General features: G+C 64.1%; 41 protein-coding genes and 2 pseudogenes (1 of these 43 cut by a window edge). 35 read left to right on the top strand and 8 right to left on the bottom strand.

From position 1 onward, the window contains the following. Positions 1 to 895: 895 nt before the first annotated feature. The 10 genes and pseudogenes from EJ070_RS36015 (at position 896) to EJ070_RS35970 (ending at position 10157) form a co-directional block, all read left to right on the top strand. Positions 896 to 1801, top strand: a pseudogene (locus EJ070_RS36015) (AAA family ATPase). A gap of 105 nt (positions 1802 to 1906) precedes the next feature. Further along, positions 1907 to 3411, top strand: a pseudogene (gene nifD, locus EJ070_RS36010) (nitrogenase molybdenum-iron protein alpha chain); the annotation flags it as partial. A gap of 133 nt (positions 3412 to 3544) precedes the next feature. After that, entirely contained in the window at positions 3545 to 5086 is a 1542-nt protein-coding gene (gene nifK / locus EJ070_RS36005; RefSeq protein WP_126096046.1) for a nitrogenase molybdenum-iron protein subunit beta, read from the top strand. Positions 5087 to 5147: 61 nt separating this feature from the next. Next, the gene (nifE, locus tag EJ070_RS36000) at positions 5148 to 6638 is read left to right on the top strand and encodes a nitrogenase iron-molybdenum cofactor biosynthesis protein NifE (RefSeq protein ID WP_126095603.1); all 1491 of its coding nucleotides are present in this window, start codon (positions 5148 to 5150) and stop codon (positions 6636 to 6638) included. Positions 6639 to 6646: 8 nt separating this feature from the next. After that, positions 6647 to 8029, top strand: coding sequence for a nitrogenase iron-molybdenum cofactor biosynthesis protein NifN (nifN, locus tag EJ070_RS35995; RefSeq protein WP_126095602.1), 1383 nt, complete (start codon positions 6647 to 6649; stop codon positions 8027 to 8029). Further along, the gene (nifX, locus tag EJ070_RS35990; RefSeq protein ID WP_126095601.1) at positions 7995 to 8495 is read left to right on the top strand and encodes a nitrogen fixation protein NifX; all 501 of its coding nucleotides are present in this window, start codon (positions 7995 to 7997) and stop codon (positions 8493 to 8495) included. Before nifN ends, nifX begins: the two co-directional genes overlap by 35 nt. 10 nt (positions 8496 to 8505) lie before the next feature. Further along, a complete protein-coding gene (locus tag EJ070_RS35985) occupies positions 8506 to 8988 on the top strand; it encodes a NifX-associated nitrogen fixation protein (RefSeq protein ID WP_126095600.1) in 483 nt (160 codons plus the stop codon). A gap of 17 nt (positions 8989 to 9005) precedes the next feature. Further along, positions 9006 to 9209 carry a CCE_0567 family metalloprotein gene (locus EJ070_RS35980; RefSeq protein WP_126095599.1) on the top strand — a complete coding sequence of 68 codons (204 nt, stop codon included), beginning with the start codon at positions 9006 to 9008 and terminating at the stop codon, positions 9207 to 9209. Then, a complete protein-coding gene (gene fdxB / locus EJ070_RS35975) occupies positions 9206 to 9520 on the top strand; it encodes a ferredoxin III, nif-specific (protein WP_126095598.1) in 315 nt (104 codons plus the stop codon). The genes EJ070_RS35980 and fdxB overlap by 4 nt, the downstream gene beginning before the upstream one ends. Before the next feature lie 16 nt (positions 9521 to 9536). Next, positions 9537 to 10157, top strand: a complete 621-nt coding sequence (locus EJ070_RS35970) for a nitrogen fixation protein NifQ (protein WP_126095597.1) — start codon at positions 9537 to 9539, stop codon at positions 10155 to 10157. 382 nt (positions 10158 to 10539) lie between these two features. Here EJ070_RS35970 and EJ070_RS35965 read toward each other — a convergent pair whose 3' ends face one another. Continuing rightward, the gene (locus EJ070_RS35965; RefSeq protein WP_126095596.1) at positions 10540 to 11139 is read right to left on the bottom strand and encodes an NADPH-dependent F420 reductase; all 600 of its coding nucleotides are present in this window, start codon (positions 11137 to 11139) and stop codon (positions 10540 to 10542) included. A gap of 41 nt (positions 11140 to 11180) precedes the next feature. Continuing rightward, positions 11181 to 11915 (bottom strand): SDR family oxidoreductase, encoded by a 735-nt coding sequence (locus EJ070_RS35960; protein ID WP_126095595.1) that lies wholly within the window; start codon positions 11913 to 11915, stop codon positions 11181 to 11183. A gap of 268 nt (positions 11916 to 12183) precedes the next feature. Between EJ070_RS35960 and EJ070_RS35955 the strand changes: the two genes are divergently transcribed. The 23 genes from EJ070_RS35955 to hypF all read left to right on the top strand — a co-directional run bounded on the left by EJ070_RS35955 (position 12184) and on the right by hypF (position 35618). Next, complete coding sequence (locus EJ070_RS35955) at positions 12184 to 13080, top strand: LysR family transcriptional regulator (protein WP_126095594.1); 897 nt, start codon at positions 12184 to 12186, stop codon at positions 13078 to 13080. 612 nt (positions 13081 to 13692) lie between these two features. Then, on the top strand, positions 13693 to 14769 hold the full coding sequence (locus EJ070_RS35950) for a hydrogenase small subunit (protein WP_126095593.1): 1077 nt from the start codon (positions 13693 to 13695) through the stop codon (positions 14767 to 14769). Then, on the top strand, positions 14769 to 16565 hold the full coding sequence (locus tag EJ070_RS35945; RefSeq protein WP_126095592.1) for a nickel-dependent hydrogenase large subunit: 1797 nt from the start codon (positions 14769 to 14771) through the stop codon (positions 16563 to 16565). Before EJ070_RS35950 ends, EJ070_RS35945 begins: the two co-directional genes overlap by 1 nt. 12 nt (positions 16566 to 16577) lie before the next feature. Beyond that, complete coding sequence (locus EJ070_RS35940) at positions 16578 to 17156, top strand: HupE/UreJ family protein (protein ID WP_126095591.1); 579 nt, start codon at positions 16578 to 16580, stop codon at positions 17154 to 17156. Positions 17157 to 17165: 9 nt separating this feature from the next. Then, complete coding sequence (cybH, locus tag EJ070_RS35935; RefSeq protein ID WP_126095590.1) at positions 17166 to 17876, top strand: Ni/Fe-hydrogenase, b-type cytochrome subunit; 711 nt, start codon at positions 17166 to 17168, stop codon at positions 17874 to 17876. 298 nt (positions 17877 to 18174) lie between these two features. Further along, positions 18175 to 18864: a HyaD/HybD family hydrogenase maturation endopeptidase gene (locus EJ070_RS35930; RefSeq protein ID WP_126095589.1), complete on the top strand. Its 690-nt coding sequence runs from the start codon at positions 18175 to 18177 to the stop codon at positions 18862 to 18864. Further along, positions 18864 to 19190 carry a HypC/HybG/HupF family hydrogenase formation chaperone gene (locus tag EJ070_RS35925; protein WP_126095588.1) on the top strand — a complete coding sequence of 109 codons (327 nt, stop codon included), beginning with the start codon at positions 18864 to 18866 and terminating at the stop codon, positions 19188 to 19190. The genes EJ070_RS35930 and EJ070_RS35925 overlap by 1 nt, the downstream gene beginning before the upstream one ends. Positions 19191 to 19194: 4 nt before the next feature. After that, positions 19195 to 19638 (top strand): hydrogenase-1 expression HyaE, encoded by a 444-nt coding sequence (locus EJ070_RS35920; RefSeq protein WP_126095587.1) that lies wholly within the window; start codon positions 19195 to 19197, stop codon positions 19636 to 19638. A gap of 26 nt (positions 19639 to 19664) precedes the next feature. Continuing rightward, entirely contained in the window at positions 19665 to 20510 is an 846-nt protein-coding gene (locus EJ070_RS35915; protein ID WP_126095586.1) for a hydrogenase expression/formation protein, read from the top strand. Further along, a complete protein-coding gene (locus EJ070_RS35910) occupies positions 20507 to 20731 on the top strand; it encodes a rubredoxin (RefSeq protein WP_126095585.1) in 225 nt (74 codons plus the stop codon). Before EJ070_RS35915 ends, EJ070_RS35910 begins: the two co-directional genes overlap by 4 nt. Position 20732: 1 nt before the next feature. Beyond that, the gene (gene hybE / locus EJ070_RS35905; RefSeq protein ID WP_127299103.1) at positions 20733 to 21296 is read left to right on the top strand and encodes a [NiFe]-hydrogenase assembly chaperone HybE; all 564 of its coding nucleotides are present in this window, start codon (positions 20733 to 20735) and stop codon (positions 21294 to 21296) included. Then, the gene (locus tag EJ070_RS35900) at positions 21293 to 22495 is read left to right on the top strand and encodes a hypothetical protein (protein WP_126095583.1); all 1203 of its coding nucleotides are present in this window, start codon (positions 21293 to 21295) and stop codon (positions 22493 to 22495) included. The genes hybE and EJ070_RS35900 overlap by 4 nt, the downstream gene beginning before the upstream one ends. Next, complete coding sequence (gene hypA, locus EJ070_RS35895) at positions 22495 to 22836, top strand: hydrogenase maturation nickel metallochaperone HypA (protein ID WP_126095582.1); 342 nt, start codon at positions 22495 to 22497, stop codon at positions 22834 to 22836. Before EJ070_RS35900 ends, hypA begins: the two co-directional genes overlap by 1 nt. Beyond that, entirely contained in the window at positions 22836 to 23753 is a 918-nt protein-coding gene (gene hypB / locus EJ070_RS35890; RefSeq protein WP_126095581.1) for a hydrogenase nickel incorporation protein HypB, read from the top strand. The genes hypA and hypB overlap by 1 nt, the downstream gene beginning before the upstream one ends. Next, positions 23753 to 23998 carry a HypC/HybG/HupF family hydrogenase formation chaperone gene (locus tag EJ070_RS35885; protein WP_126095580.1) on the top strand — a complete coding sequence of 82 codons (246 nt, stop codon included), beginning with the start codon at positions 23753 to 23755 and terminating at the stop codon, positions 23996 to 23998. The genes hypB and EJ070_RS35885 overlap by 1 nt, the downstream gene beginning before the upstream one ends. After that, complete coding sequence (gene hypD, locus EJ070_RS35880; RefSeq protein ID WP_126095579.1) at positions 23995 to 25146, top strand: hydrogenase formation protein HypD; 1152 nt, start codon at positions 23995 to 23997, stop codon at positions 25144 to 25146. Before EJ070_RS35885 ends, hypD begins: the two co-directional genes overlap by 4 nt. Then, a complete protein-coding gene (gene hypE / locus EJ070_RS35875; protein WP_126095578.1) occupies positions 25143 to 26192 on the top strand; it encodes a hydrogenase expression/formation protein HypE in 1050 nt (349 codons plus the stop codon). The genes hypD and hypE overlap by 4 nt, the downstream gene beginning before the upstream one ends. Before the next feature lies 1 nt (position 26193). Further along, complete coding sequence (locus EJ070_RS35870) at positions 26194 to 27915, top strand: hydrogenase maturation protein (RefSeq protein WP_126095577.1); 1722 nt, start codon at positions 26194 to 26196, stop codon at positions 27913 to 27915. Then, positions 27912 to 29399, top strand: a complete 1488-nt coding sequence (locus EJ070_RS35865) for a sigma-54 dependent transcriptional regulator (RefSeq protein WP_126095576.1) — start codon at positions 27912 to 27914, stop codon at positions 29397 to 29399. Before EJ070_RS35870 ends, EJ070_RS35865 begins: the two co-directional genes overlap by 4 nt. A 39-nt stretch (positions 29400 to 29438) precedes the next feature. After that, positions 29439 to 30803, top strand: coding sequence for an ATP-binding protein (locus EJ070_RS35860; protein ID WP_210211966.1), 1365 nt, complete (start codon positions 29439 to 29441; stop codon positions 30801 to 30803). Between the two features lie 10 nt (positions 30804 to 30813). Further along, a complete protein-coding gene (locus EJ070_RS35855; RefSeq protein WP_210211965.1) occupies positions 30814 to 31821 on the top strand; it encodes a HupU protein in 1008 nt (335 codons plus the stop codon). Continuing rightward, positions 31818 to 33269 (top strand): nickel-dependent hydrogenase large subunit, encoded by a 1452-nt coding sequence (locus tag EJ070_RS35850; protein WP_126095574.1) that lies wholly within the window; start codon positions 31818 to 31820, stop codon positions 33267 to 33269. The genes EJ070_RS35855 and EJ070_RS35850 overlap by 4 nt, the downstream gene beginning before the upstream one ends. Before the next feature lie 9 nt (positions 33270 to 33278). Further along, the gene (gene hypF, locus EJ070_RS35845) at positions 33279 to 35618 is read left to right on the top strand and encodes a carbamoyltransferase HypF (protein WP_126095573.1); all 2340 of its coding nucleotides are present in this window, start codon (positions 33279 to 33281) and stop codon (positions 35616 to 35618) included. Positions 35619 to 35659: 41 nt separating this feature from the next. On the opposite strand, the gene hemA is transcribed toward hypF, so the two are convergent. The 3 genes from hemA to EJ070_RS35825 all read right to left on the bottom strand — a co-directional run bounded on the left by hemA (position 35660) and on the right by EJ070_RS35825 (position 39593). Further along, the gene (hemA, locus tag EJ070_RS35840; RefSeq protein WP_126095572.1) at positions 35660 to 36937 is read right to left on the bottom strand and encodes a 5-aminolevulinate synthase; all 1278 of its coding nucleotides are present in this window, start codon (positions 36935 to 36937) and stop codon (positions 35660 to 35662) included. 525 nt (positions 36938 to 37462) lie between these two features. Beyond that, entirely contained in the window at positions 37463 to 38074 is a 612-nt protein-coding gene (fixJ, locus tag EJ070_RS35830; RefSeq protein ID WP_126095570.1) for a response regulator FixJ, read from the bottom strand. Further along, a complete protein-coding gene (locus EJ070_RS35825; protein WP_126096044.1) occupies positions 38064 to 39593 on the bottom strand; it encodes a PAS domain S-box protein in 1530 nt (509 codons plus the stop codon). The genes fixJ and EJ070_RS35825 overlap by 11 nt, the downstream gene beginning before the upstream one ends. A 226-nt stretch (positions 39594 to 39819) precedes the next feature. Here EJ070_RS35825 and EJ070_RS35820 point away from each other — a divergent pair, with 226 nt between their 5' ends. Then, positions 39820 to 40629, top strand: coding sequence for a universal stress protein (locus tag EJ070_RS35820; RefSeq protein WP_126095569.1), 810 nt, complete (start codon positions 39820 to 39822; stop codon positions 40627 to 40629). A gap of 64 nt (positions 40630 to 40693) precedes the next feature. Next, positions 40694 to 41242: a hypothetical protein gene (locus EJ070_RS35815; protein ID WP_126095568.1), complete on the top strand. Its 549-nt coding sequence runs from the start codon at positions 40694 to 40696 to the stop codon at positions 41240 to 41242. 98 nt (positions 41243 to 41340) lie between these two features. On the opposite strand, the gene EJ070_RS35810 is transcribed toward EJ070_RS35815, so the two are convergent. The 3 genes from EJ070_RS35810 to EJ070_RS35800 all read right to left on the bottom strand — a co-directional run. Continuing rightward, positions 41341 to 42042 carry a CBS domain-containing protein gene (locus EJ070_RS35810; protein ID WP_348639578.1) on the bottom strand — a complete coding sequence of 234 codons (702 nt, stop codon included), beginning with the start codon at positions 42040 to 42042 and terminating at the stop codon, positions 41341 to 41343. A 72-nt stretch (positions 42043 to 42114) separates the two neighbouring features. Continuing rightward, complete coding sequence (gene ccoS, locus EJ070_RS35805) at positions 42115 to 42273, bottom strand: cbb3-type cytochrome oxidase assembly protein CcoS (protein WP_126095567.1); 159 nt, start codon at positions 42271 to 42273, stop codon at positions 42115 to 42117. Further along, positions 42270 to 42631 carry the 3' portion of a cation-translocating P-type ATPase gene (locus EJ070_RS35800; RefSeq protein WP_126095566.1) on the bottom strand. 1924 nt of this gene lie beyond the right edge of the window, so only the last 362 of its 2286 coding nucleotides appear in the window; the start codon falls outside the window, past its right edge; it ends in the stop codon at positions 42270 to 42272. Before EJ070_RS35800 ends, ccoS begins: the two co-directional genes overlap by 4 nt.

Genomic DNA, 42631 nt, shown 5'->3' with positions numbered 1-42631 from the left:
ACCTCGCCGATGGCATTCGCCGTCTCCAGCACGCCGGCGTCTCGGAGTTGAAGAAGTATTCCTTGACCTTGTCGCGTAGTTCCACAGGACGCCGATTCCTCGTAAGTCAGCCGAAGGACTTGCCGCAGGCGCATTTGTCCTGCCGCGTTCGGGTTGTCGAAGACGAAAGCCCGAGGATTCGAGCCGTGACCGAAAATCACGGTCATGCGGCGACGTGGGGCTGGGAACCGGCACGCGACTAGACCTTGATCCCGTCCGCCTCGATGACCGCGTCGCCGTCGCGCGAGGCGCTTTCCAGGCCCATCAGGTATTTGAGGCCGGCGCAGCCACCCGCCTCGACCATGATGCGCAGGCCTCCGCGTTTCGGCGCGGCGCGAGGACAGCGCAGTCTTCCACGCGGGTACGGCATTTCGTGAGCGTGATCATGAGGACACATCTCCTTGTCGCTGGTGCGTTCGGAGAGGCTTCATGCATCGTCGTGCCAGAGGAGAGAAAATTCAGCAAAACAAGATGATCTTGTCGCTGTTCGTGTCGGATGTCAGAATCGCGGATTCGGACAAAGGGCCATCGCCGCTTCTTCTTCTCCCCGTAAATGGAGAAGGGGTCGCCAGCGCTGCGGCCGCCCCTGCGGTGGTTGCGGCCCCATAGGCGATCTCAAACACGCCACCGACACCGTCTGTCGTTTGTCGGGTCCCGCGACACAGCTTGTTTAAGCCAATCTTCCGTTTCTCATCCGCCTAAACATGCGGAAAAGAAATGGCGTATAAATTTTCTCGTCGGCCGGCCCGACGTGGCACGAGTTTTGAAGCTTCCTCGTTGCGAGGCGGCAGGAGCTGCCGACCGGCATTCATGTCGAGGGTGACCGCGACGAATGGAACGAAGGAAGGAAAGCAACATGTCAGCTCTGCGTCAGATCGCATTCTACGGGAAGGGGGGCATTGGCAAGTCCACCACGTCCCAAATACGCTCGCCGCCCTTGTCGACCTCGGCCAGAAGATCCTCATCGTCGGCTGCGACCCCAAGGCCGACTCCACCCGCCTGATCCTGAACTCGAAGGCGCAGGACCACCGTGCTGCACCTCGCCGCGCAGGAAGGCTCGGTGGAAGATCTCGAGCTCGAGGACGTGCTGAAGATCGGCTACAAGAACATCAAATGCGTGGAGTCCGGCGGGCCCGAACCGGGCGTCGGCTGCGCCGGGCGCGGCGTCATCACCTCGATCAACTTCCTGGAAGAAAACGGCGCCTATGACGACGTCGACTACGTCTCCTACGACGTTCTCGGCGACGTGGTGTGCGGCGGGCTTTGCGATGCCGATCCGCGAGAACAAGGCCCAGGAGATCTACATCGTCATGTCCGGCGAGATGATGGCGCTCTATGCGGCCAACAACATCGCCAAGGGCATCCTGAAATACGCCCATTCAGGCGGCGTACGCCTCGGTGGCCTGATCTGCAACGAGCGCCAGACCGACCGCGAGCCTCGACCTCGCCGAGGCGCTTGGCCGCAAAGCTCAACTCCAAGCTCATCCACTGTCGTGCCGCGCGACAACATCGTCCAGCTGCGAGCCTCAGATGAAGATGACGGTGATCCAGTACGCGGCCGGACTCCAAGCAGGCGGGCGAATACCCGGGCGCTGGCCGAGAAGATCCATGCCAATTCGGGCCAAGGCACGATCCCGACCCCGGAATCACCATGGAAAGGCTCGAGGACATGCTGCTCGACTTCGGCATTCATGAAGACGGACGAGCAGATGCTCGCCGACCCTGGCCGCGAAAAGAAGCGACGCTGGCGGCCGCCCAGTAGCGCCGCCGGCCGACAGGGGCGCCGGCCTTGACCCGGCCGCCGCTTCCGCGAAACGGCGCCGTCGCAGGCGAGGCGTCACCCCGAACCTTGAAAGGGGCAGGTCCCATGAGCCTCGACTATGAATGACGGCGCTCTCCACGAGAAGCTGATCGAGGAAGGTGCTGTCGCAATATCCAGACAAGCGGCAAAGCGCCGCAAGAAACACCTCTCCGTCGCCGCGCCGGCGGGCGAGGACGAGGTCGCCGGCGAGGTGCAGCACCTCTCCGAATGCGACGTCAAGTCGAACATCAAGTCGATCCCCGGCGTGATGACCATCCGCGGCTGCGCCTATGCCGGCTCCAAGGGCGTGGTGTGGGGACCGATCAAGGACATGGTCCACATCTCCCACGGCCCGGTCGGCTGCGGACAGTATTCCTGGTCGCAGCGGCCGCAACTACTACATCGGCAAGACCGGCATCGACACCTTCGTGACGATGCAGTTCACCTCCGACTTCCAGGAGAAGGACATCGTCTTCGGCGGCGACAAGAAGCTGGAAAAGGTGATCGACGAGATCGAGGCGCTGTTCCCGCTGAACAAGGGCGTCACAGTGCAGTCGGAATGCCCGATCGGCCTGATCGGCGACGACATCGAGGCGGTGTCCCGCAAGAAGGCCAAGGAGCACGAAAAGACAATCGTGCCGGTGCGTTGCGAGGGCTTCCGCGGCGTCTCCCAGTCGCTCGGCCACCACATCGCCAACGACTCGATCCGCGACTGGGTCTTCGACAAGAAGGAAGTCGAGTTCGAGGCGGGACCTTACGACGTCAACGTCATCGGCGACTACAACATCGGCGGCGACGCCTGGGCCCTCGCGCATCCTGCTCGAGGAGATGGGCTTGCGCGTCGTCGGCAACTGGTCGGGCGATGCGACGCTCGCCGAGATCGAGCGCGCGCCGAAGGCCAAGCTCAATCTCATCCACTGCTACCGGTCGATGAACTACATCTGCCGGCACATGGAAGAGAAATACGGCGTCGCCTGGATGGAGTACAACTTCTTCGGGCCCTCCCAGATCGAAGCCTCCATGCGCAAGATCGCCAAGCATTTCGGACCGGAGATCGAGGAGAAGACCGAGGAGGTCATCGCCAAATATCGCCCGATGGTGGATGCGGTGATCGCCAAATACCGGCCGCGCCTCGAAGGCAAGACGGTGATGCTCTATGTCGGCGGCCTGCGCCCCCGTCACGTCATCACGGCCTACGAAGACCTCGGAATGGAGATCGTCGGTACCGGCTACGAGTTCGGCCACAACGACGATTACCAGCGCACCGGCCACTACGTGAAGAAGGGGACACTGATCTACGACGACGTGACCGGCTACGAACTGGAGAAGTTCATCGAGGGTATCCGCCCCGATCTCGTCGGCTCCGGCATCAAGGAGAAGTACCCGGTGCAGAAGATGGGCATTCCGTTCCGCCAGATGCACTCCTGGGACTATTCCGGCCCGTATCACGGCTATGACGGCTTCGCCATCTTCGCCCGCGACATGGATCTGGCCATCAACAACCCAGTCTGGGGTCTTTACGACGCCCCTGGAAGAAGAAGGCCGTGCCGCCGACGGCGATCGCCGCCGAACGAGAACCTGGCCTCTCCGCCCAGGCGGGGAGGTCGATGAGCGCCCGCGGCCTTGACCCGCGGGAGTCCCTTCAACGTCTCGATGTCCCAGTGCCGCCGTATGGCGCGGCCAGTTGGAGAAGAGGTGACCACCATGCCGCAGTCGGCCGAAAAAGTCCTTGACCACGCTCCCCTGTTCCGCGAGCCGGAATACAGGCAGATGCTTGCCGAGAAGAAGATCAACTTCGAATGCCCGCACCCGGACCAGATCGTTACCGATCAGCGCGAATTCACCAAGAGCTGGGAATACCGCGAGAAGAACCTGGCCCGCGAAGCGCTGGTCGTGAATCCGGCCAAGGCCTGTCAGCCGCTCGGCGCGGTGTTCGCGGCGGCCGGCTTCGAACGGACGATGTCCTTCGTTCACGGCAGCCAGGGCTGCGTCGCCTATTACCGCTCGCACCTGTCGCGTCACTTCAAGGAGCCGTCCTCGGCGGTCTCCTCCTCGATGACCGAGGATGCGGCGGTGTTCGGCGGCCTGAAGAACATGATCGACGGGCTCGCCAACACCTACAAGCTCTACGATCCGAAGATGATCGCGGTCTCGACCACCTGCATGGCGGAGGTGATCGGCGACGACCTGCACGGCTTCATCGAGAACGCCAGGAACGAAGGCTCGGTGCCGCAGGACTTCGACGTGCCATTCGCCCACACGCCGGCCTTCGTAGGCAGCCATGTCGACGGCTATGATGTCATGGTCAAGGGCGTGCTGGAGAACTTCTGGAAGGGCAAGGAGCGCACGGAAGCCGCCGGGACCATCAACATCATTCCCGGCTTCGACGGCTTCTGCGTCGGCAACAACCGCGAACTGAAGCGCCTGCTCGACCTGATGGGTGTGTCCTACACCTTCATCCAGGACGCCTCCGACCAGTACGACACGCCGTCGGACGGCGAATACCGGATGTATGACGGCGGCACCAAGATCGAGGACGTGAAGGCGGCGCTGAACGCCGAGGCCACGCTGTCGCTGCAGCACTACAACACCCGCAAGACGCTAGAGTATTGCGGGGAAGTCGGGCAGGCCACTGCCTCCTTCCACTACCCGCTCGGCATCCAGGCGACCGACGCGTTCCTGATGAAGGTCTCGGAGATTTCCGGCAAGGAGATCCCGGAGGCGATCCGCCTGGAGCGTGGCCGCCTGGTCGACGCCATGGCCGACAGCCAGTCCTGGCTGCACGGCAAGAAATACGCGATCTACGGCGACCCGGACTTCGTCTACGCCATGGCCCGCTTCATCATGGAGACCGGCGGCGAGCCGACCCACTGCCTCGCCACCAACGGCACAAAGGCCTGGGAAGGCGAGATGAAGGAACTGTTCGCCTCCTCTCCCTTCGGCAAGGATGCACAGGTCTGGGCAGGCAAGGACCTCTGGGCGCTGCGTTCGCTGCTTTTCACCGAGCCGGTGGATCTCTTGATCGGCAATTCCTACGGCAAGTATCTGGAGCGCGACACCGGCACGCCGCTGATCAGGCTGATGTTCCCGATCTTCGACCGCCATCATCACCACCGCTTCCCGCTGATGGGCTACCAGGGCGGCCTGCGCGTGCTGACGACGATTCTCGACAAGATTTTCGACAAGCTCGACCGCGAGACGATCGACCCGGGTGTCACGGACTATTCTTTCGACCTAACCCGCTAAGAGCTGCGGCCGGCTTCCACCGGAGCCGGCCGCTTTTTGACGGACTTTGGAGACCGGCGCAATGTCCTCGCTCAGTGCCAAAATCCAGGATGTCTTCAACGAGCCTGCCTGCGACAAGAACCGGGGCAAGGAGGCCAAGGCGCGTAAGAAGGGCTGCTCCAAGCCGCTGACGCCGGGGGCGGCCGCCGGCGGCTGCGCCTTCGACGGCGCCAAGATCGTGCTGCAGCCGATCACCGACGTGGCGCATCTGATCCACGCGCCGCTCGCCTGCGAGGGCAATTCCTGGGACAATCGCGGCGCCGCCTCGTCAGGGCCGACGCTGTGGCGCACCAGCTTCACCACCGACTTGACCGAACTCGACGTGGTGATGGGGCAGGGCGAGCGGAAGCTCTTCAAGGCGATCCGCGAGATCAAGGAGGCCTATTCGCCGCCTGCGGTCTTCGTCTATTCGACCTGCGTAACAGCGCTGATCGGCGACGATATCGAGGCCGTCTGCAAGCGCGCAGCGGAAAAGTTCGGACTGCCGGTTGTGCCGGTCAACGCACCCGGCTTCGTCGGCTCGAAGAACCTCGGCAATAAGCTCGCAGGCGAAGCGCTGCTTGACCATGTCATCGGCACGGTCGAGCCGGACGATGCCGGCGCTTACGACATCAACATTCTCGGCGAGTTCAATCTGTCGGGCGAATTCTGGCTGGTGAAGCCGCTGCTGGACAGGCTCGGCATTCGGGTGCGCGCCTGCATCCCGGGCGATGCGCGCTATCTCGACGTCGCCTCCGCGCACCGCGCGCGGGCGACGATGATGGTGTGCTCGACCGCACTCATCAATCTCGCCCGCAAGATGGAGGAGCGTTGGGGCATCCCGTTCTTCGAGGGCTCTTTCTACGGCATCACCGACACGTCGGAAGCGTTGCGGCAGATCGCCGGGCTGCTGGTGAGGAGGGGTGCCGATCCGGAGCTGCTTGACCGGACGGAAGCGCTGATCGCGGAGGAGGAGGCGACCGCCTGGCGGAGGCTGGAGGCCTACCGGCCACCGCTCCAAGGCAAGCGCGTGCTGCTCAACACCGGGGGCGTGAAGTCCTGGTCGGTCGTCCACGCGCTGATGGAGATCGGCGTCGAAATCGTTGGCACGTCGGTGAAGAAATCGACGGTCGAGGACAAGGAGCGGATCAAGCAGATCCTCAAGGACGAGAACCACATGTTCGAGTCGATGGCGCCGCGCGACCTCTATGCCATGCTTGCCGAGCACAAGGCCGACATCATGCTATCGGGCGGACGCACGCAATTCATCGCGCTGAAAGCGAAGATGCCCTGGCTCGACATCAACCAGGAGCGACACCACCCCTATGCCGGCTATGACGGGATGGTGGAGTTGGTGCGCCAGATCGATCTCGCCATCCACAATCCGGTTTGGGCGCAGGTGCGCGAGCCGGCGCCGTGGGATGGATATCTTGCCTCGGAGGAGGAGGCGCCGGGCGAAGAAGGCGTGACCGCTACGGTCCACGCCTTCAGGAAATTCGCCGGCACGACGGCCGACGACTTCGGCGAGTGTTGAGAGCGACCATGGTCCGTATCCTTCCCCAGACCAAATCGGCCGCAGTCAACCCGCTGAAGTCGTCGCAGCCGCTGGGCGCGGCCTTCGCCTTCCTCGGCGTCGACGAGGCGATGCCGCTGTTCCATGGCAGCCAGGGCTGCACCAGCTTCGCGCTGGTGCTCTTCGTGCGGCACTTCAAGGAGACGATCCCGCTGCAGACCACCGCGATGGACGAGGTCGCGACGATCCTCGGCGGGGCGGACCATCTCGAAGAGGCGATCCTCAACCTCAAGACCCGCACAAAGCCGAAGCTGATCGGCGTCTGCACGACCGCGCTGGTCGAGACGCGCGGCGAGGATTTTGCTGGCGACGTCGCCACCATCCGAGCAAAGCGCGCGGAAGAGCTTGCGGGCACCGAAGTGGTGCTTACCAACACGCCGGATTTCGATGGCGCGATCGAGGAGGGCTGGGCCAAGGCCGTCACGGCGATGATCGAAGGGATCACGCGGCCGGGCGCGCAGGCGCGTAACGCGAAGAAGATCGCAATCCTGCCCGGCTGGAACCTGACCGTGGCCGACATCGAGCATCTGCGCGAGACGGTGGAGAGTTTCGGGCTCGAGCCGGTGATCCTGCCGGACGTCTCCGGCTCTCTGGATGGCACCGTTCCGGACCGCTGGATTCCGACCACCTACGGCGGGACGAACGTCGAGGACATCCGCGAGCTCGGTACGGCGGTGCAGTGTATCGCCATCGGCGAGCACATGCGCCGGCCGGCGGAGGCGCTGCGGAAGTTGACCGGCGTGCCCTACGTGCTGTTTCAGTCGCTGACGGGATTGAAGAGCGTTGACCGGTTCGTGTCGCTGCTCACGGCGATTTCGGGCATGCCGGCGCCGGCGAAAATCCACCGCCGCCGCGCGCAGCTGCAGGACGCCCTGCTCGACGGACACTTCCATTTCGGCGGCAAGAGGATCGCGATCGCGGCCGAGCCGGACCAGCTCTACCAGCTTGCCACCTTCTTCATCGGCATGGGCGCGGAGATTATGGCGGCGGTAACGACGGTCGGAACCTCGAAAATACTGGAAAAAGTGCCGGCAGAAACGGTGCAGGTCGGCGACCTCGGCGACCTGGAACGCCTTGCCGGCGGCGCCGATCTCCTCGTCACGCATTCGCACGGCCGACAGGCGGCCGAGCGCCTCGGCACCCCTCTGATGCGCGTCGGCTTTCCGATCTTCGATCGGCTCGGCAGCCAGCACAAGCTCACCATCCTCTATCAGGGAACCCGCGACCTGATCTTCGAGGCCGCCAACATTTTTCAAGCCAACCAGCACGAGCCTACGCCCGAGGCACTCGATCGATTCCGCAACCGGGACATGCCAGATGACCGCCATTCGCCGCTTGTCACTCGTCACTGACGATCTTCACGCGCCCAAGACGGAACGGCAGGCCGGCGCCTTGCGCGTGGCGATCGCCACGCAGGACATGAAGGGCCTCAACGCCCATTTCGGATCGGCCAAGCGCTTCGCCGTCTATGATGTGACGCCCGAGGTTTGGACCTTCGTGGAGGCCGTGGCCTTCGGCGACGTCTCCGACGAGAGCGGCAAGCACCGGACCGAGGGCGACGACCGCATCACGCCGAAGGTGGAGGCGTTGAAGGGCTGCCAACTGCTGTTCTGCCTTGCCATCGGCGGGCCTTCGGCGGCCAAAGTCGTCTCGGCAAAGATCCATCCGATCAAGGTGCCGCAGCCACAGTCGATCGAGGATGTGCTGTCGCGCACGCAGACGATGCTGAGGACTGCGCCGCCGCCCTGGCTGCGCAAGGTGCTCGCCGAGGCAGGTGTCGTCGAGAAGAACCCGTCCTTCGACGACGAAGAGGATTAGGAGACAAGACATGTCCGAAGTCGCCGTTACTCCTTCTGCTGTCGATGACGACGAAGCGGCGCTTGCTATGCCCTTCGTCAAATGCCTCGTGCGGCTGATCCGCGCCCAGGATTCCTATGGATCGTGGGAAGGTAAATTGGACGACGAACTGCTTTCCGACTTCATCGTCACGAAAGAGCAGCGCCGCGAGATTCCGATCATCGGCGATCCCGATCCTGACGTGCTGTGGCGGCTCGACATTTTCTATGCTGCCGTCGGCTTGGCGATCGAGGAGCGATCCGGCCTGATGGCCTCGCCCATGATGAAGTTGCATCACGAAGGCTTCGGGCGTGTCCTGCTTACGGCCGGCCGCCTGGTCGTGCTGTCGAAGAGCCTGCGCGACGTCCACCGCTTCGGCTTCGAGACGCTGCAGAAGCTCGCGGAAGCGGGGACGAAGTTCGTCGACGATGCGGTTTCCGCCATTAACGCCTATCCCGAAGTAGCACGGGCCTAGAGCAAGGGGACCACAGGATGCCGAATATCGAAGAACTCCAGAAGAAGGTCCGGAAGCTGCAGTCGCGCGCGGGCAATGCGAAGATGGAATTGCACGACCTGGCCGAGGACCTTCCGCTCAACTGGAGCGAAGTCAAGGCGGTCGCGGAAAAGACGTTCGACGTGTTCGCCGAACTGGACGCGGCAAGGAAGGAACTGGCCGCGTTGGAGAAAGCGGAATGACGAGCGCATTCGAGACCCGTGACGGCTCCAGCTGGATGCCGGAATACCTGACCGCGATCGACGGGGCGACCTGCATCGGCTGCGGCCGCTGCTTCAAGGTCTGCTCGCGAGAGGTGATGCACCTCTACGGTGTCGACGACGAGGGCGAGATCCTCGGCGCCTGCGACGGCGACGACGATTTTGACGGCGATCTCAACCGGATGATCATGGTCGTCGACCATGCCGGCCGCTGCATCGGCTGCGGTGCCTGCGCGCGCGTCTGTCCGAAGACCTGCCAGACCCATGTGGCGGCAGACAGGATCGCTGCATGAATTGAGGGAGAGCATCATGTTCGCCCATCACTACGTCTGCCTCAGCGCCGGCCAATGGCCGCCGATTGACGTGGAAACGGGGTTCGACCAGCATGTGCTCGCTTGCGTCCTCTCGCGCGCTCTGGAAGAGGTCGAGGCGGGTGAGGCGACCGCGACGGAGGCGACCGGCCTGTCGCGGGCCGAGCTGCGCGACGTGCTCACCCGTTGCTTTCCTGTCGCCCCGGTCAAGGCCTTCGCAATCGACGAACTGGCCGATCCCGAACCGGATATGGAAGAACAACTGCTGCGCGATCTGCTTCTTGCTTATGCCCGGCCGGGCAACAAAACCAGCGCCCGTCTAGCCAAGATCATCGCCCGGCGCGCCATGCGCAACGATCATCTCTGGCAGGACCTCGGCCTGTTTGATCGTGCGGAGCTCAGCCGCCTGCTAGCCACCCATTTTCCGCTGCTTGCGGCCGGCAATACCAAGAACATGAAATGGAAGAAGTACTTTTACCGCAAGCTCTGCGAGGCCGAGGGCTTTTCGCTGTGCACCACGCCCAGTTGCCGGGAATGCACCGATTTCGAAAGCTGCTTCGGCACCGAAGAAGGCGAAAGCCGCCTTGCACGGATCAGGAACGGCATGGAACTTCCGTAGGTAGAAATCGGAAAAGGGTTTTCGGTTTCGCTGTGGCGCTCAAGGGCAAATCGCTATTCCCCTGAGCCGATGAATTGCACGATCCGCTCGGTGATCAGGCCGAGCCGAAGGGGTACTACTGACAAAACGGAAGGAAAGTTGACGGTCTTTCTGACGGTCTCAAAAGTTTGAAAAATTATCCCTTTTTGAAATCAATGCTTTGCGTTGCTAGGATACAATGGAGTGGGAGTGAGGGGTCGTACCGTGGAGTAGTAGCGGATAGCAGAGGGCACCCGGGCGAATCCTAGGCCATCGATAGCAGTCGATCGATACTCGGCGCCCGCAGATCTGCCGCTCCGTCGGGCGTCCTCCCGCTCTTCGAACAGCGCCCATACGCCTTCGATTACTGCTCCTTCTTGAACAAATCCTGGAAGATGAGCCGGCCCCAAATGCGGTCGCGCGCGTGCACCAGCGCGCCACCCTCGTTGAGCTTTCCCAGCTTGACGGGTGCGAACCCGAGTTGTTTGGCCAAATCCGCCACGGGAGCGGTCGCGTCCTCGTCGTCGCTTGACAGAAAGACGACCCGGTGGCCGCCCTCGACGATCGGATCGACGGCCAGGGTGGCCGCAACCAGGTGATTGAAGCCTTTCACGAGCTTGGCGCCGGTGAACGACTTCGCGACGAAGGCGGAGGACGGGAGGCCGTCCAGTTCCTCAAGGGGAACCAACGCGTTCATCGCGTCGATGACCGTCTTGCCTTTCCAGCTCGGCAGGGCCTTCGCAACCTCGCGATGCTCCCCGAACGGGACCGCCAGGATGATTGTGTCGGCCTCGAGTGCTTCCCGCAACGACTTGGCGACGACCGTGGGTCCAATCGCCCGAGCCTGCGGCGCCAGCGCCTCGGGCGGCCGGCGGCTAGCGACGGTCACGTCGATGTTTTTACGGGCGAAGGCGTGGGCGAGAGCCTGCCCTACCTTGCCGAATCCTACGATTGCGTAGCTCATAATACTTCTCCGATCCGTGTTGATGTTGATTCCCCCACCTTTCAGATGGCCGAGAAGCCGCCGTCGACTGACAGCTCCACCCCATTCACGAAGCTGGAATCGTCGGAAGCAAGAAACACCGCGGCCGCCGCAATTTCCTCAGGACGCCCCATCTTTCCCCGCGGAATCAGGGATTCGAACATCCGCTTCGCCTCCTCGGTGAGAACTTGGTCCTGCATCGGCGTGGCGATCGGCCCCGGGTGCAGCACGTTCACCCGGATGTTCCTGCCCTTCAGCTCGTTTAGCCACCCGCGTGCGAATGCGTGCAACGCCGCCTTGCTCGCCGCATACACGCTGTAACCAGGAAAACCCTTCACCGAAGCAACTGATCCGGTCATGAAGATCGATCCGCCATCGTTGAACAGCGGCAACGCCTTTTGCACCGTGAACAGCGTACCGCGCGTATTCAGGCCGAAGGTCGCATCGAAATACTGCTCGGTAATCTCGCCCAGCGGGACGGCTTCGCCCGTGCCGGCGCTGGCGTACAGCACGTCGATCTTGCCCTTTTCCCGCTTGACTGTGTCGAACAGGCGGTCGAGGTCGTCGAGATTGGACGCGTCGCTGCGCACGCCGGTCACGTTCCGGCCGATCAGCCTGACGGCCTCGTCCAGCGCCTCCAGTCTCCGGCCCGTGATGAAAACATAGGCGCCTTCTTCAACGAACCGCTTGGCGCTCGCCAGCGCCATGCCGCTCGATCCACCCGTGATGACTGCAACCTTACCCTCAAGCTTTCCCATGACTTCTCCTTTCGTGGCGTCGGGACAGCATCTGCCTCCGAGAACCTCGAAATGGGTCCGCCGGCATCAGTTGTTGAGTGCGGAAGCGCGCACATCGGTGGTGCGGAATCGATCCGGCTGGACGACTGACGCCAGCCGCGACGATCGGTGTCCGCCGTTCGGAATTGGGCCGCGTCCGTCGACATAGGCTATGATAATAGCCCGTACCGCTGTTCGATGTATTAAATACGGGCTTTGGAAGACGCACCCCGCGGTGCGGGATTGCACCATGATCGACTGGGACGACGTTCGCTACTTTCTTGCCGTCGCGCGCGCAGGCTCGGTACGGGCTGCCGCCGAGCGCCTCGGGGTGAACCATTCGACCGTGCTGCGACGCATCGCCCAACTGGAGGAACGGCTCGGGGCGCACATGTTCGAGAAGCTGCCTTCGGGCTACCGCCTCACGGCTGCGGGGGAGGAGGTCCTCGAGCTCGCCGACCAGATGGAAGCGTCGTCGCACCAACTGGAGACGCGCGTCTTTGGCCGCGACCAGAGCGTGCGCGGGCGTCTGCGGGTGACACTGGCACCGCCGCTGGCGACCCACCTGCTCATGCCGGACTTCTCCGATTTCGCGCGTCTTTATCCGGACATCGAGATGGAAATCTTGTCGTCCGGCGAGCTGGCAAATCTGACCAACCGAGAGGCCGACGTCGCGATTCGCGTCGTCTACGACCGCAAAAACCTGCCGCTCAATCTTCACGGTCTGAAGGGACCGGATGTATTCGGCGGTATCTACATGTCCCGCGATCGACTGGCCGCGTGGCGTGCGGGCGCGCCTGATCCCATCCGCTGGATCGTCATAAGCATTCATGGAATCCCGGACTGGGCCCACGAAGGTGAGGTTCGCACCGTCGAGGTTCCGTTCAGGGTCACGGATGCCGAGGCGCAGATGGTCGCGGTGCGGCAGGGGCTCGGGATGACGACGCTGCCGTGCTTCGTGGGAGATGCCGACCCCCTGCTGGCGAGGGTGCCGGGTACCAACCTGCACATGTACGGAACGCTCTGGCTTCTCACACAGGGGGAGGCACGCAAGACGAAGCGCGTGCGGCTCTTCACGGAGTTCGTATCCCGCAGGCTTGCCGCGTACGCTTCGCTTCTCGCCGGGCTGTCCCTATCGCGCGACTGACGCGCGGTGGGTCGCCGGCGACGCTTGCCGTAATCCGGTCGGAAGCCGAGCTGCGACGGCTCCAAGTGACATCGCGGTTAACCCCTTGCGCTGCTGACAGTAGCTTCGGCTATGTCGGCGGCGCCTTCGCGGCCCATCGGGCTATCGCAAACCCACCCTAAATCACTGATTTAAAAAGCAGAAATTTTCAACATCTATCGCGGACCATTGCGTGCAGAAGGACCGCTCTGGCGGTCTTTTGACGGTATCCGCTTCTTGTCCGCGCGCCAAAATCGCAATGCCGTCAGCCCAATTCAATTCCGCACAGGTTGAATGTGGCGCGGGAGGGCCGGGCATCGCCTTCTGCCCGCAGTTCGTGATCGGTGCGGAATGGCGGCGCAAGGCCTGTCCGGGTGCTGCCCGTCCATGCAGCGAGACATCGGCGCTGACAGCTTTCCTTGCAATTTGTAAGTCGGCCTGCCAGCAGCATGCGGCGGCCCATGCCGATGACAGTCGGTCGTGCAGCCGCACACAGTTGTATTCATTAAACTTTTCTGCTTTGGCATCGGACTTGCATCAGTCCTTTCACGCCGGCAGCGCTGGAGAATGCCGCTGCCCGTGGAGGAGAGCCCGATGCAAGAGACCTTCTATGAAGTCATGCGACGGCAGGGGATCACCCGCCGGAGCTTCCTGAAATTCTGCAGCCTGACGGCGGCGTCGCTTGGCCTTGGTCCCACCTTCGCGCCGAAGATCGCCTATGCGATGGAATCGAAGCCGCGCATTCCGGTGCTCTGGCTGCACGGGCTCGAATGCACCTGCTGCTCGGAGAGCTTCATCCGCTCGGCTCATCCGCTCGCCAAGGATGTCGTGCTTTCGATGCTGTCGCTCGACTACGACGACACGATCATGGCGGCCGCCGGCCACCAGGCCGAGGCGATCGTCACCGAGACCGTCGAACAATACAAGGGCAACTACATCCTCGCCGTCGAAGGCAATCCGCCCCTCAACGAGGACGGCATGTTCTGCATCATCGGCGGCAAGCCCTTCGTCGACCAGCTCAAATACGCCGCCCAGAACGCCAAGGCGATCATATCCTGGGGGTCCTGCGCCTCATGGGGCTGCGTGCAGGCGGCGCGGCCGAATCCGACGCGCGCGACGCCCGTCCACAAGGTTCCCGGTCTGCCCGACAAGCCGATCATCAAGGTGCCAGGCTGTCCGCCCATCGCCGAGGTTATGACGGCCGTCATCACCTATATCCTGACCTTCGAGCGCTTCCCCGAGCTCGACCGGCAGGGCCGTCCGAAGATGTTCTACAGCCAGCGCATCCACGACAAATGCTACCGGCGGCCGCATTTCGACGCCGGCCAGTTCGTGGAAGCCTTCGACGACGAGGGCGCGCGCAAGGGCTACTGCCTCTACAAGATGGGCTGCAAGGGCCCGACCACCTACAACGCCTGCTCCACCGTGCGTTGGAACGGCGGCCTCTCCTTCCCGATCCAGGCCGGCCACCCCTGCATCGGCTGTTCGGAAGACGGCTTCTGGGACAAGGGCGATTTCTACAGTCGCCTCAGCAACATCAACGGCTTCGGCGTCGAGGCAAACGCCGACAGGATCGGGGCGACGGCCGCGACGGTGGTCGGCGCTGCGGCGGCCGCGCATGCGGCGGCGAGCGTGGTCAAGCGGATGCGCGAAAAGGGAGGGCAAAGCTGATGGGCATCCAGACACCGAACGGGTTCAGTCTCGACACTTCGGGACAGCGCGTCGTCGTCGATCCGGTGACCCGCATCGAAGGCCATATGCGCTGCGAGGTCAACGTCGACCAGAACAACGTCATCCGCAACGCGGTTTCGACCGGAACCATGTGGCGCGGGCTCGAAGTCATTCTCAAGGGACGGGACCCGCGCGACGCCTGGGCCTTTACCCAGCGCATCTGCGGCGTATGCACCGGAACGCATGCGCTCACCTCGGTGCGCGCGGTCGAGGATGCGCTCGGCATCACGATCCCCGAGAACGCGAACTCGATCCGCAACATCATGCAGCTTTCGCTGCAGGTGCATGATCACCTCGTGCATTTCTATCACCTGCACGCGCTCGACTGGGTGAACCCCGTCAACGCGCTCAAGGCCGATCCCAAGGCGACGTCGGAACTGCAGCAGACGGTTTCGCCGAGCCATCCGATGTCGTCGCCCGGCTATTTCCGCGACGTCCAGAACCGGTTGAAGAAATTCGTCGAGAGCGGTCAGCTCGGCCCGTTCAAGAACGGCTACTGGACCAACCCGGCCTACCTGCTGCCGCCCGAGGCCGACCTGATGGCGGTCACGCACTATCTCGAAGCGCTCGACTTCCAGAAGGAGATCATGACGACACGAACGATCTTCGGCGGCAAGGACATCCATCCGAACTGGCTGGTCGGCGGCGTGCCATGCGCGATCAACATCGATGGGGAACTCGCCGCCGGCGCGCCGATCAACATGGAGCGGCTGAACTATGTCCGCAGCGTCATCGACCGCTCGATCGAGTTCGTCGAAAATGTCTACATCCCCGACATCATCGCCATCGGCGGCTTCTACAAGGGCTGGCTCTACGGCGGAGGACTGTCGGGCAAGAGCGTGCTTGCCTATGGCGACATTCCCGACAAGGCGAACGACTATTCGGCCGGCAATCTCCTGATGCCGCAGGGCGCGATCATCAACGGCAATCTCAAGGAAGTGCTGCCGGTCGACGTGCGCGATCCCGAGCAAGTCCAGGAATTCGTGCCGCATTCCTGGTACAAATATCCGGACGAGGCCAAGGGCCTTCACCCCTGGGACGGCGTCACCGAGGCGCATTACGAGCTCGGGCCGAACGCCAAGGGCACGCGCACCAACATCGTCGAGATCGACGAGAGCGCGAAATATTCCTGGATCAAGGCGCCGCGCTGGCGAGGCAATGCCATGGAGGTCGGGCCGCTCGCCCGCTACGTCGTCGGCTATGCGCAGGGCCGCGAGGACATCAAGGAGCAGGTCGATTCGACGCTGCGGGCGCTCAATGTCCCCCTCGAGGCGCTGTTCTCGACGCTCGGCCGCACCGCGGCGCGCGCGCTCGAAGCGCAATGGGCCGCGCACAAGCAGGCCTATTTCCTCGACAAGCTGGTCGCCAACATCAAGGCGGGCGACAGCGCGACGGCGACCACCGACAAATGGGACCCGAAGACCTGGCCCTCGGAGGTCAAGGGCGTCGGCTTCACCGAGGCGCCGCGCGGGGCGCTCGGCCATTGGGTGCGCATCAAGGACGGCCGCATCGAGAATTACCAATGCGTCGTGCCGACCACCTGGAACGGCTCGCCGCGCGATCATCAAGGCAACATAGGCGCGTTCGAGGCTTCGCTCATGGATACGAAAGTGGAGCGGCCGGAGGAGCCGGTCGAGATCCTCAGAACGATCCACAGCTTCGACCCCTGCCTGGCCTGCTCGACCCATGTCATGGGTCCGGACGGCCAGGAACTGGCTGACGTCAAGGTGCGCTAGGGAGGAATTGAGATGAGACGCACGGTTCTGAAACTTGCTTTCGCTGCGGGCTCGCTCGCGGCTCTCGCCGGTCCGGCGCTCGCCCATGTCGGCGCCGGCCATGCCGACGGCTTCGCCGCCGGCATGGCGCATTCTTTCCTTGGCCTCGACCACCTGATGGCCATGGCCGCGGTCGGCGTCTGGTCGGCGACGGCCGCGCCGTCCCGGCCATGGGCGGCGCCAGCGGCTTTCGTCGGCATGATGATCGCCGGCGCGGCGCTCTCTTTCGCCGGCATAGGACTGCCGGCGGTGGAAGGCATGGTCGCGCTCTCGGTGCTCGCGCTTGGGCTGATGATCGTGGCCGGCGCAGGGCTGCCCGCCATCGCTGGCGTCGGGCTCACCGGTCTCTTCGCTCTCTTCCACGGTCATGCCCATGCCGACGAGGCAACCGGCGCGGCCCTGGCCTATGTTGCCGGTTTCTCGCTTTCCACCGCGGCGCTGCACGGGCTCGGCGTCGGCATCGGGCTGAAGCTCGCCCGATCGACCATGGCGCGCGCAGGCCTCGGCATCCTTGTCGCCGGCTCCGGCGCGGCGCTGGTCTTCGGCGGGTAGGAGGCAGCCATGAGCGCCAGCCACACGCCGCGCAGCGAAGAAGCCGTCTATGTCTATGAGGCGCCGCTGCGCCTATGGCACTGGGTCAACGCCTTCGCGATCTTCACCCTGGCCGGGACCGGCTATCTGATCGGGTCTCCGCCGCCTGCGGTCGGCGGAGAGGCGAGCGCCAGCTTTCTCTTCGGCTGGATCCGCTATCTGCACTTCTCCGCCGGATACATTCTGGTGATCGGCTTCGCCTTCCGCGTCTATTGGGCGTTCGTCGGCAGCGAGCATGCCCGCCAGATCTTCCTGCCGCCGGTCCTGAGCGGCCGGTTCTGGCGCGAACTCTGGCACGAGGTGCTCTGGTACGCGATGCTCGTCAAGGAGCCGATGAAATATTCCGGGCACAATCCGCTTGCCACGCTGGCCATGCACATTCTGTTCGTCTGGTTCGCGATCTTCATGATCGTGACCGGGTTGGCGCTCTACGGCGAAGGCGAGGGCATGGGCTCCTGGCAGTACAGCCTGTTCACGAGCTGGGTCATTCCGCTCTTTGGCCAGAGCCAGGACGTCCATACCTGGCATCATCTCGGTATGTGGGTGATCATCTGCTTCGTCATCGTCCATATCTACGCCGCGGTGCGCGAGGACATCATGTCGAGGCAATCGATCATCTCCTCCATGTTCTCGGGCTGGCGGACCTTCCGAGGCAACGGGATGCCCAAGGACTCCCACTGACGCTCATGACCGCGAGCACTTGGCCGGTGCGGCGTGCAGCCGCACCGGCCTCTTCTTTCTTGCCGGCTGAAAGGCGGCTTTCCAGTGGTGAAATGCTCGCTTCCCGCCGGCACCGGGCTTGTCGGTCTAGTGGAAGACATCTTTCCATTTTGATGACAAAACCGGCTGAAGACCTTTCAGCGTCATTCCGCAGCCGACCCTCACATCCTTGCTTTTGCTGGGTTCGGCCGTGACCCGCGAACTTGGCCCGCTTCTTGCTGTTCCCTGGGGGAAGACAGGAGGCGGGAGGAAAACGCCTGTGGAGGATGCACCCTCGGTGCTGGTGCTCGGCATCGGCAATCTGTTGTGGGCGGACGAAGGCTTCGGTGTCCGCGCCGTGGAGGAATTCAACCGTCTCTACGAGACGCCCGACAATGTGCGCGTGATGGACGGCGGCACGCAGGGCATCTATCTCGTCCAGCACATCCGCGAGACCGACATTCTGGTCGTCTTCGACGCGGTCGACTACGGCCTGCCCCCCGCCACCATCAAGGTTGTCGAGGACGACGAGGTTCCCGCCTTCCTCGGTGTGAAGAAGGTTTCGCTGCATCAGACCGGCTTCCAGGAGGTGCTGGCGATGGCGGCGATGATGGGTGACTATCCTCGTCGTCTGCTCCTGGTCGGCGTCCAGCCGGAGGAGTTGGACGACTATGGCGGCAGCCTGCGCCCCGCGGTCAGGGACCGCATCGTTCCGGCGATCGGCATCGCCGTCGACTGGCTTGCCCGCCAGGGAGTGATGGCGGGGAGGCGCGCCGAGCCGCTTGCGGAAGACGAGACGCTGGCGTCGCGCGAGATGCGGATCGGCCTCTACGAGAGCGGTCGGCCGCGGTCCGACGAAGCCTGCCGCATCGGCGACGCGCGCATCCTGCAAGGCGGCGGTTTTCGAGCGCCGGAAAATTACGAGAGCGAGATCGATCGGCTTCTCCGCTCGCGGGGAGGGCAGGGCTGATGTGCATCGGCGTGCCCCTCGAGGTGGTCGAATCGCATAGCGGCATTGCGCTCTGCCGGGGACGGGCCGGACTGCGTCGGATCGACATGACGCTTACCGGCGACCAGCCCGCCGGCACCTGGATCGTCGCTTTCCTCAACGCGGCGCGCGAGGTGGTCACGCCCGAAGCGGCGCGCCGGATCGCCGACGCGCTCGAAGCCGCCGAGCGGGCGCTCGCCGGCGACACCGATCTCGACCATCTCTTCGCCGACCTCGTCGGCCGCGAGCCGCAATTGCCGGAGCATCTGCGCGCGGCCTCTTCAGCACAAAGCACGGAGGACGCTTGAGCCTATGTTTTCGCCGCTTCTCAGCACGATGATCGAGCGCCACGGCATGGCCGTCGTTGACCTGACGACGGTGGATGCGTTCGCCGAGGATCACGACTTCACGGTGCTTTTCTTCCCTGGCGACTGGCAGCGGCTCGTCGAGAGCAACGACGTGGCGGTGATCCTGCCGGAACTGGTCGCAGCCTTCCAGGGCGTGTTCGAGGCGGCGGTGGTCGCCAGGGAGAGCGAGCGGAAGCTGCAGGGCCGCTACCGGTTCAACGCGTTCCCCGCCCTCGTTTTCCTGAGAAACGGCGGATATCTCGGCGTCATCAAGCGCGTTCTCGATTGGGAGGACTATCTCGGCGAGATTTCTTCGATCCTGGCGCGCGAACCTTCCGCGCCGCCGCCCTTCGAACTGCCGGAGGGCTGCGCGACCAGCGATCGTCACGATCACGACCACTTCCACTGAGCGGGGCAAGCCGGGAGGGCTAGAACATGGCGATCGATTCCTTTGGCAGCGTAGGGCCGGGCTCGCAGCCGGCCGAAGCGGACGGCGGCGAGCTGCAGTATATGGAGATGCCCAAGGGCATGCTCACCTTTGCCCGGCCGATCCTGCCGGAAAGGGAGGACGTCGCCGGGCTGCAAGCGGCGCTCGCCGTCCTTTCGGCGGTGGCCGACAGCCTCGCCGCTTTTTCGCCCGGGCGCCCGAACGCGGTCCATGATCTCGCCGGCCTCGACAACGCCAGCCTGGCGCTGGTCGATCAGGTGCTCGGCGAAGGCGAGGTGTCGGTCATCTGCGGCGGCGACGTCCAGGCGCAGGAATCGGTGCTTGCCGGCGTCTGGCGCGTCCGCCGGACGGGCCCAGAGGGCCGGCTCGCGAGCGATACGATCGAGGTAGGGGCCTTCCCGTCCGCCGTGATGGCACAAGCCTTCGCCGGGAGCCGTGAGGCGCTCGCCGCCCCGGCGGTCTACCCGGCGGGCGTCTTCAACGCGCCGCCGCTGATCGCCGAGATCAACGAGCACATCCGCCGCACGGGGCCGGGCGTCGAGCCGCATGCGATCAATCTGTCGCTCCTGCCGCACACGGAAGAGGATCTGGTCTTCCTCGACCGACTGCTCGGGCAGGGATCCGTCGCGATCCTCTCGCGCGGCTATGGCAACTGCCGCGTGACGACGACAGCGACGCGGGATGTCTGGTGGGTGCGCTTCTACAATTCGACCGAGGCATTGATCCTCAATACGATCGAGGTGACTGCCCTGCCGCAGGTCGCCAGCGCGGCGCCGGAAGACATTGCCGACAGCCATGGCCGGCTGCTCGAGATCCTTGAGGTCTATCGATGACGGCGTCCTTCTTCGACGGCTCCTATGGTGGGGACAACGCCAAGATCGGCCCGGCGACGCGGCTCGAATGCAAGATCTGCTGGCATGTCTACGACCCGGCGGAGGGCGACGACTACTGGCAAGTACCGCCCGGAACCTCTTTCGCCGAGCTGCCGCCGCACTGGAGTTGCCCCAATTGCGATGGCTCCCGGAAAGATTTCATGGTGATAAAGGACGATTGACGTGGATCAATCGCTTGCCGTCGTCCGCTGCCTAGAGTCCGTCTTTCAACGGGTGGAGCGGACATCCATGGAGGGCATCCCTATCCTCAATCCCGCGTTGTCCGTCCGGGCGCTGGGCGTGCGGATGTGGCAGGGCGAGTGGCTTGCGGTCCTGATCACGCCCTGGTTCATGAATCTCGTCCTGTTGCCTGCCGCGGGCGTCGAGGCGCGTACGCGCCTGCGACCCGGCGCGAAGGAGCAGGTCGCATTCCCGGCAGGCAGGTTCGAATTCATCCATGCCCATGAGGAAGAGCTCGGCGCCTACCTCGCCTGTTCGCTGTTCTCGCCGGTCTTCGAATTCGCCGATCAGGAAAGCGCGGAAGAGACCGCGCGGCAGGTGCTTGCCGAGCTTTTCAGGGGCGAAGCGGAAGACGATGAAGACGTCGACATGGTCCGCCTCTGGGAGGGCCGCTTGCCGGACCCCGATGCCGCGCCGGATGAAGACGCCGCCCCGGTCACTGCAAAGCCTCTACCGTTGACCCGCCGCGCCCTGTTCGGGCTTCACGACGAGGACGCCCAGCAATGAGCCTCGACGGGCGGGTCGCGATCGACCTCTTCTGCGACGGCGGCGCGGTTCTCCAGGCGCGCGTCCAGCCGGCGCGCGCCGTCGCCCTCGGCCCTATCGTGAAGGGGAGATCGGCCACGGAAGCCATAAGGGTGATCGCATCGCTTTTCAGCGTTTGCGGCATGGCGCAAGCGGCGGCCGGCGTGGAAGCCGCGGAAGCGGCGATGGGCATCGAGACCGAGCCGCGCACGCAGACGGCGCGACGGCTCGTCGTGTTTGCCGAAACGCTGCGCGAGCATCTCGTCAGGATCAGCCTCGACGTTCAGCACCTCACGGATGCCACGCCTGAGGTGGCGCTTCTGCGCCGCGCCATGACGCTGCCTGTGCGGCTGAGAAAAGCGCTGTTTCCCGATGGCGACCCCTTCGCACCCGGTGCGCGGGCCGGAATGCCGGGTACCGATGCCGATCGCATCGCCGCGGAAGCCGCCGAATTGACGTGCGCCATGGTCCATGCGGAAGAGCGCCTTTCCGAAATGGACCCGGCCGCTTTCGCCGCCTGGGCCTCGGAAGGGAGCACCGCCGCCGCGCGGCTTGCCTACCCGATCTTGGCAAGGGACTGGGCCATGATAGGCTGCCCGAAAGCAAAAGGGGGAGGCGAAAAATTGCTGGCGCTCGCGGACACGACTTGCCTCGCCCGGCAGGCCGGCGAGCCGCTCGTGGGAGCCTTCCTCTCGGCGGAGGGCGAAGGAGGACTTGGCGCGCGCCTGATGGCGCGGTTCGTCGAGGCGGCAAAGCTTCCCGGCGAGATCGCCGCGGGCCTTGCGATGCTGCGGATGAGCGGGATCCATTCCAGTGGTTTGCGGGGAGAAGGTGCCCCGAAGGACCGGATGGGCGGGAGCGAAAATACGGAAGCCTGGCACAGTTCCTCGTCCGCCCGCCGACATCTCCTCCCTGCACACGATGAGCCGAACGCCTTCTCCGGCATCGGCTATGCCGAAGCCGCGCGGGGCCGCCTCGAGCACCGTGTCGTGCTTCGCGAGGGGCGTGTGGTCGGCTACGCGGTCGATGCTCCGACAAGCAGCCATTTCGGCGAAAGCGGGATCGCGGAACGCTCGCTTGCGGCGCTCGCTGCGCCGAGCCGCGCGGAACTCGCGCTGCAGGCCGACCTTCTCGTGCGCGCCATCGACCCCTGTGTCGGCTACGAGGTGAGGTTCCACTGATGCACGAGATGGCGATCTGCGAAAGCATCCGCGGCATCCTCGAGGAAGAAGCCGCAAGGCAGAGCTTCGCCAGGGTCGATCGCGTCTGCCTGGAGATCGGACGGCTCGCCGGCGTCGAGGTCGAGGCGTTGAAATTCGGCTTCGACGTGGTCATGCGCGGGTCGCTCGCCGAGAGCGCGAGGCTCGACATTCTGGAGACGGAGGCGCGCGCATGGTGCATGCCCTGCGGCCGCAGCGTCGCAATCGCCCAGCGCTACGACCCGTGCCCGGTTTGCGGCAGCCATCAGTTGCAGGTGACCGGAGGTGAGGAGATGAGGATCAAGGAATTGGAGGTGAGCTGATGTGCAGCGTTTGCGGATGCGGCGAAGGCGAGGTGCGGATCGAAGGCAAGGCCGGCCATCATCATCACCACGAAGACGGCCATCGCAGTCACGGGCATGACCACGATCATGCCGGTCATGATCACGGCCACGATCATCATCACCACGACGATCATGTGCACGATTATGGTTCAGGCTCCGCCGGCGTCCATGCGCCCGGCATGAGCCAGGCGCGGCTGGTCCAGCTCGAAATGGACATTCTGTCCAAGAACAACCGATATGCCGCCGACAATCGCAAGCTCTTCGCTGCGCGCGGCGTGCTCGCGCTCAACCTTGTGTCGAGCCCCGGCTCGGGCAAGACGACGCTGCTCTGCCGCACGGTCGAGGCGCTGAAAGGCAAGCTTCCGGCCGCCGTCATCGAGGGCGATCAGCAGACCTCGAACGATGCCGAGCGCATCCGCGCCTCGGGCGCTCCGGCGATCCAGATCAACACCGGCAAGGGCTGCCATCTCGACGCGCACATGGTGGGCCATGCCGTCGAGCACCTCGACATCGCCGACGGTTCGCTGCTCTTCATCGAGAATGTCGGCAATCTCGTCTGCCCGGCCGGCTTCGATCTCGGCGAGGCGCATAAGGTGGTGATCCTCTCGGTCACCGAAGGCGAGGACAAGCCGCTCAAATATCCCGACATGTTCCACGCGGCAGACCTGATGATTCTCAACAAGACGGATCTTCTGCCGCATCTCGACTTCGATCCCGAAGCCTGCATCGCCAACGCGCGCAAGGTCAATCCGAAGATCAAGGTCCTGCAGCTTTCGGCACGGACCGGTGAAGGAATGGCCGACTGGACGGCATGGATATTCGCCGCCCGCGCGATGGCGCTGGCCGGCCATCCGCTTGCCGGTGAACTTCAGGCCGAACTCAAGGGAGCCGCCTGATGTGCCTCGCCATACCCGCCCGCGTGGTGGAACTCCTGGACAATGACGTGGCGGTCGTCGCCTTCGACACGGTGAGGAAGCGCATCTCTCTCGCGCTTGTCGAGGACGTGGCGATCGGCGACTTCGTGCTCGTCCATGTCGGCTATGCGCTGCACAAGGTGAGTGTCGAGGAGGCGGAGCGCACGCTGGGGATGATGGCGGAAGCCGGTGTGCTTAGGGAGGAACTGGAGGAGATTTCGGCATGAAATATGTCGACGAATATCGCGACCGGGACCTCGCGCGCACCGTTGCCGCTGCGATCGCGGCCGAGGCCGATCCGGACAGAAGCTACCACTTCATGGAGTTCTGCGGCGGCCACACGCACGCGATCTTCCGCTACGGCGTGCAGGACCTGATGCCGGAGAACGTGCATTTCGTGCACGGTCCCGGTTGCCCGGTCTGCGTGCTGCCGGTCGCGCGGCTCGACGACGCGGTCGAGCTTGCGGAACGGTATGGCGTGATCCTCTGCACCTATGGCGACATGATGCGCGTGCCGGGCACCAAGCAGCGGAGCCTTATCCGGGCAAAGGCTGACGGTGCCGATGTGCGCATGGTCTATTCGACCGCCGACGCGCTCAGGATCGCACGCGAGAATCCGGACCGGCAGGTCGTCTTCTTCGCCATCGGCTTCGAGACCACGACGCCGCCGACCGCTGTCGCGCTTAAGACGGCCGAGGCCGAGAAACTCGGGAATTTCAGCGTTTTCTGCAACCATGTGCTGACCCCGTCGGCGATCAGCCACATCCTTGAGTCACCGGAGGTGCGGGACCTTGGCATCGTCAAGATCGACGGTTTTCTCGGACCCTCGCACGTCTCTTCCGTGATCGGTTCGCAGCCCTATGAATTCTTCGCCGAAGAGTTCCAGAAGCCGGTCGTCATCGCCGGCTTCGAGCCGCTCGACGTGATGCAGTCGGTCTTGATGCTGATCCGCCAGGTCAATGACGGACGATGCGAGGTCGAGAACGAATATACCCGCGTCGTCACCGAGGAGGGCAATGTCAAGGCGCAGACGCTGGTGAGCGAGGTTTTCGAGCTGCGCAAGAGCTTCGACTGGCGCGGTCTCGGCACCGTGCCCTACAGTGCGCTGCGGATCCGCGACCGCTTCGCGAAATTCGATGCCGAGAAGCAGTTCGAACTGTCGGTCAAGGCTTCGCGCGAGGTGAAGTCGTGCGAATGCCCGTCGATCCTGCGCGGCGTCAAGAAACCGACCGACTGCAAGCTGTTCGGCACCGTCTGCACCCCGCAGAGCCCGGTCGGCTCCTGCATGGTGTCGTCCGAAGGCGCCTGCGCGGCCTACTGGACCTACGGCCGCTTCCGTGACCAGCAGCCTTCCAAGCTGGAGGCGGCGGAATGACGGCGGCTGATCTCAGGCTCGCCGCAAACGCATCGAACGCACGCGGCTCGGTCGACATGACGCATGGCGCGGGCGGGCGCGCGATGGCCGATCTCATCCGCGATGTGTTCCATAAGCATCTCGCCAACGACTATCTGGCGCAAGGCAATGACGGCGCGCTTCTGGGCAGCGTCTCCGGCCGACTGGTGATGGCGGCAGACAGCCACGTCATTTCACCGCTGTTCTTCCCGGGTGGCGACATCGGCGCGCTCTCCGTTCACGGCACCGTCAACGACGTCGCCATGATGGGCGCCAGGCCGCTCTGGCTCTCCGCTTCCTTCATCATTGAGGAAGGGTTTCCCCTCGCGGATCTGGAGAGGATCGTCGTCTCCATGGCGCTGGCCGCGCGCCAGGCGGGTGTCCCGGTGGTCACCGGCGACACCAAGGTTGTGGAAAAGGGCAAGGGCGACGGCGTGTTCATCTCGACGACCGGTGTCGGCGTTCTCTCCGAGGCAACCGATATCGGCGGAGGCAACGCGCGGCCGGGCGACGCGATCATCGTCTCGGGCACGATGGGCGATCATGGCATCGCGATACTTTCCAAACGCGAGCATCTAGATTTCGAAACCGAGATCCTGTCCGATACGCAGCCGCTCAACGATCTGGTTGCCGCGATGCTTGCGGCGGTGCCCGGCATCCGCGTGCTGCGCGATCCGACCCGGGGCGGCCTGTCGGCCACGCTCAACGAGATCGCGCACCAGTCGAAGGTCGGCATGGTGATCAGGGAAACGGCCGTGCCAGTGAACCCGGAAGTCGCGGCGGCCTGCGAGCTGCTCGGCCTCGATCCGCTCAATGTCGCCAACGAAGGCAAGCTGATTGCGATTTGCGGGGCGGACGACGCCGCAACCCTGCTTGCCGCCATGCGCAGCCATCCGAAAGGCCTCGACGCGGCGCTCATTGGCGAGGTCGTCGCGGACGAGCACGCGCTGGTCACCATGCGCACCCGGCTCGGCGGCATGCGCGTTGTCGACTGGATAGCCGGCGAACAGCTTCCCAGGATCTGCTGAGATGCGAATCTTGCTCCTCGTCACCGCCTTCAATGCACTGAGCCAGAGGCTCTTCGTCGAACTTGGCGAGCAAGGCCATGAGGTCTCGATCGAGATCGACGTCAACGATGCCCGCACGATCGAGGCGGTCGAGCTTTTCGAGCCCGACCTCGTCGTTGCGCCTTACCTGAAGCGTGCGATCCCCGCTCGGGTCTACGAGAACCGCACCTGCGTGATCGTGCACCCCGGTATCGTCGGCGACCGCGGACCGTCGGCGCTCGACTGGGCAATGACGAATGGCGAGACGGAATGGGGCGTGACGGTTCTCGAGGCGGTGAAGGAGATGGACGCCGGGCCGGTCTGGGCGAGCGCCGCCTTTCCGATGCGCCGGGCAACGAAATCGAGCCTTTACCGCAACGAGGCGACGGAGGCGGCGGTCACGGCGGTGCTGGAAGCAGTGGAGCGTTTGCGGACGGGGGTGAAGCCCGTGCCGGCGGACGAGCTTGCGGTCCCGCATCGCGGGTGCTGGCGGGACGCGATCAGGCAGGCTGACCGGCAGATCGACTGGATGCGCGATACGACGGAAACCGTCATCGGCAAGATTGCAGCGGCCGACGGAGTGCCAGGCGTCCGCGATGAGCTTTTCGGGGAGCCGGCCTTTCTTTTCGACGCCAGGCAGGCGTTCGGGTTGCCTGTCGCGGCGCCGGGTGCCGCGATCGCCAGAAGCGGCCCCGCGATTGCCCGCGCCACGGTCGATGGCGCGGTATGGATCGGCCATGTGCGCCGTCCAGGTTCGGCCAATCCGTTCAAGCTGCCGGCGACCCTGGCTTTCGCGCCCGAGGCTGAGCAATTGCCGGAGCGGCCCCTGAATTCCGGCGGCGGCTATCAGGACATTGCCTATGAGGAGCAGGGTGCTGTCGGATTCCTGCATTTCCCGTTCTACAACGGCGCGATGGGCACCGACGCCTGCGGGCGGCTGCTCGATGCCTACCATAAGGCGGCTGAACGGCCGACGAAGGTGATCGTGCTCTGCGGCGGGCCCGAGTTCTGGTCGAACGGTCTGGACCTCAACCGGATCGAGGCGGCGGTGAGCCCGGCGGACGAGTCCTATGCCAATATCTGCGCCATCGACGACCTGTCCGAGGCGATCATCAGCACGACGAGCCACGTGACCGTCTCGGCGCTCGGCGGCAATGCCGGCGCGGGCGGCGTCTTCCTGGCGCGCGGTGCGGATCATGTCTGGCTGCGCTCGGGCGTGATCCTCAACCCGCACTACAAGGACATGGGCAACCTCTACGGCTCGGAATTCTGGACCTACCTGCTGCCGCGCCATTGCGGTGCCGACAATGCCCGCAGGATCGCAGCCGCCCGCTTGCCGATGGGCACGCGCGAGGGACTGAGCCTCGGGCTCGCCGACCGTATTCTGCCCGGCCCGCGCGATCGGTTCGCAGCCGAGGTCAAGGCGCTCGCAGCCGGGCTGGCGGACAGGCCCGACTTCCCACGGTTGCTTGCCGAAAAGCAGGCACGCCGGGCCGCCGACGAGGCGGCAAAGCCGCTCTCTGAGTATCGTGAGGAGGAGTTGGCCAGGATGCGCCGAAACTTCTACGGGTTCGATCCGAGCTATCACGTTGCCCGGCACAATTTCGTGCACAAGGTGCCGAAATCCCGCACGCCGGTCACCATCGCCCGCCACCGCGACCTCGCCTGGGCCTCCGGCGCACCGGGCAGGAGGAGGGCGTCGTGACTGAGCTTCCCCCCATACTGATCGTCGACGACGAGGTGCGGTCGCTGGAGTCGCTGCGCCGCATTCTCGGCGAGGATTTCGATGTCCATGTCGCAAGCGACATCAAGACGGCGACGTCGATGCTGGAGAGCGAATGGATCCAGTTGATCCTTTGCGACCAGCGCATGCCCGGAACATCGGGAATCGAATTCCTCAAGCAGGTACGCACCCGCTGGCCCGACGTCGTGCGTATGATCATCTCCGGCTACACCGACGCCCACGACATCATCGACGGCATCAACGAGGCCGGCATCTACCAGTACATCACCAAGCCCTGGCATCCTGAAAACCTGATCCTGACGCTGAAGAACGCGGTCAAACTCTATGTCCTGCAGCGCGAGAACGAGCTTCTGGCCGTCGAGATGCGCATGGCGCCGTCATCCGCCTCCAAGGTCGTTTCGGACCGCCGCAGTGCGCTCAGGCGAGATTACAACTTCGACGACGGCATCATCCGCTCCCCTTCGAGCCCGATAAACACGGTCTGCGACGCGCTGAAACAGGTCGCGCCCTTCGATATCCCGGTCGTCCTGATAGGCGCTTCCGGCACCGGGAAGGAACTCGCCGCCCGCGCGCTGCACTACGGCTCGCTGCGTTGGAACAAGCCCTTCGTCGTCGAAAATTGCGGCGCTCTGCCCGACCAGCTTCTGGAAAGCGAGCTGTTCGGCCACAAGCGCGGCGCCTTCACCGGTGCTGTGGAGGATCATATCGGCCTGTTCGAGCGCGCCAGCGGCGGCACCGTCTTTCTCGACGAGATCGGCGAGGTTTCGCCGGCCTTTCAGGTCAAATTGCTGCGCGTCCTGCAGGAAGGCGAGATCCGTCCGGTCGGCAGCGGCAAGACGCGCAAAGTGGATGTGCGGGTCGTGGCGGCGACCAACCGCGATCTCGAGGACGAGGTGCGCCACGGGCGTTTCCGTGCCGATCTGTTCTACAGGCTCGCGGGCACGGTCATCAGGTTGCCGGCCTTGCGCGAGCGGCCGATGGATATCGAAATCCTCTCGGCGGCGATCCTGGAGGGCGCACGACGCAAGCTCGGCAAGAACGTGCCGGGCATCTCCGCCGAAGCCATCGCCTGTTTCAAGAATCACTCCTGGCCTGGGAACGTGCGCGAGTTGCAGAACGAGATCCAGCATATGCTGGTCATGGGCCGGGAAGGCCAGGAGCTCGGCGCCGAACTCGTATCCCGCCACATCCTGACGGCGGTCCCGCAAGTCGAGGACGCAGACGGAGACGACATTGCCGGGCTCGCCGGAACGCTGCGCGACCGCATCAACGAGATGGAGCTGCGCATCATCCGCGAGACACTCATCCGCCATCGCTGGAACAAGTCGAAGGCGGCGGAGGAGTTGGGATTGTCGCGGGTCGGATTGCGCGGCAAGCTCGAACGGCTGGGGCTGGAGAATGTGAAGCCCTTGCCGGCGCGGCGCGCAGTCGGCTCCGTCCGGTGAGGCGCGCCCATGGAACTCATAAGGGTACCGAAACCACAGATGGCAAAGCCCGCGTCCGGGAAATTCCACGAATCCTTGCCGATGAGGGCGGAAGTGCCCGCGCTCGGCCTGGCGCCGGCCGGTGAGGAGGCCTGGATCGAGGTCATCCGCAAGATGGACGCGGTCTACAAGGATTTGGTCGAATCGCAGACGCTGCTGGAGCGTCAGCACGCCGCCCTCGAGGAGGCGCAGCAATTCATCGATTCGGTGCTGGGCTCGATGACCGACGTGCTTGTGGCCTGCGATGTGAGGGGCCGCATCCAGCAGGTCAACCCGGCCATGGTCCAGTTGTCGGGCATCGCCGAGAAGACCCTGATGGGGTCGGCGATCCTCGATCTGTTCGAAGACGAGGATGGTGCCGTTGCCGTCCGGTTCGCCGGTTGTTTCCGCGAGGCGCGGCCGATCTCCGATCTCGAAGTGCACATGCGCCAGCGGGATGGCGGTGCGACGCCGCTGGCGCTGAACTGCTCGCCACGGCTCGACCACCGTGGCAGGCTCGTCGGCATCGTCATCGTCGGAAGGCCGATCGGCGAGCTTCGCCGCGCCTACCACCAGCTCGATCTGGCGCACCAGAGACTGACCAGGACGCAGCAGCAGCTCGTCGTCTCCGAGAAGATGGCGGCGCTCGGCCGCGTCGTTGCTGGGGTCGCCCATGAGCTCAACAACCCGATCAGCTTCGTTTTCGGAAACATGCACGCCCTGAAGCGCTACGGGGCCGCGATCGCAACCTATCTCGACGCCGCGCATGGCCGCGCCGACCCGCAGGCGCTCGAGGAACTGCGCCGAAAGCTGAAGATCGATTCGATCGCCGCCGACATGAAGCCGCTGATCGACGGCACGCTCGAAGGCGCGGAGCGTGTGCGCGCAATCGTTCAGGATCTGCGCCGCTTTTCCAGCAGCCAGCGCGAGGGGCTGGAGGTTTTCGATGTCACCCGCACCATTCGCACCGCCGTCGACTGGGTCGTCAGGGCAGAGCGCGTCAAACCCGTTGTTGTCTTCGACATGCCGGATGAGCTCGATGCCTGCGCGCGCAAGGGGCACCTGCATCAGGTCATCGTCAATCTCGTCCACAACGCCGCGGATGTCCTTCAGAACCGACCGGAGCCCCGGATCGAAATCTCCTGCCGCCGGGAAGGCGAAGATGTCGTCATCAAGGTTCGCGACAACGGCACCGGCATTCCGCAAACGCATATGGACCAGATCTTCGAGCCGTTCTTCACCACCAAGCCGATCGGCCAGGGAACGGGGCTGGGGCTCTATGTGAGCTACGGCCTGATGAAGGAACAGGGCGGCGATCTGGCAGCGGCAAATCATCCCGAAGGCGGCGCCGTGTTCACCGTCCGCCTTCCGGCGAATCCAGGCTGAGGGGGCGATGATGAAGCGGCCGCTCAACCTTCTCTGGCTTCAGTCCGGCGGCTGCGGCGGCTGCACGCTGTCCCTGATCGGCGCCGAAGGCCCCGATCTCATCACGAGCTTCGCCACGGCCGGTATCGAGGTGCTGTGGCATCCTTCGTTAAGCGTCGAGACGGGGCGCAGCGTCGTCGCCATCATGGAGCGCGTGACATCGGGCGAGGTTCCGCTGGACATCCTCTGCCTCGAAGGCGCCGTCATGCGCGGACCGAACGGCACCGGCCGATTCCACATGATGGCCGGGACCGGCCGGCCGGTGATGGACTGGATCAGCGATCTTGCGGCTGTCGCCGGCCATGTGGTCGCCGTCGGCTCATGCGCGGCCTTCGGCGGTATCACGGCCGCTGGCGCCAATCACGTTGAGGCCTGCGGCCTCTCCTATGACGGCACGGAGCCTGGCGGGTTGCTCGGCCACGGCTTCCTGACGAAATCGGGCCTGCCGGTCATCAATGTGGCCGGCTGTCCCATTCACCCGGACTGGCTGACCGAAACGCTGCATCAGATCGCTGCTGGCCGGTTCGACGAGAGCCATGTCGACGAGTGGGAACGTCCCGTGAGCTACACGAACCATCTCGTCCATCACGGTTGCTCCCGCAACGAATTCTATGAGTTCAAGGCGAGCGCCGAGCGGCTGTGCGATCTCGGCTGCATGATGGAGAATCTCGGCTGCAAGGGCACGCAGGCGCGCGCCGACTGCAACATCCGGCCTTGGAACGGCTCCGGCTCCTGCATCGACGGCGGCTATCCCTGCATCAACTGCACCTCGCCCAGCTTCGAGGAGCCCGGCCATTCCTTCACCGCGACGCCGAAGGTTTCCGGCATCCCGGTCGGGCTTCCGACCGACATGCCCAAGGCCTGGTTTGTCGCGCTGGCGGCGCTCTCCAAGGCGGCGACGCCTGTACGCCTGAAGACCAATGCGACCGCCGATCACGTGGCGGTGCCGCCGCACGACAGGCAGAAGAGGCGACCATGAGCCGACTTGTCGTCGGACCGTTCAATCGTGTCGAGGGCGACCTCGAGGTCAAGCTCGATGTGAGCGGCGGGTGGGTCCGCTCTGCCGAAGTCGTCTCGCCGCTTTATCGTGGCTTCGAGCAGATCCTGCAGGGCAAGTTGCCGCAAGATGCGCTCGTCTACGCGCCGCGCATCTGCGGTATCTGCTCTGTCTCGCAGTCGATCGCCGCCGCACGCGCGCTTGCCGAGGCGCAAGGGCTCGGTGTCGCGGCAAATGGCCGGCTCGCGATCGACCTTATCCATGCGACGGAAAACGTCGCCGACCACCTGACGCATTTCTACCTGTTCTTCATGCCGGATTTCGCCCGCGAGGCCTATGCTGGCGAGTCATGGCACCAGGCGGCCGCTTCGCGCTTCCGTGCTCTCTCGGGAACTGCCGCCGAGGAGGTGCTGCCGGCAAGGGCGCAATGGATGCACATGATGGGTATTTTGGCCGGCCATTGGCCGCATACGCTCGGCATTCGACCGGGCGGCTCGACTCGGGCCGTGACGGCCAACGAGCAGGCGCGCATGGCCGGTATCGTCGGGGCATTCCGCCGGTTTCTGGAGCGCACGCTTTTTGCCGACGCGCTCGAACGGGTAGCGAACCTGTCTACTGCCGATGACCTCGCCTCCTGGCGCGAGGAGAAGCCGGCGCTCCAGGGCGACTTTCGGCATTTCCTCGCCATTTCGGAGGCGCTCGGCCTGGACAGGCTTGGCCGCGCCGGCAGCCTTTTCATGAGCTACGGCGCCTATCATGCCGCAGCCGGCCATCTGTTCCGCCGCGGCCTCTGGAAGGCCGGCTGTCCGACGTCGCTCGACCTGTCGCTGATCACCGAGGATACAGAGAATGCCTGGTACGCGCCGGCCGAACGCCCGTTGCCGCCGACCTCGGGAGAGACCGTGCCTGGCGACGGCACGGGGAAGGGCTACACTTGGTGCAAGGCGCCGCGTCTTGCCGGCGAGGCCGTCGAAGTGGGCGCGATTGCCCGTCAACTCGTGAATGGTCACCCGCTGATCCGCGATCTGGTCGGGTCAGGCAGCGGCAATGTGCATGCCCGGGTTGTGGCGCGTGTGCTGGAGGTCGCTCTCGTTGTTACGGCAATGGAGAGCTGGATCCGTGATCTCAGGCCCGGCGAAGCCTTTTGCGAGCATGGCGCGACGCCGGCCGATGGCGAGGGCACGGGCCTGACCGAAGCTGCGCGCGGCTCGCTTGGCCACTGGCTGAAGGTGCGCAACGGCCGCATCGCCAACTACCAGATCATCGCGCCGACGACCTGGAACTTCTCCCCACGCGATCGTAACGGCAATCCGGGCCCGTTGGAGCTGGCGCTGGAGGGAGCGCCCGTGCTGGCCGGTGAGACCGAACCTCTCGCAGTCCAGCACATCGTGCGCTCGTTCGATCCGTGCATGGTCTGCACGGTGCACTGAAGCCCGGCCATGAACACGCTCCTGGCCGCACCACCAGCCGCAAAGGGTCACCTGATCCGGGTTTCCGGCCTTGTGCAGGGTGTCGGCTTCCGCCCCACCGTCTGGCGCGTCGCCACCGCCATGGGCCTTACTGGCCACGTACGCAACGACGCCGCGGGCGTCGAGATCGCGCTCTGGTGCAGCGATGCCGAGCTGGCGGCGTTCAGGCAAAGGCTCTGCGACGGATGTCCGCCTTTGGCACGCATCGACGCTATCGAGACCACCGACCTTGAAGGATTGCCGCCGCTCGACGGCTTCACCATTGTCGCGAGTGCAGGGGGAGCGGTGCGGACAGGCGTCGTTCCAGACGCCGCATGCTGTGCGGAATGCCTCGCCGAAATCCTCGACCCGCGTGACCGCCGCTATTTCTATCCCTTTGCGAACTGCACGCATTGCGGTCCGCGGTTGTCGATCATCGAAGCGATCCCGTACGACCGCTCCTCGACGTCGATGAAAAGTTTCGTCATGTGTGAGGCATGTCGGGCCGAGTACGAGAATCCTGCGGAGCGGCGCTTCCATGCCCAGCCGATTGCCTGCCCAAATTGCGGCCCGCGCATCTGGCTCGAAGCGGAGGACGGGTCCGTCTTTGCCGGTGGATCGGAACGGGTGATAGACGAGGCCGCCGCTCTGATCAGGGCAGGGCGAATTCTCGCCGTCAAAGGCATCGGTGGCTTCCATCTCGCCTGCGTTGCAACCGACGACGACGCGGTCATGCGGCTGCGCAGCCGCAAGAAACGCGACGGGAAGCCGTTTGCGCTAATGGGCCGCGATCTGCGGCAGATCCGCGAGTTCGCCTTGATCTCGGACGAAGAGCGTGACGAACTCTCATCTCCTGCCGCGCCGATCGTGCTGCTGCACCGGCGCGCGAAGTGCCCGGTGGCACCGGGCGTCGCCCCCGACCACGACCGGCTCGGTTTCATGCTGCCCTACACGCCACTGCACCATCTTCTCATGAGGGTGCTCGACAGGCCGATCGTGTTGACCTCGGCCAACCATTCAGGCGAGCCGCAATGCAGGGACAATAACGAAGCGCGGCGGGAGCTTCACGGCATCGCCGACCATTGGCTGATGCACGACCGCGCGATCGTCAACCGGCTGGACGACAGCGTCGTGCGTTGTGACCAGCATGGTGTTTCGGTGCTGCGCCGTGCCCGCGGCCTCGCACCGTCGCCCATGCCATTGCCGTCTGGTTTCGAGAGCCCGCATAGCGTGCTTGCAACGGGTGGCGATCTGAAAGGCGCGTTTTGCCTGGCCGGAAATGGCAAGGCGCTGCTCTCCCAGCATCTCGGCGATCTCGCCGAACCGAAGAGCCAGGCGGCATGGCGCCGCGCCCTGGACCTCTACAACAACCTTTTCGATGCGAAACCCGGCCTCGTAGTGACCGACCGGCATCCGGCCTACCGATCGAGGCAGATTGGCATCGAACTCGCTCGCGAGTGCGGAGCGAGGCTCATCGAAGTCCAGCACCACCATGCGCATCTTGCCTCCTGCATCGCGGGGCACGGTCGCGCCCTTGATGCTCCTCCGCTGCTGGGCGTGGTCCTCGACGGCATCGGCTTCGGTGACGACGGCACGATCTGGGGCGGAGAGTTCCTGCTCGGCGACTATCGCCGCTACAAACGCCTGGCGCATTTCGATGCCATCGCGATGCCAGGCGGCGACCAGGCGAGCCGCGAGCCCTGGCGCAATGCCTACGCGCATCTCCATGCCGCCTTCGGTCCAGATTTCCTTGCCGGTCCCGTCGGCAATCTGCCGTTTGCACAGGCTTTGGCCGAAAGGCGGCCGAGCATCGTCGCGCAAATGATTGAAAGAGGCGTCAACGCCCCGCTTGCGTCTTCCGCGGGACGGCTGTTCGACGCTTGCGCGGCGATCCTGGGAACCTGCTTCGAGCTGCAGTCCTATGAAGGGCAAACAGGCATGGAGTTGGAGGCGCTCGCGAACCCGTTCATCGAGGAGGCCGAGGCCTGGGCGCTGCCTCCCGACGATGGATCGATCATTCGCTGGCGAGGTCTCTGGGAGGCGTTGCTGCGCGACATGGCTGCTGATGTCGAGATCGGCCTGATCGCCGCGCGTTTTCATCGGACCTTGATCGCGGTCGTGTCCAGAACCACGCGCCGATTGGCCCGCGAGAACCAAGTCGACACGATCGCGCTTTCCGGCGGTGTCTTCCAGAACCGGCTCATGCTTGAAGGGGTGTTCTCGGAACTCTCCGCGGCCGGGTTCGAGCTACTCGCCCATACGGATGTTCCGGCCAATGACGGGGGGCTGGCGCTTGGCCAGGCGATGATAGGCTTGGCCGCCCTCGGCTAAGAGGGGTGCTCGGCGACGATGGGTTCCGCGCCTTTATTGGCTTACCCGCCTGATTGGTTCACCAGCAAAGGAACGATGCGGTCGCTCTTGGCGAGGACGGGACGGCCTGAGGTGGCATAGGGAATGCCGAGCGCATCCCAGGTCTCGACCAGCGCGTCCTGCAATTCGGCGATCAGCGCGTCGGAATGGAAGGGTGTCGGCGTGATGCGCAGCCGCTCGGTGCCGCGCGGCACCGTCGGATAGTTGATCGGCTGGATGTAGATGCCGTGGACGCCGAGCAGGCGGTCGCTGGCCATCTTGCACAGCTCCGGATCGCCGACCAGCACCGGCACGATGTGGGTGGCCGATTCCATCACCGGCAGCCCGGCCGCGGCGAGCACCTGCTTGGTCCTGGCTGCCTGGCGCTGCTGCGCGTCGCGCTCGGCCTGCGAGCGCTTCAGATGCCGGATCGAGGTGGTGGCCGCCGCCGCGATCGCCGGCGGCAGCGCGGTGGTGAAGATGAAGCCCGGCGCATAGGAGCGCACGGCGTCGATGACGGCGCTGGCGCCGGCGATGTAGCCGCCCAGCGTGCCGAAGGCCTTGGCCAAGGTGCCCTCGATGATGTCGATGCGGTCGGCCAGCCCCTCGCGCTCGGTGATGCCGCCGCCGCGCGCCCCGTACATGCCCACCGCATGCACCTCGTCGATATAGGTCATGGCGTTGTAGCGCTCGGCGAGCTCGACGATCTGCCGGATCGGCGCGATGTCGCCGTCCATCGAATAGACGCTTTCGAACACGATCAGCTTGGCGCGCTCGCGGCCCGCCGCCTGCAGCAGGCTTTCCAGATGCGCGACGTCGTTGTGGCGGAAGATCTTCTTCTCGGCGCCCGAGCGCCGCACGCCCTCGATCATCGAGGCATGGTTCAACTCGTCCGAGATGATCAGGCAGTTGGGCAGGAGCCTGGCAATGGTCGAGATCGAGGCCTCGTTGGAAACGAAGCCGGAGGTGAAGACCAGCGCCGCTTCCTTGTCGTGCAGGTCGGCCAGCTCATGCTCGAGCTCGACCAGCGGGTTGGAGGTGCCGGAGATGTTGCGGGTGCCGCCGGCGCCCGAGCCCATCTTGCCGGCCGCGGTCTGGAAGGCGGTAATCACATCGCCGTTCTGGCCCATGCCGAGATAGTCGTTGGAGCACCAGACGGTGATTTCCTGGGCGCGGCCGTTCGAGCGCCAGATGGCGCGCGGGAACTTGCCCACGATGCGTTCGAGGTCGGCAAAAACCCGGTAGCGCCGCTCCGCATGGAGCTGGTCGATCGCGTCTTCGAAGAACCGCTGGTAATTCATGCTGAACTCCTCTGCAGGAAGCGACGCCGCAGGCTGCGACGGTTCGGTCTGCTGGAGCCAACCTACGGACCGGGGCAGGGCTCCGCTTTGAGCTATGTCAAATTACGCGGCGCCGGATCTGTTCGGCACGCCACGAAACGAGATCTCGTTCGGCTGCTGAAGGAGATTGCAAGCCGGTCGCCGGGGGGCGGGGTCGACCCAACCGGCCAAAACTGATTCAAGTCAAAGCGCGGAACTTCATTTCGGCCCAAGTTGGCTAAATGTGGAATCCAATAGCAAGTGCTCCGTTTGGCCGTAGCCTCGAACTAGCCGTTCTGGACGAGGATGGCTTGCACGCGCTTGTATTTCCTTGCGAAAGAGGTCGGGAAGGGTGGCGGGATGCCGTTACCGGTGCGCGCGTCGATATCCGGCCGACCCACTGGCGCGACTGGGACCTCCGAAAAGATAAGACGGCTTCGCTTCGAAACCTGTCTTAAGGCGGCAATTCCGGACGGAAAACCGCTGCGCACTTTTCCCGGAATTGCTCTAAGGTTTGGGTTCAGCGATCAGGGCCATGCGCACCAGGTGCGAAAGGCTGCCGGCGCCCATCTTGCTCATAACGTTGGCGCGATGGATTTCGACCGTGCGTGGACTGATCCCGAGATCATAGGCAATCGTTTTGTTCGGCAACCCGGAGACAAGCCCGTCGAGCACCTGGCGCTCCCGCTCTGACAGGGTGGCAAGGTTCTTCCGGATCTCGGCCGATTGCGGGTGCGTGGCTACCGCTTGACTTCGGTTGTCCAGGGCAGAGCGAATTGCATCGACGAGCACCTCGTCGTCGAACGGCTTCTCGATGAAGTCGGAGGCGCCTTCCTTCATCGCCTGGACGGCCAGGGCGACATCGGCATGCCCCGTCATCACGATTACGGGCACGCTCAGGCCACGGGCTTTCAGTTGCCGCAGGAATTCGATGCCGTCGATGCCGGGCATGCGCACGTCGGTGACGATGCAGCCGTCGATCTCCTTCGGTTCCGTCGCCAGGAACGCAGTTGCCGATTCATGCAGGCGCACGGCAAAGTCGGCCGTCGCGAGCAGGAAGCCCAGCGATTTGCGAACATCGACATCGTCGTCGACGACATGCACGACATCATTGGCCACTGGCAACCTCTTCCTTTTCTACAGCGCGCAGCGTGAACCGAAACGCGGTGCCACCGCCGGGTGGCGACTCTGCCCAGATATGACCACCGTGGGACTCGACGATAGTGCGACAAATGGACAGGCCGACACCCATCCCGTGCTTCTTGGTGGTCACGAAAGGCTGGAAGAGCTGCGCCGAAACCTCTGGCGCCAGCCCCGGGCCGGTGTCGATGACGCCAACCTCCATCATGCCATCGCGCCGCGCTTTGGTTGCGACATGCAATTCCCGACGTGGCGCACCGTGCATGGCCTCCACGGCGTTTCTCATCAGGTTCAGCAATACCTGCTCGATCTGGATTCTGTCGGTCAATACAAGCTCGGCCGCTGGATCGAGATCGTAACTGACGCGCACGTCCGCTTCCTTGGCGCCAACCAGGGCGAGCGACGAGGCGTCGTCGATGAGCGTTGGCAGACGTTCCACCGTATGCTCGCTTTCACCCCTGGCGACAAAATCCCTGAGACGGCGGATGACGTCGCCGGCGCGCAAGGCCTGGTCGGCAGCCTTCTCGACAGCCTCCTGCAACATGGCGGCATTGTCGTCCTTGCTCTTCTCGAGGAGGCGGCGGCTGCCTTTGAGATAGTTCGTGATGGCCGTCAGCGGCTGGTTTATCTCATGCGCCAGCGTCGAGGCCATTTCGCCGAGCGCGGTGAACCGCGCCATGTGAAGCAGTTCCTGCTGCTGTTCCTGCATCCTGGCTTCCGTTTTATGGCGTTCCGTCAGGTCGCGGCAGAAGCCGGTGAAGAAGCGGCCCGTTCCCGGATGCATTTCACCGACCGCGAGTTCCATCGGAAAGGTCGATCCGTCCTTGCGCATTCCGGTTACCGTGCGGCCCAGCCCGATGATGCGGCGCTCTCCCGTCGTCAGGTAACGCTGCAAATATGCGTCATGCTCATTCCGGTATGGCGAGGGCATCAGCAACCTGACGTTTTGACCGATGACTTCGCTGGCCTTGTAGCCGAACAACGTCTCGGCCGCCGTGCTGAAGGATTGGATAAGGCCGCGTTCGTCGATGACGATCATCGCGTCGGGCACTGTCGCCAGGATCGAACGCAGGTGATCCTCGCGCAACTGCAATGCAGCGTTGGCGAACGACAGGTCGCTGACATCCGTGCCCTGAACGAAGATCGCGGTGATCCGGCCGTCCTTGGCTCTGATGGGCTGGTAGACGAAGTCGAGGATACGCTCCTCCGCGAGGCCGGTTTCAGGGTTGCGCAGGACGATTTTGGCATTGCGGCCGACATAGGGCTCGCCGGTTTCGCTGACACGGTCGAGCAATTCGAAGAACCCCTGGCCCTCGAGCTCGGGCAAGGCTTCGCTGACCGACTTGCCGATGACCTGCCGCCGGCCGATCAGCCGTTGATAAGCGGCATTGGTCAACTGGAAAACGTGGCCCGGCTCGCTGAGCACGGTCATGAAGCCAGGAGCCTGCTCGAACATCAGCGCGAGAAGCTCAGGTTCCGGCAGGTAGTCTCGCCCCATTTCATCGCCGGATACCGGAAGTGCCGCGGCGATGGCTTCGGGTGAAGCTTCTCCCTTTTTGCTCACGAGCATTCTCCGGATTGAAGTACAGCAGCGGTCGATGATGTAGCACTCATCTTTTTACCCGCCAAACAGTCGCTGCGGCGATTTTGATCGGTATCAAGGCACTGCACCTCCAACACACTGCAAAATGACGCAGACTTTCCGCATCGAGCAAGGTGCCCGCATGTCCTACAAAACGATAGTCGTCAATCTGGCCGTTGATGCAAACCCCGCGCCGATCATAAAGCTGGCAACGGAACTCGCGCAGCGCTTTGATGCTCACCTCGTCGGCCTCGCTGCCGCGGACGTTCCGCCCTTGGTGTCGACGGGAGAAGGCCTGGTCTACGAAGGCGAGGTCATGCAGATAGCTCGCACCGAAATCGAGAAGCGTCTTGCCGAACTGCGCGACATTTTCGAGAAGCTTGTCCCGGCCTCGATAAGCAGTGAATGGACGCAGTACATCTGCGGTCCGACACGTGTTCTCGGCATAGCCGCCCGTTCGGCCGACCTTATCGTGACCGGTGATGGAGGGGAGGATGTCTTTCGCGCCGTCGATATCGGAAGCCTCGTGCTCGGCGCTGGCCGCCCGGTGCTGGTCGCCGCGAGCAATGCCGAGCACCTTTTGGGAAAGACTGTCCTTGTCGCCTGGAAGGACAGCAGGGAAGCCCGCAGGGCCTTGTCCGACTCCTTGCCGTTCCTGGCCAGGGCCAACGAAGTGGTCGTCGCCACGATGGAACCCGTCTCCGGAGAAGAAGTTCGCAACAGCCTCGCCGACGTCGCGGTATTTCTGGAGCATCACGGCATCACGGCGCGAACCGAAGTGATCTCCGGCGAGGCGGACGGCGACAGCCTTACGGCATTTGCGCGCTCGATCCATGCCGACCTGATCGTGACGGGCGCCTACGGCCACAGCCGGCTGAGGGAATGGGCCTTCGGCGGTGTTACGCGGACGCTGATTCAGCAGTCCGGCATCAACCGCTTGATGTCCTATTGAAGCTTCGGGTGGCGTTCGCGCAGCTTTTGCGGATGATGGATCCGCATCCACGGGGTCAGGCAGATTGAACGGTCTATTTCTTCTCGAAGCGTTTCTGCTCTTTGCCGCGCCAGGGCCGACCAACGCTCTCCTGATGGCGGGGGCGGTCAAGCGAAAGAGGGCGATTACGCTCCTGGCCGCGCAAGCATGCGGATACGGGATCGCGGCGGCGCTCTGGCTTTCGTTACGCCCATTGATGCCGGCTGACGCCATCCAGATACTCAAACTGATCGCAGCCGGGTGGCTTGTGGTTCTGGGCCTGCGTTTGATGGCCAGCAACCCGATCAACGTATCCGAAAGCGGCGACAGCCTTTCGGTGCTGGCAACCACCGCCCTCAATCCGAAGGCGTTTATCTACTGCCTGGCGATGGTGCCGATGAATGCCAAGCCGCACGTTTTGGGCGCCTACTGGATCGTGCTCCTTGGGATGACGGCAGCCACGGGATCGCTCTGGCTTTTGTTCGGCAAGCGGCTACGCGGAGGCAGGAGCATGGCGGACAAGGTTGCCGGCGCGGCCCTTCTTGGATTCGCCCTGTTGTTGCTGCGACCGTTATTGGCCGCAGCGGCGATCTAGAGCAATTCCAGGAAAAGTGTGTAACGGTTTTCCGTCCGGAATTGCGTGAAAACAAGGAGATAGAGGGGTTCTGCGTTTCCGTGAAACTATGAGCCACCCTAGGAGACAAGCACGACCGACAGAGGGCCAGCGCAGAACAGTTTGTCCGTAACTTTCTTGACGCCGGCGACATTCTCGGCGGCAACGATGGCGGCCTTTCGCTGACGCTCGTCGAAAATCGCGCCATTCAATTCGACGACGCCCTTGTCGACGGTAACGCCGATCAGGTCGCCCCCGCTCCAGGACTGCTGCTGCAGCTCGGCCACAATGGTCCTGCGTATCAACTCGTCATCGGCGGTCGCCGCGCTTGATTTGGGCAGGATCCGAAGCAGGGCCCGCAACAAATCCGAGCGGGTGACGATGCCGACGATTTTGCCGGCCTCGACGATAGGTACAGTCTTGATGTCGTGGCGAGCCATCAATTCGACGATCTCGGCAAGCGACGTGCCTGGCGGCGCGGAGACGACTTCTGTCGTCATCACCTCGCCTACGCGGCGTCCGTTCGCGTGGACATATTCATCGGCGACCTTGCCGGGGCCAGCCAGAAATTCCAGCCAGCGAGGACGAACACGCTGGGTGCCGAGCTCTTGACGGCGCAGGAAGTCGCCTTCGCTTATGATCCCGGCCATGGCGCCGTCGCGTGTGACCGGCAGACAACTGATTTTCCTGGTCAGCATCAGATCGGCCGCTTTGGCGATCGAGGCCGAAGCATCGATTGAGATCACCGGCGTTGTCATGATGGCCTGGGCTTGCATCGGCATTTCCTGCTCTCCATCAGGCCCCTTTTTGAAGCGCCGGGAACGGCAGCGCTTTGATCTGCGTCAGTTTGATCGTCAGCCTTTGTCGGGCCGGTCATCGGGCTCGATCAGTATCCGCTCCGCGGCTCCGTCGAGATCCTCGTATTGGCCGCTTCGCAATGCCCACAGGAAGCAGGACAGACCGAGCGCTCCCAAGAACAGGGCCACGGGAATGAGATAGACAAGCGTGGTCATGGATGGGTCGCTTCCACGGTGTCCGTGCGGCGCCGGGTCCGAAGCACTTCCGGCACCGCTTTCACCGTAGCCTGAAGCCGCATCGCGTTGCCGATCACGATCAGCGAGGAGGCGGACATGGCGATCGCCGCGATGAGCGGCGTCACATATCCGAGAATGGCGATCGGCACGGCAAGGGCGTTGTAGACGATCGCGACGGCGATGTTCTGGCGAATGAGCCGGCCGGCCTTCCGAGAGATATCGACGGCAAGGGGAACTGCCTGAAGGCTCTCGCGCAGGAAGACGAAGTCCGCGGCCTGGCGGCCGATATCGGCCGCGGTCGCGGGGGCGATCGAGACATGTGCCGCTCGCAGCGCCG

Origin of the sequence: Mesorhizobium sp. M1E.F.Ca.ET.045.02.1.1, from assembly GCF_003952485.1 — a bacterium.
Taxonomy (GTDB): Bacteria; Pseudomonadota; Alphaproteobacteria; order Rhizobiales; family Rhizobiaceae; genus Mesorhizobium.
This window is presented reverse-complemented; position numbering and strand designations above follow the sequence as displayed.

Excerpts from the sequence above, each read along its gene's own strand:
- nifK (WP_126096046.1), top strand. The coding sequence starts at position 3,545 with ATGCCGCAGTCGGCCGAAAAAGTCCTTGACCACGCTCCCCTGTTCCGC.
- nifE (WP_126095603.1), top strand. The coding sequence starts at position 5,148 with ATGTCCTCGCTCAGTGCCAAAATCCAGGATGTCTTCAACGAGCCTGCC.
- nifN (WP_126095602.1), top strand. The coding sequence starts at position 6,647 with ATGGTCCGTATCCTTCCCCAGACCAAATCGGCCGCAGTCAACCCGCTG.
- nifX (WP_126095601.1), top strand. The coding sequence starts at position 7,995 with ATGACCGCCATTCGCCGCTTGTCACTCGTCACTGACGATCTTCACGCG.
- EJ070_RS35985 (WP_126095600.1), top strand. The coding sequence starts at position 8,506 with ATGTCCGAAGTCGCCGTTACTCCTTCTGCTGTCGATGACGACGAAGCG.
- EJ070_RS35980 (WP_126095599.1), top strand. The coding sequence starts at position 9,006 with ATGCCGAATATCGAAGAACTCCAGAAGAAGGTCCGGAAGCTGCAGTCG.
- fdxB (WP_126095598.1), top strand. The coding sequence starts at position 9,206 with ATGACGAGCGCATTCGAGACCCGTGACGGCTCCAGCTGGATGCCGGAA.
- EJ070_RS35970 (WP_126095597.1), top strand. The coding sequence starts at position 9,537 with ATGTTCGCCCATCACTACGTCTGCCTCAGCGCCGGCCAATGGCCGCCG.
- EJ070_RS35965 (WP_126095596.1), bottom strand. The coding sequence starts at position 11,139 with ATGAGCTACGCAATCGTAGGATTCGGCAAGGTAGGGCAGGCTCTCGCC.
- EJ070_RS35960 (WP_126095595.1), bottom strand. The coding sequence starts at position 11,915 with ATGGGAAAGCTTGAGGGTAAGGTTGCAGTCATCACGGGTGGATCGAGC.
- EJ070_RS35955 (WP_126095594.1), top strand. The coding sequence starts at position 12,184 with ATGATCGACTGGGACGACGTTCGCTACTTTCTTGCCGTCGCGCGCGCA.
- EJ070_RS35950 (WP_126095593.1), top strand. The coding sequence starts at position 13,693 with ATGCAAGAGACCTTCTATGAAGTCATGCGACGGCAGGGGATCACCCGC.
- EJ070_RS35945 (WP_126095592.1), top strand. The coding sequence starts at position 14,769 with ATGGGCATCCAGACACCGAACGGGTTCAGTCTCGACACTTCGGGACAG.
- EJ070_RS35940 (WP_126095591.1), top strand. The coding sequence starts at position 16,578 with ATGAGACGCACGGTTCTGAAACTTGCTTTCGCTGCGGGCTCGCTCGCG.
- cybH (WP_126095590.1), top strand. The coding sequence starts at position 17,166 with ATGAGCGCCAGCCACACGCCGCGCAGCGAAGAAGCCGTCTATGTCTAT.
- EJ070_RS35925 (WP_126095588.1), top strand. The coding sequence starts at position 18,864 with ATGTGCATCGGCGTGCCCCTCGAGGTGGTCGAATCGCATAGCGGCATT.
- EJ070_RS35920 (WP_126095587.1), top strand. The coding sequence starts at position 19,195 with ATGTTTTCGCCGCTTCTCAGCACGATGATCGAGCGCCACGGCATGGCC.
- EJ070_RS35915 (WP_126095586.1), top strand. The coding sequence starts at position 19,665 with ATGGCGATCGATTCCTTTGGCAGCGTAGGGCCGGGCTCGCAGCCGGCC.
- EJ070_RS35910 (WP_126095585.1), top strand. The coding sequence starts at position 20,507 with ATGACGGCGTCCTTCTTCGACGGCTCCTATGGTGGGGACAACGCCAAG.
- EJ070_RS35900 (WP_126095583.1), top strand. The coding sequence starts at position 21,293 with ATGAGCCTCGACGGGCGGGTCGCGATCGACCTCTTCTGCGACGGCGGC.
- hypA (WP_126095582.1), top strand. The coding sequence starts at position 22,495 with ATGCACGAGATGGCGATCTGCGAAAGCATCCGCGGCATCCTCGAGGAA.
- hypB (WP_126095581.1), top strand. The coding sequence starts at position 22,836 with ATGTGCAGCGTTTGCGGATGCGGCGAAGGCGAGGTGCGGATCGAAGGC.
- EJ070_RS35885 (WP_126095580.1), top strand. The coding sequence starts at position 23,753 with ATGTGCCTCGCCATACCCGCCCGCGTGGTGGAACTCCTGGACAATGAC.
- hypD (WP_126095579.1), top strand. The coding sequence starts at position 23,995 with ATGAAATATGTCGACGAATATCGCGACCGGGACCTCGCGCGCACCGTT.
- hypE (WP_126095578.1), top strand. The coding sequence starts at position 25,143 with ATGACGGCGGCTGATCTCAGGCTCGCCGCAAACGCATCGAACGCACGC.
- EJ070_RS35870 (WP_126095577.1), top strand. The coding sequence starts at position 26,194 with ATGCGAATCTTGCTCCTCGTCACCGCCTTCAATGCACTGAGCCAGAGG.
- EJ070_RS35860 (WP_210211966.1), top strand. The coding sequence starts at position 29,439 with ATGGCAAAGCCCGCGTCCGGGAAATTCCACGAATCCTTGCCGATGAGG.
- EJ070_RS35855 (WP_210211965.1), top strand. The coding sequence starts at position 30,814 with ATGAAGCGGCCGCTCAACCTTCTCTGGCTTCAGTCCGGCGGCTGCGGC.
- EJ070_RS35850 (WP_126095574.1), top strand. The coding sequence starts at position 31,818 with ATGAGCCGACTTGTCGTCGGACCGTTCAATCGTGTCGAGGGCGACCTC.
- hypF (WP_126095573.1), top strand. The coding sequence starts at position 33,279 with ATGAACACGCTCCTGGCCGCACCACCAGCCGCAAAGGGTCACCTGATC.
- hemA (WP_126095572.1), bottom strand. The coding sequence starts at position 36,937 with ATGAATTACCAGCGGTTCTTCGAAGACGCGATCGACCAGCTCCATGCG.
- EJ070_RS35825 (WP_126096044.1), bottom strand. The coding sequence starts at position 39,593 with ATGGGGCGAGACTACCTGCCGGAACCTGAGCTTCTCGCGCTGATGTTC.
- EJ070_RS35820 (WP_126095569.1), top strand. The coding sequence starts at position 39,820 with ATGTCCTACAAAACGATAGTCGTCAATCTGGCCGTTGATGCAAACCCC.
- EJ070_RS35810 (WP_348639578.1), bottom strand. The coding sequence starts at position 42,042 with ATGCCGATGCAAGCCCAGGCCATCATGACAACGCCGGTGATCTCAATC.
- ccoS (WP_126095567.1), bottom strand. The coding sequence starts at position 42,273 with ATGACCACGCTTGTCTATCTCATTCCCGTGGCCCTGTTCTTGGGAGCG.